Source organism: Mucilaginibacter sp. GW821-FHT07H05 (assembly GCF_059418485.1).
Genome location: NZ_JBWKPY010000001.1, coordinates 288,356 through 346,026, shown reverse-complemented (window position 1 = coordinate 346,026; position 57,671 = coordinate 288,356). Strand labels below are relative to the sequence as shown.

Genomic DNA, 57,671 nt, shown 5'->3' with positions numbered 1-57,671 from the left:
ACCAGTGTAAGCCAAAGCGCAAATGAATACCGTACTTTCCAGCAGGATCATGTTTTAACTTATGATAAAGAGCTTCAGGGCGGCCATAGGTTAGCCGTTACCGCTGGTTTTACTTCCGTTCACCAATCAAGCACTTTACTAAGCGGTTCGCGTACTGATACAACGCTAAACGTTCCGTTTAATGCAGATTTATGGTACTTAAACATCATTAATGCCAATAATCCGTTAAGCAACAGCGGCAGCGGTAGTTTAGAAACACAAGCCGGCGGCTTTGCCCGTGTAAGCTATGCTTTCAAAAACAAGTATTTGTTTAACGGTACGGTCCGTCGCGACGGCAGCTCAAGGTTTGCTCCGCAAAACCGTTGGGGTACATTTGGAAGCATTGGCTTAGGCTGGATTGCAAGCGAAGAGGAGTTTTTTAAGAAAGTGGCTCCAGGTATCGATTTCATGAAGTTCCGCGCATCCTTTGGCAAACAGGGTAACCAAAACGGTGTACAACCTAATTTATACCAGCAAACACTAACAACAAGTAGTACAGCTGTATTTGGCGATAATATTTATCCGGCAGTTAAAAACGCTTACCGTCCCGATTCAAACTTGCATTGGGAAACTGTTAAGGGAATTGATGTTGGCATGGAAGTGCGCCTGTTACGCAACCGTTTAAGTGTTGACGTTGGTTTATATAACAAAATATCCGACGGGCTTTTAACAAGTTTCACGTTGCCTGGTTCGGCCGACCCTACACAACCGTTTTTTACAAACCTTGGAAAAGTAACCAACAAAGGTATAGAGGTATCATTAGGTTGGAGTGATAATATAGGTAAAGATTTCTCCTATAAAATCAATACTAACTTTAGCTACAATAAAAACGTAGTGAACTCAATAGGTAACAGCACAGCCTTCCAGTTATTAGGCAACGGTGGTGTAAACGTTACCGAAACGGGCCAATCTATAGGTTATTTTTATGGCTACAAGCAAGTTGGCGTTTACCAGTCAACCGCCGATTTGGATAAACAACCACACTTTACCAATTCCCTTCCGGGCGATATTGCTTACGCGGATATTAATGGCGATGGCGTAATTACCACTGCCGACCGTACCTACCTGGGTACACCATTTCCTCCATATAGCTATGGTTTATCTATAGCTTTAAATTATAAAGGGTTTGATGCATTATTATCAGGACAGGGTGTTGCCGGTAACAAAATTTGGCTGCAACGCCGCACCGCTAACTTTGCTGTATTAAACTACGAAAGTAACCGCCTTAACGCCTGGACAGCTCCCGGCACCAGTAACGTTGAACCGATATTGGATAACTCGCGCGGTAACAATTACCTGTTCAGCTCATATTATTTAGAGCCGGGCGATTATTTCCGCCTGCGTAACATACAGTTGGGCTACAGTTTACCAACTGCTGTGATAAGCAAAATCGGAGTACAACGCGTTAGGTTGTTTGTTAGCGGCGAAAACATAAAAGTTTGGACAAAAGCTACCGGCTATTCGCCAGAGCCGCAAATAGGCAGCATTTTGGCTGGCGGTGCCGATAACGGAACATATCCGGTGCCCGCTATTTATACCGTTGGTTTAAACGTAACTTTCTAATCATCATATCAGATAAAAAGAAAATGAAAAACTTCAATAACAAAACAAAGTATCTGGGTATGGCGGTGATAGCTATACTGATGATAACTGCAAACTTTGGCTGTAAAAAATTCCTGGATACCCAAAGGCAAGGCGAGTATTATGCCGAAAACTATCCTTATCCCAGCAATTCGGGCCCGTATGATCAGTTTTTGTTTGCAGCCTACAACAGCCTGCGCGCTTATAATGTGCACGTGGCGGCTTTTTTCCTGTCAACAAGCGTACGCAGCGATGATGCCGATAAAGGCAGCACTGCCAGTGATGGTGGCGCCGATGCCATCAGCATGGATAACTTCCCGGTTTTACCTACCAACGGTTTTGTAAACGATATGTGGAATGGTTATTTCTCGCTTGTGTCTAATTGCAATAATACCATTGATCAAATTAATACAAACACTACCATTGTTGCAACTGATGCGCAAAAGAAGCTGGCCGAAGCCGAAGCAAGATTTTTGCGTGGTTACGCTTACTTCAATATGGTACGTTTTTGGGGTCGGGTGCCACTGGTTGATAAACCGGTGACTGTAGCTGGTTCAAATATCCCGCAAAGTACCGCCGCGCAGATCTACGCGTTTATCGAAGCTGATCTAACCTTCGCGGCTACTAATTTACCTGCAACCTGGGATAAAAAATTTGTTGGCCGCGCTACTTCGGGTGCAGCTAACGGGATATTGGCTAAAGTTTATCTTACACAACAAAAATGGGCCCAGGCAGCTGCGACTGCCCAACTTGTAATGAATAGCGGGCAATACGATCTGTCTACTCCGTACAATAACATTTTTGGCGAGTCGGGCGAGAACAGCAAGGAGTCGGTTTTTGAGGTGCAGGCCACGGCAAGTTTTGCAACTAAAACAGCTAACGGTATACAAAACGCGCAATATCAAGGTGTTCGTGATGGCGGCGTTTGGAATTTAGGTTTCGGCTGGAATGTACCTAATGATAACCTGGCCGCTACTTATGAAGCAAACGACCCGCGTTATGCACGCACCTTTTTGTTAAGGAGTACAGCTACCGTAACCAACAAAACCGTTTACGGCGAAAATACAGCTACTACCTGGATCAACCCGGCTTATAATCACAAAATGTACACCAATCCTTCGTTCAGATCATTGTATGGCGATAATTCGGGCTGGTGGATGAACATGCGTATTTTACGTTATGCCGATGTGGTACTGATGTTTGCAGAAGCGGCAAACGAAAGCGGAAATACTACTGGTGCTGTTACAGCTTTAAACAGTGTACGGACAAGGGCGCGTGGCACAGCCGCTGCTACTGTATTACCAAACATTACCAGTACAGACCCGGCTGTGGTTAGGGAAACTATCCGCCACGAAAGAAGGGTTGAACTGGCTATGGAGCACGATCGCTTCTTCGACATCGTTCGCTGGGGTATTTCGCAAACAGCATTAAGCAGCGCCGGTAAAACTAATTTCCTTGCCAGCAGGGATAATTTACTGCCTATCCCTCAAACCCAGATAGATTTGAGCAAGGGTGTATTGACACAAAATCCTGGTTATTAATTTAAAACCTACAAAAATGAAATTCTCAAAAATATATAAAGGCGGTTCTTATTTATTGCTGGCACTGGCAGCGGTAACCTGGTCGTCATGCAAAAAGGATGGTAATCCTAATAAATTACCTTCGGTATCAACAGATACCTATGTGGGCAAGGTTGATGGGTTTAATACATCCGAAGAAGTATTCCCCAATAACCTGGTAGCCTACTGGAGCTTTGATAACACCACTAACGAAAAGCTGAGCAGCACTGCTCCAACAACATCGGTAGGTAATACCTATATTGCCGGCGGTGTAAGGGGCCAGGCGCTGGCCTTAAGCAGTGGTTATTTATATTATGCAAGCCAGTTTAATGCTTTTAAAACCACGGCCTTAAAGAGCTTTACGGTAAGCGCCTGGGTGCAAATATTAAACAACGGGTCCAAAAAAACCATGTTGTTTCAACTGGCCCGCCCGGGTATCTTTAACGGCAATATCAACTTTGTGTTAGAGACCAACTCAAGGGCGGCCACGGTTACCGATGCCATTACTATCCACCCCACTTTTACCGGGCAAAACGGCGGCACCCAGGATAACCTGAACACTGCCAATGGAACGTTTCCTTTCATTTCGCCAAAAATTGGCGCTAATGTTTGGGCACACATGGTTATTACTTACGATGCTACCACAGGTATCTTCCAGATATGGGGCAACGGGGTAAAAATTGGTGTACCGGCCTTCCAGGCACGGGGTACAGGTACCACCCTGTTCAATTCGTTTGAACCAAGCGAGGTAATCTTCGGCGGTAACTACAATGTGATCCCGGGCAAAACGGTATCAACCGATACCAGTTTTGGCGCCATGACAGGCAGCATTGACGAGGTGAGGATCTACAACACCATATTACCGGATGCGTATATTATCTCACTGTACAAATTAGGCCTCGCCGGCAAATAATTACACAAACCCAACAGGCTGCGTTTGTAGCCTGTTGGGTTTATAATACTATCTACCAATGCTAAACACCAGTGTTAAACGGCCGGCTTTTTATTACGTAATAGCGTGTGCCCTGTTGCTTTTTACCGCGTGTAAAAAAAGTTCGCCGGCGGTTGACAATGCCCCGGTTGACGCTTCGCTTGCCTTCACAGTTAATGGTCAGTATAACGGCACATTAACCTATAATGGCCTGGGAAGCAGTCCTACCGTTACAGTTACCTTCTCCGAAGCAATTGATGCAGCTACCATTAGCACGGGCGCTACCCTTACCGGTAACGGCAGCCCGGTTGCTATCACCGCACAATTGCAAAATGGCAATAAAACATTAGTGATCACTCCTCAGCAAGCGCTGGTATCGCTTACTACTTATACCCTTAGTATCAGCAACAGCATCAAAACCGCATCAGGCGGAAAGTTGATCAACCCGGTATCTATCCAGCTAAGTACTGCTTTAGATGATACCGATAAATTCCCCCGTATTACCGATGATGAGTTACTTACACTGGTGCAAAAACAAACCTTTAAGTATTTTTACGATATGGGGCATGCCGTAAGCGGGCTGGCTTTAGAGCGCAATACATCGGGCAATACGGTAACCACCGGCGGCTCGGGCTTTGGCATCATGGCACTGGTAACTGCTGTTAGCCGGAACTTTATCAGTCGGGCTGATGGCCTGGCAAGGATGCAAAAAATGGTATCCTTCCTAAAAACCGCCGACCGCTTCCATGGCGCTTATCCGCATTGGATGGACGGCACCACAGGCAAGGTAATCCCTTTCAGTACCAAAGATAATGGCGGCGATCTGGTAGAAACATCCTACCTGATGGCCGGTTTGCTAACCGCCCGGCAATATTTTACCGGCACCGATGCCGGCGAAACTACCCTGCGTAATGATATCAATGCCATTTATAACGCCGTTGAATGGAGCTGGTACCGTAAGGATAACAGTAACGTACTTTACTGGCATTGGAGCCCTACCTACGCCTGGGATATGAATGTACCCATCCGCGGTTGGAACGAGTGTTTGATCACCTATGTACTGGCTGGTGCATCAACCACCTACCCTATCCCTAAATCGGTTTATGATGCGGGTTGGGCCCAAAATGGCACCATGAAAAACGGGAGTACCTATTATGGCGTACAATTGCCTTTGGGCATAACCAATGGCGGCCCTTTATTCTTCGAGCATTATTCTTTCCTCGGGATTAATCCTAAAGGTTTGGTTGATGCTTATGCCAATTACGAAACCCAAACTAAAGCGCATACGCTCATCAACTATAACTATTGCAAGGCCAACCCTAAAGCCTATACCGGTTACAGCGAAAACTGCTGGGGCCTGACGGCAAGTGATATATCGGGTGGCTACGCGGCCAGTTCGCCAACTAACGATCTGGGTGTGATAGCGCCTACCGCTGCTTTATCATCTATGCCCTACACCCCTACCGAATCTATGCAGGCGCTTAAATTTTTCTATTATAAAATAGGCCATAAAACCTGGGGTACTTATGGCTTTTACGATGCATTTTCGTTGCAGCAGCAATGGTTTGCTTCGTCTACTTTAGCTATCGACCAGGGGCCTATTATCGTTATGATAGAGAACTATCGTACAGCGTTAATATGGAACCTGTTTATGAGTTGCCCCGAAGTTAAAACCGGGATGAAGGGTTTTGGATTTACAAGTCCTAATCTATAATACAAATGACACACAGATATATCAAAATATTGCCTGCCTTGTTATTGGCGTTTTGCTGTGCAACTTTAAATGCACAGGATACAGTTCCCGCGCAAGTAATAAAAAAAGGATTAAGCGATAACCAGTTGCTAAACCTGGTAGAGGAAAAAACCTTTCAATACTTTTGGGATGGTGCCGAACCGGTGTCGGGCCTGGCGCGCGAGCGCTACCATTCGGATAACGAATACGCCCAGCGCGATAAAGATGTGATAGCCACAGGTGCATCGGGCTTTGGTATGATGGCTATTGTTGCGGGTATCGAACGACATTTTATTACCCGTAAAGCAGGTGTTAAACGTTTTGAGCAACAGGTAGCCTTTTTAGAAAAAGCGGATCGCTTCCACGGAGCCTGGTCGCATTGGATCTTTAATACCGGGAAGGTAAAGCCATTCGGCAGGTTTGATGATGGCGGCGATTTGGTAGAGACGGCCTACTTAGCGCAAGGCATGCTTTGCGTTCGGCAATATCTTAACAAAGGCAATAAAGCCGAAAGACTGCTGGCCAAACGTATTGACAATTTATGGCGCGGCATAGAGTGGGATTGGTACCGTAACGGCGATAAAAATGTGCTGTACTGGCACTGGTCGCCTAATGTAGGCTGGAAAATGAATTTTGCCGTGCAAGGATTTAACGAGTGTATGATCATGTACATTATGGCGGCGGCATCGCCTACTCATGGCATCCCGGCAACGGTTTATCATGAGGGTTGGGCACGCAGCGGCGGCATCAGCACTGATATTAAGCCTTACGGTTACCCCATCAAATTGAAACATAACGGTGCCGAAAACAGTGTTGGCCCCTTATTTTGGGCGCAATACTCGTACCTGGGTTTAAACCCCAAAGGCTTAACAGACCGATATGCCGACTACTGGCAAGAGAATAAAAACAATACACTGGTAAATAGGGCGTACTGCATAGATAACCCTAAACACTTTAAAGGTTACGGCGAAGATTGCTGGGGCTTAACGGCCAGCTATTCGGTAAAGGGCTATTCGGGCCACGCGCCCGGGCACGATCTGGGGGTGATTTCGCCTACGGCGGCGCTGGGTTCTTATTGCTATACGCCAAAAGAATCGATGAAAGTGATCAGGCATTTATATGAAGACCTGGGCGATAAGGTTTGGGGCGAATATGGTTTTTATGATGCTTTCAGCGAAACCGATAACTGGTACCCTAAACGCTACCTGGGTATTGATGAAGGCCCTATTGTAATTATGATAGAAAACGGCAGGACCTCCTTATTATGGAACCTGTTTATGAGCAGCCCCGAAGTTAAATCGGGATTAAAAAAACTGGGCTTTAAAAGTCCTTATCTAAAATAAAAAAGCAGAATATCCTGATAAGATCCTGCCAAAATAAGCGTACTAAAAGAATATGAAAAGAGCGGTAACGATTTTGTGTTTAACGGCCCTACTGGCAACAACTGCATACACGCAAGGCAAAAAACCTGCACCTGCCGGACAGGCTAAAATGAATACTTTCATCAGTCAGCTGATGGCAAAAATGTCGGTTGATGAAAAGATCGGTCAACTTAATTTAGTTACCGGCGGCGAAGCTACTACCGGCGCCGCTGTAAGTACTGATGTAGAAGCTAAAATAAAGAAAGGCCAGGTTGGTGGCATCTTCAGCTTAACCACTCCCGGCAAGGTGCGCAAAACACAGGAAATAGCGGTTAACAACAGTCGCCTGCATATCCCGCTTATTTTTGGACAGGATGTGATCCACGGTTACAAAACCTCCTTCCCTATTCCGCTGGCATTGGCAGCAAGTTGGGATATGGACTTAATTAAGCGCACAGCGCGAGTAGCTGCTACCGAAGCCAGCGCCGATGGGATTAACTGGACCTTCTCGCCCATGGTTGATATAGCCCGCGACCCTCGCTGGGGCCGGATCTCCGAAGGTAGTGGCGAAGACCCATATTTGGGATCGGCCATTGCCCGGGTAATGGTGCAGGGCTACCAGGGCGATGACCTGAAAAAGAACAATACCATTATGGCCTGTGTAAAACACTTTGCCCTGTATGGTGCCGCCGAAGCCGGTCGTGATTATAACACCACCGATATGAGCCCTAACCGCATGTATAATGAGTACCTGCCGCCCTATAAGGCCGCTGTAGACGCGGGCGCCGGCAGCATCATGGCATCATTCAACGATATTAACGGAACGCCTGCAACGGCTAATAAGTGGCTCCTTACCGATGTACTGCGCAAGCAATGGGGCTTTAAAGGCTTTGTAGTATCAGATTATACCGGTGTGAGCGAAATGATTGAGCATGGATTGGGCAACTTGCAAACGGTATCGGGCCTGGCCTTAAAAGCCGGGATGAATATGGATATGGTAAGCGAAGGTTTTTTAACCACGTTAAAAAAATCATTAACCGAAGGTAAGGTGAGCATAGCTGATATTAACACCGCCTGCCGTTTAATACTGGAAGCCAAATACAAATTAGGCTTGTTTGATGATCCTTATCGCTATTGCAGTGAAGAACGCGCTAAAAACGAGATCTTAAGCCCTGATCATTTAAAGTTGGCGCGCGAAGCAGCTACGCAAACATTTGTGCTGTTAAAAAATCAAAATAATACACTTCCGCTTAAAAAAACGGGGACAATTGCTGTAATTGGCCCGCTGGGGAATACCCGGGCCAATATGCCCGGCACCTGGAGCGTAAATGCCAATTTAGCTAATACGCCATCGTTATTAGAAGGCCTAAAAGCCGTTGCCGGAGATAAGGTTAATATCACCTACGCATTAGGATCGAACCTGTTAAGCGATGCCACTGAACAAAAAAACGGGACGATGTTTGGTCGTGGGATTAACCGGGATAACCGCCCCGAAGCCGAGGTAATTAACGACGCGGTGAGATTGGCCGAAAAAGCCGACGTGGTGGTTGCTGCGCTGGGTGAAGGAAGCGAAATGAGCGGCGAAAGTTCCAGCCGTACCAATATTGAGATCCCGGCTGTGCAGCAGCGTTTGCTGGCTGCGCTGTTAAAGACCGGGAAACCTGTGGTACTGGTTTTATTTACCGGTCGGCCATTAGCTATAAAATGGGAAAGCGAGAACGTACCAGCCATACTGAATGTATGGTTTGGCGGCACCCAGGCCGCTTATGCCATTGCCGATGTTTTGTTTGGCGATGTAAATCCATCGGGGAAATTACCGGCTACCTTCCCGCAAAATGTAGGGCAGGTACCCATTTACTACAGTCACAAAAACACCGGGCGTCCGTTGCCTGAGGGCGGCTGGTTCACCAAATTCCGCTCAAATTATTTGGATGTAAGTAATGATCCCTTGTATCCCTTCGGCTATGGATTAAGTTATACCACCTTCAGCTACAGCGGCCTGACACTAAGCAGCGCCAGCCTAAAGCCCGGAGATAAACTTACAGCAAGTGTAACCGTAACCAATACCGGCAATGTAGCAGGCAAAGAAACCGTACAATTGTATACCCGCGATATGGTAGGCAGCATTACCCGCCCTGTAAAGGAACTAAAAGGCTTCCAAAAAATCAGCCTGAAGCCGGGTGAAAGCAAGGAAGTAAGCTTCACCATCACCGAAAGCGATTTGAAGTTTTACAATGCCGATCTTAAATATGTGGCCGAACCCGGCGAGTTTAAAGTATTCATCGGCCCAAATTCCCGCGATGTAAAGGAAAGCCATTTTACCTTGCTTAGCCATTAACACGGCGGTTAAATCCATACCAAATTTGCTTTATTTATACCGCAAAGTATAAAAACGAAAGGGGGAAGCACCCGGGCGGGTGTCCCCCTTTACACCAATTTAAACGAAGAGCATGTTATTTTACTTTCACAAGGTCATTCAGGTACGATTCTAAAAGCGTGTACCCATCCTTGTTGAGTTTTGTCGAGTCGGTATTTTTCGAGCCTAAGTATTTATTTTCCAATTCATCAGGAATACCATTATTGTTCTTATCTGCCAGTTGCTTAACCGCTGGCAGGTCTGGCTGGCCACCGGCATCAGCTTCAGTTTTAAAGATAACCCCTGCTTTTCCCAAACTTTTCAGGTAGCCGATAATGCGGTTGTCTACAGCGTCGCGATGCATGGAAGCGCCCACGCCGGCCAGCACTTTCTGATAGGCATCGGAAGCTTTATCAATAGTGACATTGGTAGTAAAATTGCGCTGTTTCAATAAGGTAGCTTTTGAGCGGACAATGTCCGAGTCGCCCATCAGTCGGCCGTTCAGCATACCATCCTTGTTCAGATCTACCATATTATTGCGCTGATAAACATGGTCGGTAGCGGTAAACTGACCGATAAAAGCACGGCCCGAATTTGGCCCGGCTATAAAGTAATTACCTATCAGGTCCTGGTAATGGTCGGCCCCTGAGTGGCCGCCAACAAAGCCGGTGCCCCCCCAGTTGTATAGCACATTGTTAATGAATTCGATACCCGCTTTAGCTTTTGGATTACGGCTTTGGTTATCTATCCATAAACAATGGTGCACGGTAACATTGTGCGGATCTTCAAACAAAGCCCCGAAACGCTGCGGATCGATAGCTTCGCCTATTAAACAATATTGCAGGGTGATATTGGTAGTACCTTTAATGTGAAAATTATCCCACCTGCCCCACTCTACACTCACGTGATCGAAGATGACATCCTTGCAATTATCAGCCACTACCGTACAAGTGCCCCTGGACATGTTAATGCTGCCCCTGAAACGGATATAACGGATAATGCTGCTATCCGAAAATGAAACGCCATTGCCATATACCACAATACCTTGTCCGGGTGCTGTTTGCCCCGCAATGGTAATTTTAGGCGATGCCGCGATTTTATCGGTTATTTTAATCACGCCCGATACATCAAATACAATAATCCGGTTAGGCTTGCTCACCGCATCGCGGAAAGAACCCTCGCCGGTATCGTTCAGGTTGGTTACATGGTATATCGTTCCGCCGCGTCCGCCGGTAGCAAAACGGCCAAAGCCCTCAGCCCCGGGGAAGGCCAATTGCTGCGCGCTTACAAAGCCTGCAGTGCCCAATGTGGCTGCACAAAATACCATAGCTTTAAATAATTTGTGCTTTACTGTTTGTGTTAAATTCATCTTCACTTTTCTTTTTAAGGGTATTTATAGGTAGATATTTATTCTATTTAAAAGGTAAAAACCAGTTGGCTTTGTCCGATAGTTTTGTCCTCACGGTAGCGGCTGCAGGGTTACCGTCTTTCAGCAGTTTGTTATACACCTTATCAGCTAAAAAAGCAGTATTATTCCGGCGATTGGCAATGCGCATTAAATCCTGCCAGCGGTTACCTTCGTAAGCCAGTTCCAGCGCGGCTTCTTCAATAATCTTATCTTCCAGGGCCAGCATATTGGCATTTTGCTGCAGCGTAACATCCAGCGATGTGGTACCTACACGGGCACGGATGCCGAGGTTACGGTGAAACTTACCGCGTATGGTTGGTGCGTCCAGTTTACGGGCATCAAAATCATAAGGGAACGGCAGGTTGGTGATACGGCGTTGTGTTGGGTCGGGGTTGCTGGTATCGTCATAAGCGCTTTTAATACCAGCATTAAGTAGCGCCCAGGCAATTTTGCTCTGCCCGTCGCGGTTAGCGGCTTCGGCATAGCGCAGGTGCAGTGTTGGCGTGCGGTAGATATACCAGCGCCCATTTTTAGCCAGCAGGTCTGATGGCAAACCTGTTGACGCGCTCACATAGTTATACAAGAATTTCATGATCACCGGCTGCCCGTTCACTATTTTATAGGTATTGTTAGGGCCACGGAAATCAAACGGGGTACCGTCCGACTGGCGCTGGGCATTCCAGTTATCTATCGCGTTTTGCGATGGTTTTACCAGGTATTTACCGCCCGAATTGGCAAACAGGTTAATAAATGGATTTTCGGGCGCGAAGTTCTTATCAAACACCATCGACCAGATCCATTCGGTTTGATACTCCCTGTCCTGCATAGAACGCGAGAAGAATGTTTGCCAGGCGGCAGGTGATGCCGCGTCGTTATCCGAACCGCTATTTAGCGTATAGGTATTAAAGTAGTTATAGCTATCACTTGGCCCGTTTGGTGTTGACGTTTCCATTACGGTTTTATAAACTTCGGCCGCTTTGTGATAATCGTTATTCCACAGGTATAGATCGCCTAACAGGCAATTTTTATTCACATAGAACATTTTAGACGGATAGCCGTCAATCTGCGTAACCAGCGAATTGGCCGCCGGATACGGGTCTTTATAAGGCAAGGCCTCCATAAAGGTGATCAGGGTTTTCACCAACTGATCAAGCGGAATGCGCGGATATTTAGACGGGTCTTTTACATCGTTAATGTTGCTTACACTCTCCGTTACATAAGGCACCGTACCATATTGTATCCCCAACTGGAAGTAAAGCCAGGTGCGCAAAGCGGCAATATCCGACCAACGCTGGTTATAATCGGCAGCGGTCAGCTTTTGCGTATCGAACATAATCTTCAGGTTCTTCATTACATCATTGCAATTCAATATCACCGCGTAAAAAGGGGTTGGATCCGCGTAAGCGTTACCAGCCTGCACCGAGTGGGTATTAATCTGCTGCAGATCGGCGCCGGCGTTGGGCGTTACCTCCATCAGATCGGCCCTTAGCTCGTTCATGATCTCATACTGGCCTGCTATGTTTAATAGCTTACCGTAAACGCCTGTAACGGCGGCATCAGCATCATAAATATTCTGATAGGTGTTTTTAGCTTCAACCGTGTTCTCGGGCTGTACATCATACATTTTCTTGCATGAACTTAGGCATGTAAGCAGGGCCACCATCGCGGTAACTTTTAAAATCGGGTATCTATTAATTTTCATGTTGCTATTCAATTTTATTATAAGCCTATGCGTAAACCTAACTGCACCGAACGGAACTGCGGTTCCAGCGCGGTATCAATACCTTGTATTAACGGACTGCCTGTCGCGCTAAACTCGGGATCGTAACCCTGATAGTGGGTAGCAGTGAACAGGTTATCGCCCGTTAAATAAATGGTGGCATATTTCATAAACCTGGGTTTAACCGGCAGGTTGTAGTTAATGGCCAGTGTGCGCAGGCGGATATAAGAACCATCCTCGATAAAACGATCGGAGAAACGGGCGTTACCCATCGGGTCGCCGTATGATGCGCGCGGCACATCGGTTACCTGGCCTTCAAAGCGCCACCTGTTCACCACATTGCCAAACTGATTGGCCGGCGACGACAGTGATTGCAGGATAGCCCTCGGCGCGTTGTAAACATCGTTACCGCTGCTAAAGGTAAACATGGCACTTAACGAGATATTTTTCCAGCTGAAGCGGCCGTTAACGCTCCCCACAAAATCAGGGTTAGGGTTGCCGATAATTACACGGTCGCTGTTATCAATGACGCCATCCTTGTTCACATCGGTAAAACGTACGTCGCCTGCTTTAAATGGAACCAGGCTGCCATCAGTAGCGCGGACGCTCAGGTTGGCGGCCGTAGCCTGGGCTGCCGATGCATATACCCCATTGCTTTGGAAACCGTAGAACATGGCCAGTGGCTGCCCTACCTGTGTGATTAAAGTAGCGCCGCCATAACTGGTCAGCATATTATTGGCAGGTAAGGCGTTAACTTTATTTTTATAGGTAGATAGGTTGATGCCTGCATCAAACTTAATAGTGCTGTTGTTGATGATCCGGCCATTCAGGCTTAGATCGGCACCATTGGTTTGCATAGCGCCGGTGTTTGATATCACCGATATCATCCCGCTGCCGCTTTGCAAAGGCTCGAACATGATCATCTTTGAAGTAACGTTGTGATAAACATCCAGACTAAAGGTTAAGCGCTCGTTAAATAGAGCGGCATCTAAACCCAGGTTTGTTTTCTTGCTCACCTCCCACTGTAATTGCGGGTTGGCAATATTGGCCAGTACCAAACCTTGAGCGCCCAATAGGTTTTGAGAAGTATAGTATGATTTGGTATTGAAATTGCCGATATCATCGTTACCTGTTAAACCGTAGCTCAAACGCAGTTTCAGCAGATCGATGGTAGATGAGTTTGATAAAAACTCTTCGGATGATAGTAACCAGCCCGCAGCTACGGATGGTAATACCGCGTATTTAATGCCACCGATGGTTAAGGCGTTAGCAATATCGCTGCCAAAGCGTGATGAACCATCTACCGATACGTTGGCAGATAAAAAGTACTTATGTTTCAGGCTGTAATTGGCTGATGCGTAGGTATTCGTCCAAATCCATTTGCCGTAGTCACCACTCAGGCGGCGCAGGTTGGTTACACCGTTGCCGATACTCACAAAATCATCGGTTGATGAGTTATAACCCTGGGCATAATCCTGTTCGCTTTGGCTGCTGTGATAACGAAAACCAACATTAAACAATACATCCTGCTCGCCGCTGAAAGTATTTTTATAGCTATACCAGGTATCGTTATAAAACGAATTATAACGCTGGATAGATGCGCCGAGGCGACTATAAGCCACGGCATTGCTCAAAGTATCAGGCGATACGCCTAAACGTGGGATAAATACGTTCTCGCGCACTTTATCATAGGTTAAACCGGTTAGGTTACTTAAACTATGGTGCTTGTTAAACTGGTAACTGAATTTAATAGAGCCGGTAAACCGATAATACTTGCTTACCTGCTGACCATTTTTGATCAGCGCGCGTGGGTTACTGACATTAAACGCGTCCACATCGGCCAGGTTGGGCGATTGTACACCACTTGCCGATACCTGCCTGTCGGATAAAAACGGTGCTTTGATCAAGCTTACCAGCATAGGGTTGGTTGAACTTAAGCTTTGATCTTTCAGTGCTTGCTCTGACGAAGCGAACGACAGGTTAGTATTAGCCGTTAGTTTTGGTGTCAGGTTTAAATCGGCGTTGAACCTGGTGCTGTAACGTTGCAGGCTAGTGCTATCTATCACACCGCCGTTTTTTAAATAACCAACCGATAAGGCGTACTTGGCAATATTATCGCCGCCTGTTACCTTAAGGTAATAGTTTTGGTTAAAGCTTTTGCTAAAAGTCTTTTTTTGCCAGTCGGTTTCGTTATGGTATTGGTAATAGGTACCGTTCGATGGATTATCATTCATATACGGCTTAGCTTGGATCTGCGCATCGGTCAGGCCTGAACTACGCAATACATCCGACAGGTAAAGCCTGTAATCGCTGCTTTTTAAAACCGGGATGTTCTTTGGTGTGAAGTTGTAACCGCCATAAGCTGCAAAATCTATACGGGTAGTCAGTTCGCGGGCATGGGCGGTGGTGATCAATATCACGCCGTTAGCGCCGCGGCTGCCGTAGTAGGATGCGCCGTCCTTTATTACGGTAATATTGTCGATATCCTTAATATCAAGCGCTGCCAGCGGGTTGTTCACGTGGCCGTCAATGATCGAGGTGCCGTAGCTGGCCGCATCGTAGATCACGCCGTCTATCACGTATAAAGGTTGGTTGGTAGCGTTAATGGAGTTAAAGCCATGCAAAAACAAATTAGCGCCCGCGCCCGGTGTACCCGAACGGCGGATCACATTCAGGCCGCTCACCTGCCCCTGCATCGAATTATCAATGGTTTCGTGCGAGTGGCTCCAGCTGCTTTCGGTATTGTTAATGCCCGATACCGAATAGTTCACTTCGGCCTTGGTTTGTTTGCTGAAAGGTAAAGTAACCTGGTCGTATACCGAGTTAAAGCCATCTTCGTATAACACCACACTAATATTACTACGGCTATTCACAGCTACTTCCTTATACTGATAACCTTGTATAGAAACCTGCAATACGCTGGTTTTTGAGGGTACGGTAATCTTAAAATTGCCTTTATCATCGGTAATAACCGCGGCAACATCCTGCACGGCCACGTTAACACCTGAAAGCGGCTTACGGGTGGCTGCATCGGTAACCTGGCCGGTTACATTGTAGCCGTTTATTATTTTTTCAACTTGACTACCGGCCGGAACGGTTGGACTTTGCTGCGCGGATGCCGCTGTGAGTAAACACATGGCCCCACACGTTGCAAATATTTTTATTCGGGTAAATACACACATATTAAGTTCTGTAAGCGTATGGTTAAAAGGTTAAGGCAATACCGGCACAAGCCTGAAATAATCGATATTAATAGAGTTGGTTCCATCTACCCCATTGTTGGCGGCCACTATATAGGCTACCACGCTGCCAAATGTGGCGGCATCGTAATCGCCAACATAGATCTCGTTATAGTTTTTCAGGTCAACCTGTGTTTCGGCAAATGCGGTAGATAATGGGTCGTTAACGGCAAAGCGCTGTTTAAACGTAAGCGTTTGCACATCATTAGGCGCTACCCAATACACTTTATATTTGGTACTGTAAAGCTCTTTGATATTATAGCGCACATTAAACAGCGGTATCTTATGGTTGAATATGTAGATGTCATTAAACTGCTGACTGGTGATCGGATTCAGCCTTAAGCGGTACGATATATTGCCGCTTTTATCGGTACGGCTAAAGCCGTCGGGCAATTCGCCTTCGCGTTTAACCTGGCGGATCTTGTTCGATAGTTTTACATCGGCCTGGTTCATTACATAAACAATACCGTTACTGGTTTGGTGGGTTTCCAGTATAGCGGTCTTGTTCATGGGCACCTTTACGCCATCGGCTGATACCAATGTATCGGGCATATTGGCAACGGTGTACTGGCCTTTAATCACCAGATCTTTAATTACGTGCAATGATGTCAGCAGTTCAACCTGGGCGGGAACCGCGTTTTTTACATAAGGCTTAATCTTGTTGCGCTCGGTTAACAAAGCGGCATCCGTCAGCAGGATGAAGGTATACAACTGGCTTTCATCGCGCAAGTCGCCTACCCTATCGTACAATTGGTTTTTAGTGATGATACCTGTACCGGGCTGGTAAACCGGCTTGCCGGTAACCGGGTCGATACCGGTTTGCACAGCTTTAGCCGAATCGATAGCGGTATAATCCAAGCTTGTTATAGCTGCTTTCTCCGCAAATGTAGTTGTGTTGATATACTCCCAAACATTCTGTTTAGGCAGCACAATTTTGTTAATAATATGCAATACCCCATTACCTACGTACTGGTTGGCAGTGCCAATGGTAGCGTCCTCAAACTGGGTTTGGGTAAAATTGATATACTTACCGTTCAGTGTACGGATGCGGATAGACGGATTAGGCATATTGGTATAATAAGCCAGGTTTACCACGTGGTTACCTACAAATTGTTTCAGTTTGGCGGTATCACTTACTATGGCGGCATCAAGGCTTTGCAGGGTTTGGTTGTCGGGCGCCCAAACGGTATACATTTTAGATGAGGCCAAAACCTTATCATAACCCGTTTTTACCAGCAACTCGTTAAATTTGCTCAACGATGGCGTTTGCTGGATCAGGTCTGTCAGCGTTTGCGCCAGCGCAGGCTGATTAGGCTCAATTTTATATTTATTACAGCCTGCTATTACTACAGGGATTACCAGCAGCAACAGGAAGCGGTTAATGTATTTAGATAACATAACACGTTTTAGTTTCATTATTATGGTTTTTGAACAACAGTGCCATTAGGGTTAAACTTGGGATAAAGCTGATCCATATTTTCAGGTATAAAGTGGATCATATCAATCTGCACATCTCCCGATGCATCGGCCACAGCCTGCAGCCTGATGGTATGGCGGTCGGTTTTGTCAACGGTAATGGTACCAGCCAGCACCCCATAGCTATCCCTGTAGTAGTCGATAGTTTGGGCAGGATTATTATAGTAAGGTACGCCACCGCCAAAGGTGATCTTTTTACCTAAAGCCTCTAATGATGCAGGCGTGGTACCGGCAGGATACGTCCAGTTGCTGCCAACCAATACCTGCGCAGGCAAGCTTTCGGTAAAGTTTAGTACGCGTGGCAGTAAGGTACCATCAAACAATACCGAAACACCCTTACCCCCGCCGCGGCGTATAAAGCAAATCCATACTTTATATTTACCCTTAACTAATAGCGGTGTTTTTAATTCTATCCAACTGTTAGCGGTAGCGGCAGTGCGCAGCGCGGCAATAAACAGGTAATCGTTATTATACACATAAAACTGGCGTGCTTCGGGTGCAACAAAATACTGTACCGAACCGGTTTGCCAGCGGATATCCTTTATATCTCCATCGGCAAATTTGGCGCTGCTTTTATTGGTTACATGGTAAATGCCATTCAGTTTTTGGAACTCAGGCTGATCGGTCACTTCCCAATAAACCGGTACCGGGAAACGCACTTTAATAGCATAATGTTCGGCCATAAAATGCAGTACGCCGTTAGCAGTAGTGTTATCGCTAAGCGGGCGATTGATCTTCGATCCTATTTCATGTGTACCGTTAAAGGTATCGTCATTGATCAGGATATCCGAACCGATCAATTTGGTGGTAACCACATCCAGTGGCGATAAGGTTGTATGTGATAATGCCTTGAAAACATCCGGCAGGTATTTCAAACCCGGCAAAACGTGATAATCCATAAACAGGTGCAGGCTGTCCTGTACCAATGCCGGGTTGCCGGTATTGCTATATTTAGCCTTTAGCTGGGCGTATGAATTAATACCCGCCGCTTTAAGCACGGCATCAGATTCGGCCAGAACTGTGAGGAACATGTGCAGCGAATCGGGCGCGTTAGCCGGCAGTACATTAAGCGAATCGTACAAAGTGGTAGACTTTAACGCCTGGGTGAAGATGGAAAAGTCGGGGTTTTGCTCAATCATCTGCGCTAAAGTAAGCGTGGCTGGTTTCAGCACATGGTCAATTACATGGATGATACCATTGCCCGTATGGATATCGGCTTTTAATACAGTTGCCTGGCGGTTGATGGTAAGCGTAGTAGCTCCACCTATGTTTTGCGCACCGGTAAGCAGCGATTGCCCGTACATGGTAGCTGTACGCAGTTTGCCGTCGTTAAACTGATCTGAAGTAATGGTATCCCTGATCAGGTGGATCTTTACAATATTCTTCGCGTCGCTTTCGCTGATATCCGCTACCGAGGTTTTTTTAATATCTTTCAGATACAGGGTAACCGCGGCGTTATTAGGTGCAAACAGCGTATAGGTACCATATCCGTTCAGTGTACCGGCGCTGCCCGCTTTTTCCAGTATGGATATGAACATCGAGAAATTATCCGGGTCTTTTTGCAGATAGCCCAGGATATTGACATCGCTGGTGGTTTCTGTCTGGAACTGCTCTCTTTTACAGCCGGCCAGTATGGCTGTAAAGCCGATGATCACCATCAGCAGCGCGAGCCATTTGTTTGAAATTAAGGTTTTCATATTCCTGGTTTTATTGGTAAAAAGGATTTTGAACAAGAGCTTTATTAGCCTGCAGCTCGTACAGGTATATTGGTAAATAATGACTTCTTTTATCGCGGAGCTTTACAATAGCCGCCTGTTGGTATTGCGGATCGGCGGTGGTGCTCACAATGTCCAGCAACAGATCCAGGCGGGCATAATTATCGCGGCGGGCGTTACGCAGCAAATCGAACCAGCGTTTACCCTCAAAGCCAAACTCGCGGGCACGCTCGGCCAATAGGTAGTTGGTCACGCCGTCCTTATCGTCGGGCAGGACGATCATCTCCGACATAGGCAAAGCATTGGCACGTAAACGGATCTTTGCAATAGCATCCAAAGCTGCCAGGCCGTTACCTAACTGGTTTTGCGCTTCGGCTTTCATCAGCATGATATCCGAATAGCGGTAAACAAACCAATGCGCGTACGATGCCGATGAAGCCCTGGTTGAGCCGGAGTTTACACCCTGGTATTTATAAATGCTCCCGTCGCTAAATTTCAGCGCGGCGCCATCACCACGGATATCCTTATTGTCGATATTGATATTGTCTATCGTATACATTTCGGCGCTTACCTTTAGTGCTGCTTTAAAGCGCTTACTGGTAACCGCGAACATGTTATAGAATGGGTTTAACTTGTTCTGATTGAATTGCACCTCGAAAATACTTTCGGCTGAATTGCCCTGGAAATACACCGTAGTAAACCAGTTAGGGTCGCCCGGAACAAGGGTAAACTGACCCGAATTGGTGATATTATCGCAGGCCTTGATGCAATTATCATACTGGTTAAGCCACAGGTACAAATCGGCCAGCATGGCTTCAACCGCGTAATAAGTAATGCGGCCTTTGTTCATATCGTTAGAGCCGTAATTTTTCAATACAATTGGTTCGGCTTTTTTCAGATCGGCCAGTACCTGGGCAAAAACCTCTGCCTGTGTGCTTTTAGGTATCTGCAGGTTATCCGCATCGCTGGTAGTTGATGTCAGTTTCAGCGGCACATCGCCGAAAGTGCGTGCGAGGTAGAAGTACATGAGCGCGCGTAACGCATACGCCTCGCCCATGTAGCTATCTAAAACAGACTGTGTTAAGGTATTATCCGATTTTAAAACACCGGGACCGAAATCCAATACGGTGTTACAATTGTTAATGACTTTGTATACAATAGACCAATCGGTAATGGTATTTGCCGAGTTGATGTTGACGTTCATTACGTTAAGCTCGCCGCTTCTGATACCGGTACCGGCCGACAGCATATCGCCGCGCAATTCGCCCCATAAAAACAGGTTCTCCACCAAGGGATCAGACAATAGCGAGGCGTAGCAACCGTTAACAGCGGCGGCCAGTTGTTCCTTGGTTTTCCAAAACTCCTGGCGGATGATCCCGTCCTGAGGTTCCAGATCAAGATACTTATTGCATGAGGTAGTGCCGAAAACGATCAGCAGCAATGCAATCAGTGATTTTACTTTTATATTCATATCAGTATTATTCTTTAGTCAATCATTAAAATCCTATCACCAGCCCCAGCGCCAGGTTACGTGTTGGCGGCGTCATTGAATTATCGGTAGCCACGCGGAACGGATCGCTGCCACGCACCGATACTTCCGGATCCTGCCCGGTATATTTTGTAAATGTGATCAGGTTTTCAGCTGTTACATAAGCGCTCGCGCTTTTGATCCCCAACCGTGCCGCTAAACTTTTAGGGAAGGTGTAACGGGTGGTGATGGAACGCAGACGGATAAATGAGCCATCTTCCACATAGCGGTCGGATCCCAGCCAGTTATAGCCATCATTCCACAGCGCGCGGGGCACATCGGTCACATCGCCCGGGTTGCGCCATCTTTGTAAAACTTCGGTGCTTTGGTTGTTGAAGCCATACATATTGCTGGTCAGCATACGGGTACCATTCACAATTTGGTAACCGAAACGGTAGCTGAAGAAGAAGGTCAATTTCAGATTGCCTTTATAGGTAATTGTAGGGCCAAAACCACCGGTGAATTTAGGGTTGCCGTTGCCCAGGTACACCACATCTTTATAGTCGATATTGCCATCGTGATTTACATCTTCATACTTAGCATCACCGGGTTTAAATACATAATCGGTAGCCGGATAGTTAAAGCGCATTTGCAGCGGCACACCATCTAAACCTACAATAGGTTTGCCTGTTGCATCGGTAGCAACTGTAGCCGAAGCATCTGTATACACGCCCTTGTACCTGAAACCGTAGAACGAGCCAAACGGGTTATTGATCTGCAATAGGGTTTTGTACTGTCCGTTAGTGGTGATATCGCCCTTGGTGCTTGGATAAAATTCGGAGATCTTACGGATGATGTTGGTGTTATTAGCAATGTTGAAGTTGAAATCGACCGCTACATTTTTGGTTTTCATGGCAGTAGCGCTCAGATTAATTTCCCAGCCCTGATTGTCCATGGTACCGATGTTCATGTTAATGGTGCTGAAGCCCGAGATACCCGGCAGTTTAAGTCCGTTAAAGAACAGGTCGGTAGTACGGTTACGGTAAACGTCGATATCTACGTTAATGCGGTTTTTCCAAAGGGCAAAGGTTAAGCCAAGATCCTGGCCGGTAACTTTTTCAAAACGCAGGTTATTCAGCTGGATATTTTGCGAATACACCGCCGGTGAACCCAGGTAATCCCAACTATAATTGCCGTATAAGTTATAAAACGAGTAATTATTACGCGGATCGTTACCACTTTGGCCGTAGCTGGCGCGTAAACTTAGATCGTTAAGCCAGTCTACCTTTTTCATAAAGCTCTCGCCCGAGATCCTCCAACGGGTGGAGATAGACGGGAACAAACCCCAGCGTTTTGACGGACCGAACTTGGAGTTACCATCCAGACGTAAACCGGCGTTAACAATGTAACGGTCTAAAAAGCTGTATTGCCCGTTAAGCAAGGCAGCTACACTGCGGGTTTGCGAAAAGCTTGACGCTAAATTTTGCACCCTTGATGATACCGAAGGATCCTGCAGGTATACCGACGCCGAGTTTGACGACTGCGCCTGTAAAGAGGTTGACTTATTATCATTTGACATGAACGATAGCAAGCCCATCAAATCGTGCTTTTCGCCCAGGCGCGGGGTAAAAATAAAGTTGGTTTTGGTTTGTACGCCAAACTGGTCGGCATCGCCATCAAAGGTATTGTTTACGTCAACGTCATTCAGTGGCTGGCCGGTGGCTATCTGCGGTAAAAAGTTTTTGTTTTTGTTGTTATTGATATCAAACTGGATATCAAAAGTAGAGCGGAATAAACCGGGAATGATCTCGTACTGGATATTAAAGTGAGGTACAATACGCTCGCCCAATACATTGTTTTTCCCGGCAGCCAGCATAGCCACAGGGTTGAACGTGCCCGGGTAAGTGCCTTGTATGTTTGATAAAGGCGACAGGTAATTACCTGTATTGATACCTGCCGTATTGATCTCATAAATGCTCATATTCGGCATTTTTTGATAGGCGATACTGCGGGCATCATCATTATAAGCCCTGTCCAGGTTAGAGTGGGAGTAAGAAATATCCGTACGGAATTTAATGCGGGTTGATACCTCATAATCCAGGTTGATACGGGTGGTAATACGGCCCAGATTAGTGCCCATAGTAGTGCCCTTTTGCCCCAAATAGCTTACCGAAGCAAAATAACGGGCCTTTTCGCCGCCGCCTGATAAGGAGAGGTTATGATCGTGCGTAATACCGGTGCGGGTAATGGCATCAATCCAGTTGGTGTTAGAGCTGTAGTTATTGTAATAGTAGCGATCGCTGGGATCGTACTGAAATTCTTTTACGGTTTGTGTGTTTAAAGGGGTACCGGTGCGGTTCATCACCTCTTCAGGGATCAGTTGCGAGTATTGATTACCCGTTAGCATTGGGATAGCCTGTGGTTGCCTGGCGCCTGTAATCCTAAAGGTGTAAGTAACCTGCGGCGAGCCTACCCTGCCGCGTTTAGTATTAATAACCAATACGCCATTGGCCGCGCGTGAACCCCAAACGGCCGTAGCGGCGGCATCTTTCAATACGGATATATCCTGAATATCGGCCGGGGCAATATTCAATAACGCTGCGTAGCCCTGCTCATCGGCAGTACCAAAGTTAAAATCGGATGGTATCTCGGTTTCATAAGGCATCCCATCCAGCACAATGAGCGGATTGGTTGACCCATTGATGGTAGAGGTACCACGGATCCTGATCTGCATACCGGCACCGGGATCACCCGAATTGGCAGCAATATCTACACCCGGTAAGCGGCCCTGTATCGCCTGATCAATAGTAGCCGACGACATTTCTTCAATGTCCTTAGCGCTTAACGACGCTACTGCCGTGGTAGAGTTACGGCGGTCGATAGTTAACAAGCCGTTATTGGTGGTTTTATTAGCTACAATGGTTACATCAGATAAAGCGTTTGATGTTTGCTCCAGTTCAATGTTAATCGTAGTCCGTCCCTGCACATCAACTATCAGCGTTTTATAGCCGATCAGTGAAAACGAGATCCGGTCTTTCGGATCTTTTAACTTTAGCGCGTAATTACCGTTTAAATCGGTAGCTACGCCGGCAACGGTACGTTTATCTTTATCAATTTCTACAACGGTAACCCCTATCAGTGTTTTTTTATCTTTTTTATCGGTCAGCGTACCACGGATGGTAACCGTTGCCGGGGCTGTTTGAGCTTTTACCGCAGTAATGTGCATAGCCATTGCCGTTATGACACTGAAGAAAAGAAGACGGGTAAATATTACTCTCATTACAAAGTTTTTATTTCAGGTTTAGTAATGTTACCGGTGGTGCCGGTAGCTTTATTTAGGTTTGACATTTTAATTGGCATTGAACTTTAAATAGCCGTTCAGCAGGTGGATCACCGCGCGGTTTGATAAATTATTGCTCGATGCTGTGTTTACCGTAACCGTATTGCCCAGCATATCCGTAACCGACATGTTGTTAGGCACAGTGTTAATCACGGTCATGGTTGTTGGGTCGCCATTGGCTTTTTGCAGCAGTGTTAAATAGCCGCCATCCTTCTTTCCATCGGGAACTACCGTTGCTTTTTGGATGATATGATATCTGATGAAATTGGCTATCTTATCCTTGCTTGGCTGATCGGTTGGCGCTGTTGACGCCGGCAGGTAACCGGCTGTGATGGCCGCATCTATTGCCGTATTGGTTGGTGCAAGGATGGTGTAGAACGATCCTGCGGTAGTACCCAGTATCTCGCCGCTGGTAGTGTTATAAATGATGGAACCTTTCAGGTAATCCACAAACTTTTTGTACGGCGAATTGGTTTGATTGGCCAGTGCTTCTAAATGCTTACCTATAGCCAGGGTCGATTCGGTCATTAAGCCGTCGATAAAATATACCGTACCGTTCTCGGTAGTGCGCGATCCCGTTACGTTTAGCTTGATATTAGCATCCTGGTTACCGGTCGAGAATACTTTGTTGCCGCTCTCGTATTTAATATACTCGCCATCATAAGTTTCTACAATGCCGGCACCCTGCAAGCTTGGATAATCGGCTTTAACTACCTGCATATTAATAATGCGGTTTAGCTTGTCCAGCGCCGAAGAACCTGATAAAGCGGTACCCCCACCCGGTGGCGTATAACGCCAGGTAGTAGCATCCAGATCGTACGACCAGCCTAATGCCTTCATAGTAGCATCCGAGGTTAAAAACAGGGTGTACTTTAAGCTGGTATTAATAATATTGGTTTTCAACGATGCACTTAGCGCCCGCGTCATTAACGAGTAGTTGGGGTTTAAATAAGCCCGGCCAAACACACTGCTGAACACATTGGCGTTTTGCACTTTACTGGTGCCGTAGAATACGCCGTTGCTGAGTACTTGTTTATCAACCACATCTACATCCTTGTTAAATAAGGCGCCTTGTCCCTGCCCGTTAGTGGTGGTTGCAAATTTGCTTGGCCAAACGGTGGTGTTAAACATGTGCGCGTTCAGGAAATCGTACATGATCTGTTTCGGCAAAGCATCCAGCGATGGATAAAACTCCAGCAGTACGCTATTGATATAGTTATTTAACGCCGTGTTGGTTGGGGCAAACATGGAGTAGCCCTCCATCTGGCCATCGTTATCGTCCAGCTTCAAATAGTTCTCGTTATTGGGCGAGTAAGCCAGACCGGCATCATAAACCTTTATGTAGATATTATCGGCAGATCCGGTATTATCCTTATTTTTTTTGGTAGCATCGGCATTGATGATGTACGACACCATGTACTTATCAAACAGCGATTTAAACACGCTGTACTGGGTGTTTGAAGTAAGGTACTGATCGATACTTGGTAGCGGCGCAATCACCCGGTTAATCTCGTGGATCACACCGTTCTCGGCAATGATATCCTTGTTAACAACCTGGGCGCCGGCCACATTAAAGCCGGTATAGGTATTATCAGGAAAAAAGAAGTTGTAATCGGCAGCGGTAAGGTTTTTAGGTGTTAAATAACGATCAAGAAAGTATGGGATATACTTATTGTTATTATCGGCAGCGGTGTAGTAGTTAGTGCCGCCGGTATTGTTACGGTTAGAATTATAGTATTTAATGGTTTGCCCGTTAACAGTAGTGGTTTGCGCGGCATCGTAATAAGCGGTGCGGCGTTTAAAAGCCAGGTTAGGCACCCAACCCGATGCTGCCTGGAAATCGGGCAGGCGGTCTGTTTTAAAGGCGTTAAAAACCAGGCTATATTTAACAATGGCTGTTGCGGTGGCCACATCAATATCGGCCGCGCTGGCCAGGTTTTTTTGTTTTAGATAAAGCGCGAAAGCGGCATCGTTAGGTGCAAACATGGTCCAGTAACCGGCCTCGCTCAGGATGGTTTTATAACCGGCCTTATCTATACAGGCCAGCAGACTGGTAAAATTACCCTTTGCCTGTAATTGCTGATAGATGGCCGGGGCCAGGTCGTCAGGGCGGTCATAACGTTCATGAAATTCCTTTTTAGTACAGCCGGACAGTACTAAAAAGGTTAACAAAAACACAAGTGTACTTTGTAAAGTTCTCTTCATAAATAGGCATCAAAAAAATTGGTTACAGCCGTGGTAGCAACTGTATTTGTTGAATATCTTTAGCAGATACACGGCAAAAGCTTGCCCATATTTGGATTTGATGATGCGCTAAATGAATAACTCATTACAATTCCCTGTTCAAAATTTCACTGGTATTTGCTGTTTATAATTGTATAGCAAACGTAGCCTATAAACAGGGTGCGGTGTTTTTAAAAATTGGTGAAAAGTTTATAAAAATTGGTAAAAATGGCGTTTTTAGGCGTAAAAATGGGATTTACACCAGGTCATGCTGAGTTATTAAATCCCGTCCGGACTTTGATGACAAAGGGCATGTCATCCTAAGCTTGTCGAAGGATGCGTGCTGTGGCCCTGCCCACCATGGTTCGACATGCTCACCATGACACCCTGAGCTCAATCTGCCATGCTGACCTGGGATGTTTTCACAGTTGCTTTTCTTTCAGCTGTTTTAAGTATTGCGAAGGGGTTTGCTGATATTTTTCTTTAAAGCAGGTACTAAAATAAGCCAGGCTGGTAAAGCCTACTCTATACGATATTTCGGAGATATTAAACTCGCCCGAATCCATGAGTTGCAGGCTGCGCTTCAGGCGCATTTCCTTTACAAACTCTACCGGGGCCATGCCGGTAAGGCTTTTTAGCTTTTTATAGAAGGTGGTGCGCCCCAAACCAACAGATGTAGCTACTTCGTCGATATTAAACTGCACATCGGCCATGTGCTGCTCTACAATTGCTATTACCTGTTTCAGCAACTGTTCGTCTTTGGATGTGATCAGGACCTCGCCCGGCGCCAGCTGTACCACATTTTTATTTCCGATAAAGCTGTTAAATAATTTCCGGCGCTGGCGGATCAGGCTATCAACCAGGGTAATTACATGGGCGGTATTAAAAGGTTTGGTCACATAAAAATCGGCCCCGTATTTAATGCCTTCTATCTGATGCTCTACCGATGACCGGGCGGTCAATAAAACCACGGGGATATGGCTGGTAGCCAACTGGTTCTTAATAGCGTCCAGCATGGCAATACCATCCATATTGGGCATCATTACATCGCTGATGATCAGATCCGGGATCAAATCTGTAGCTTTTTGCAAACCAATAGCCCCGTCTTCGGCCATTTCTACCCGGTAGTGCGCACTGAGCTGGTCGCTTAAAAATTTCCGCAATTCTATATTATCTTCTACTATCAGCACTAAAGGCATACCATCAACCGCAGCAACCGGATCAATATCCTTATCGGTATCATTCAAAACAGCCGCCGGTAAATTGTTTACCTCTGTTATATGTCCGGGCTTCACAAAATCCACCTTTTTTTCATCAAAATGATCTTTGCCCGGTTTCAGGCAAATCGTAAACGTCATACCCCCGGCCGGGTTATTGGCAGCCCTGATACTCCCCTGGTGGCTATTGATCAGCTCTTTAGAAAAGGCCAGGCCAATGCCGGTTCCCTTTGGTTGATTGGGCTGATTTGAAGCGCCTTCATAATAAAGCTTAAAGATCTGTTCCAGTTTATCTTCAGGCACACCCGGGCCTTCGTCAATTACTTTGATACAGATCTCCTCCTGCTGTTCAATAACAACCGTTATATTTTTCCCGGCGGGAGAAAACTTAAAGGCATTAGCCAGCAGGTTATAAACCACAATATCAATTTTCTCGGCATCAACCCAGGCCATCAACACCGGGCTCTCACTTTTAAATGTCAGGTTGATCTGCCGTTCATGCGCCAGTTCGGTAAAATAGTTTAAGGTCTGTTTAATCAGGGCAATCAGGTCTATCTCTGCTACCTGCAAGCGGGCACTGCCGCTTTGCAATTTCCTGAAATCAAGCAGTTGATTGATAAATCTTACCATGCGGTTGGCATTTTTATTAGCCAGGCTAACATGTTCCCTGCCTTTCTTTGATAACTGTTCGTGGTTCAGCACCTGCTCCAACGGGTTAACGATCAGGGTAAGCGGCGTCCGCAACTCATGCGATATATTGGTAAAAAACTGCAGTTTCAGTTCGGCCAGTTTCTGTTCAACGGTAACACGGTTACGCAGGCGTATCATGGTAAAAATAATGCGCCGGGCTATTTCAATAGCTATGCCCGCCAGAATAATATAAATAAGGTACGCCCAGTAGGTTTTCCAAAACGGAGGCAAAATGGTGACCGCCACACTCCTTTCGGGCGTATTTTTAAAAAGATAACTGCTCACGCTTTTAACCCTGAACGTATAATTGCCGGGGGGCACATTGGTGTAAACCGCCTGCCGTAAATTCCTTACCTGGTTCCATTGCTTATCAAAGCCTTCCAGCTTGTAGGCATACCATATTTTGTGCGTTATTTTATAATCCAGCACCGTATAATCGATGCTGAACAGGTTTTGGTTGTATTTCAGCTCTACCTCATTCGTATGATCGATAGCATATTTAAGTGGCGAACCCGGGTTTGCCGGTACAATGCTTTTATTAGCGATCTGGAAATCTGTAAGCGCGATATTGGCGGTATTGGCGCTGCTTGCAACATGCAGCGGATCAAAAGCGATAAAACCATCACCACAACCGATATACAAATTACCTGAGGCCGACCGTACAGCCGCGGATTCGGAAAAAGGTGTTTGCGGCAGGCCGTCGTCGGTATTATAGTTTTTAAATACTTGCGTAAGCGGGTTAAATTCGGACAGGCCGTTTTCGGTAGCCAGCCAAAGGTGGCCGCGGCGATCGCTGGTAATGCTCAGGATAATATCGTTAGGCAAGCCATTAGCCGTGGTATAAACCTTAAAACTTACTTTATCCTGCAGGTTAAAATTGGTGATGGCTTGCTGCAGGCCGCCGCCGAAGGTGCCCAGCCACATGGTGCCGCCCGCATCGCGGCAAATGTATTGTACATCGTTATTGCCTAAAGACGCAGCATCGCCGGGCTGTTTGGTATACCGTTTAAAATTGAAGTTACTGATCCCCTGATCGGGGTTAAAAATAACCAGGCCGTTGGTACTGGCAATCCATATATTCCCTTTAGGGTCTTCCTGCAAATGCCGGATGCCGTTAGCACGGGCCAACTCATAATTCCTGAACGCGTTCTTCGGACTTTTAAAAGTGACCTTGTTGCCATCACGCACTACCCTATTTAAACCGCCGCCAAAGGTACCCAGCCAAAGCCGGCCTTTATGGTCTTCAAATATGGTGTAAATATTGTTATTGCTGATGCTGTTAATATCTTTAGGATCATTAACATACGTTGTAATTTGATAATGCGCCGAATCATTTTCCAAGGGCCTGGCCTGTATGAGTCCTTGTCCCTTGGTACCCAGCCAAATCGTTTTGTCTTTGCTCTCGTAAATGCAGTAGGCCTTTAGCTGGTGCCGCGGCGGCAGGTTAACCAGCGGATCGCTTAAACGAATGCCGTTTTTATACAAATAAATATGCCCGGCTTTGTTGCCAACCCAAAGCCGGCCGTTATGATCTTCGCAAAGCGCCCTTACCTCGTTGGTAGTTTTGGTAACCGAACCCTGATCGATCAAATATTGTTTAAATACATCGGGCTGTAGGATTACCTTGTTAATTCCCCTGTCGTACCCGCTAAACCACAAAACGCCGGCAGGGTCGGCGTAGATCACGGTCACCACGTTAGAGAACTTTTGGTCGGGAGAACCCGGCTCATTATGGAAATATTCTACCCTGTCAGCAGCGCGGTTATAATAACCAAAGCCCCCCTCTACCATACAAACCCATAAAACATGATAAGCATCTTCAAAAGCCTGGTAAGTAGTATGTATGGTTTTGGCCTCGGCATCCTTTTTTTGGGTAAACAGCTTATAGGTGGCATTAGCCGGATCATATTTCAGAATGCCCCGTTCGGGCTGTATCCACAGCAGGCCATACCTGTCCTGGTAGATCTTGTTCAGTTCCTTATATTCCTTTATCCTGAAACTAAGCTGATGCTTAGCGGGGTTATATTCAATCAGCCCTTTTCCTGCCGTGGTGAAATACAGCGAATGGTTCTTTGCATAATAAACCGCATTGATAGCTGTGCCGGCCACCAGGTCAACCGTGCTGATGTTTTTCGACCGGAGGTTGTAGCTGAAAAGTTTGCCCTGTTGGGTACCCAGGTATATATCATCGCCATGTTGTGTAATGCAGGTAAAAGATTGATCGGCGTATAAGCCCGGTAGTTTTACCTGATCGTAATTACCCGCGCTTGCTTTTTTCAGGCAGTAAATCCCTGCCGAGGTGCCCAGCCATAGCTGCTTCCGGCTATCCTCAAATAAAAAATTGATCTCATTGTTATTGAGATGAAAATTGCCTTTTTCCGCCTTACCGAATGCTTTAATAATGGGCAGATCCTGCCTTGCCGAATCGCCGTAAGCACATAAAGCGCCATGCCCTGCCGAGAGTAGCCAGGTATCGCCGTTGGATACCGGTACAATACGGTCTACCACTATATTTTTTACAAACCGGGGGGCGTGTAAGCCCTGTATGGCTAAAAACTTTTCGGTCTTTTTGTTAAAAAGGTAGATCTTATTATCAAATGTTTTTATCCACAGGTAGCCCTGCTGGTCTTCAGATATCAGCCTGATCTTATTATTCTCCAGGCTTGAATTATCACCGGGCATGCCTTTGTAGGCCACAAATGTGTGCCCGTCAAAGCGGTTCAGGCCGTCCCAGGTACCAAACCACATAAAGCCCTCTTTATCTTTCAGGATACAGGATATGCGGTCGTGCAGCAGGCCATCCTCGGTAGTATAATGTTTAAGGTTGTACTTGGGCTGCGCAACTGCTGGTAAAATGCACGGCATAGCCATAACAAGCATGCAGCAAATACGTGAAACCAGGCGTGGGACGAGCATGAATTACCGGGATTATAATTGAATGGTAAATATCGTTAATAAAGCAGGATGACTGCAAGGAAAAGTTTACAGCCACCAGAATATTACGTTTAAATACAAAAGCCCGCCCTTTTGGGGCAGGCCTTTAGCAACTATAATTAACTGAACACTTACAAATTAAACATCACCTTAGCCAGCACTATCCTTCCGGGGATAGTGTAGGTGCTGGAGGTATATACGTTGGCGGATAAATATACCGCGGTGTAATTTTGAGTATTAAACAGGTTTTGGGCTGTTAACTCAATATCCAGCTTGGTTTTGTTGAATTTGTAACGCAGGGAAGCATCGGCAAACATGTACTTCAGATCGGCTGAAGCGGCCTGATGGGTATAGTAATGATCGCCGGAAAGGCTGCAATACAGGTTGTTAACCGGCGAGTAATATACCGATGCCGTTTGTATCAGGCGGTCAAACTTACTGCTGGTTGCTACCGCTGATGATTTACTGGTAGTTTCGCTAAAATTAGCCTTATAGCTAAAATTCACCTTTTGGCTTACTTTGGTATCGGCACCTACGCCAAAATTGGTTGATACGGTTTTGTAAGGTAAGGTAATACCGTTTTGTATTTGATTGAGTTTAGTAGTGGCATAACCTACGCTTGCGCTAAGTGTAGTGCGCAAATCAAAATTATATTTGCTAATGTTCCCGCCAAAGTTCCAGGTATCAATATTATTATCAAAAGGCAATACAAGGCGTTGTGTGATATTGTTGTTCAGGATACTGGAGCTGATGGTATTGGCATAGATATGACTATAGGTTGCATTCAGACTAAAAAAGAACAAGGTGATAGCTTTATGATAGTTAAACCCTAAACCTGCAGTTTGGCTCTGGCGCTCGGTCAGGTCGGCATTGTTAGACATGATGCTGCGGTAATTGGTCAGGATAGATCCCCTGTAAACATCCTGTATGTTACCTATCTGATTCCTGAAACCGTAGTTCAGCGTAAAGTAATTCTCGATACCACTTTGGTATTTCACCGAAAGGCGGGGGTTAAAATACAAGCGGGTAAGGCTTTCATCCAGCTTATAATGCGCATCGTTATAAGTGGTGCGTTGCAAACTCAATGGCAGCGTGGCGCTTATTTTCACAATCTTACCCGGCAAATCATACTGCGCTTCGGCGTATAGTTTTTGGCGCGTCCAATCCAGGTTATTGCGGGCGCTGTCTGCAACCAGGTTATAGGTGTTATTTAGCTGTGTAGCCGTCAGGTCGGATGTCAGCGTTTGCGATTGCAGGCTGAAACCCGCTTTATAACTCTGCGTAATGGTACGTGGTATTTTGTATGATATATAGTTATTGGTAAACCAGGTAGGGATATTGGTATTTTGCGTGAGTAACGAATAGTTAGTACCATGGTTAAATATTAACGGGTTGAGGTTAGGCTCTATCACACGGTTCTCGGGCTCGTTAGTACGGTTGATGTAACTGTACAGTTCAATGATATTATTGGATTTAAAGGTATTCATGTAACTCAACTGATTGCTGAAATCGGCCAGGTTATCCTTAAATGTTTGGTTAAGCGGCACGTTATTACTGATCAATGCCGAATACGATGAATTATGGCTGTAATCTGCCGTAAGGCTTTCGTTTAAATAATACTTATCCTTATTAATGTTCACCAAAAACTGGCCGTGCAGTAAATCGGGACGGCGGTTATTACGCTGGATTTCACTATAGCGAACGGTATCCTTTGGCAAATAGATCTCGCTGAACTTACGGTAATCCTGGCGTTGATCATCCCTCAGGTATGAGAAATTGGTGCGCAACTGTACTTCCTTTTTCAGGTTAACCAGATTATTCAAATTAATGATGCCCGATTTATTGAACAAATACCGGTTACGTGGCAGGTCGGGATCGCCGGCGGTACCCAGGGATAACACGGTGCCGGGTTTATCATTATCAATACGCGCCAGGTAATCACCCATATTGTGCGATACCAGATCGTTACTGATATCATAACCTGTGTTATTACCTTTGATGTAATTGATAGCCTTGTATTTATCTTTAAACATCATAGCGTTCAGTTCGGCGTAGTAGTTGCCAGGTAAGCCGGCCCCTATTGTCTCCTGCCCCACCAGCTGCAGTTTAGCATCCTTTTTCATGGTAAGGTTAAGGGCCACATCTTCGCTCACCACTTTATCCTTCAGCATTTTGATAGGCTGATGATTTTCCATCACCTGCACCTGGTCAACCACACCGTTAGGGATGGTGTTGGTGGCTATGTTATATTTATCATCAAGCAGGTTATCGCCGCCGATGTATAGTTGTGATATGGCTTTACCGTTATAACTGATCTTGCCATCCTTGGCTACATCAATACCGGGCAGTTTTTTAATTACATCGCCTATCACCCTATCCTGCGGACTACTAAAATCAGACACCTTATAGCTCAGCGTATCACCGCTGAGGCGTAACCGTGGGTTTTTATTTTTAATAGTAACCGTTTGCAGTTGCTGTACAGATGCCGAAAGTTTAAAGTTATACGGTGTGGTAAAACCGGTAACCGGCTTGCTTTCTTTTTTAAAGCCTACACAGCTTACTTCCAGCTTCAGTGCGGTTTTATCGGCATCGGCAGGTACCTGCAGGGTATAGGCCCCTTTCTCGTTGCTGGTAGTGTAGGCTATGATGAGATTGCTGCCGCTTTTAAGGTTGATGCTGGCAAATGACACGGGCTTGCCCAGGCTATCTAAAACTATGCCTTTAATGCTTTGGGCATGACAAAGCACTGTCATCAGCATCCATAAAATGAATACTCCAGCCCATTTATTTAGGGTACTCATTTCTTTTCGGGTAGTTCTAAAGGGTTGTTAATTACCGGGCCGTTACCGCTTACATTTACCTTCATAGAAGTAGTGGGTGCACCGGCGCCGCCTCCCTGAACAACACGCATGCCGCCGCCGTTCATGCCCGAACCGGCCATCATACTGTTCATAAATGCCTGCGGGTCCTTTTTCATAGCGGCTAACAAATCGTTATATTGCTTTTCGGTGGTTTTCACGGCATTATCGGGGATTGCAATTACGTTAGGGTCTGTATCATCATCCATGCCACCTAACTTAATAACTGTTGTTCCCATTGAAACGGCTGGCGTAGCCGGTTGTGCTGCTTTATCAGTTTTTACCGCGGCTTCCATGCCATCAAACTTAAATTCCACTTCCTTTTTTGCATCATAAGCTTCAACAATTAAGCCGGGTAAACCGCTTAACTTCCACGGACCGGCGTGGAAGGGCAGATCGGGACAAAACCAGGCTGTATAATCGCGGCCTTTAAAATGAGCGGTAGCTTTTTGACAGTGCAGTGTACCAAAACTCATGGTATCGGCGCTGATAGTCCATTTGATCAGCGGCATCGGCTCTTCTATTTTATAATTGGTGATCAGCAGTTTCTCTTTGCGGATCATTTTATTCTCCAGCGGGAACTGGTAAATTTCTGTTGATGTAATACCACCGCCGGTACGTTTAATGTTGATATTACCAGGCATGCCACCGTTAGCGGCAATTTGGTCGGCTACTTGCTTACGCACCATCGCGTCCTGCAACTTACGGTCATAGCTTTTATAGGCGCTGGCGCTTTGCCCCAAAAACAATATCATATTTTCGGTATACGGTTTATCTTTAGCAGTGGTATCGCGTAAGTGCGAAAACTTATAGTGTACTACGGCTTTGGCGGTATCCGTTTTTTGTGCTTTCACTGCAAAGACGGCAAGTAAAGCAACTGTTAAAGTGAGTAGTCGTTTCTTCATGACTTGTGATGTTTTAGTTTAAAGATATCCGGGGATGATCAAATTTTAATTATACCCAAATATAGAAACGAAAATTCCGTATACGAAATTTTCGTAGATATTTAACATATTTTAACAAAACAAGCTTTAGATTAACATACCGTACCAAATTTGAGTATATGAATAACAGGATAGTTTTTAATCCCCGCCAACATTTGCACCGGCGAATACTAAATCACATATTTTGACCGAACGCATTTTGTACAAAAGTATCTTTTTACAGGCAGCCAAAACAATAAGGTTTTAATAATATACGGTCTTTTTATCCGTGTATTCAATGGGTTACCGCATTTATTACAGTTGTATTTTTTCGACAATTGTATTTTATCAGTTTCCATGATAAATGTAGTTTTGGATAATTAATAACAATGCAGAAATAAATATACATTTAGTCAAAAATACTAAGGGTTTATGAAGATAATGTGAGTTTGATATAATCATATCCAATAGTTTATTATGCGCGATTACAGTTCTATAAGTCCATCGGCTAAAACCCTTTTACTGCTGAAGGGCCTTACTGATATCCCTTTTATTGCCGATGCGGTGGAGCTGATTTGGGGCAGCAGCGCCATAACTGCGCTGGATAACAGGATCAGGGACGAGGTTTTTTTAAAACGGCTACTCCACTTTGAATTACGTTACAAATCAATTGATCACCTGCTGGAAACACTTGGCGGCCATAATATATTAGAAATATCCTCCGGCTTTTCGTTCCGCGGGTTACACAGAGCGGTTAACAACCCTGCGGTAACTTATATTGATACCGACCTGCCCGAAGTAATTGAAACCAAAAAACAATTGACCGAACAGCTGATCGCGCAGCAAAACCTCAGCTTAAAAGGCACCCTGCTCACCCTGCCCATGAATGCGCTGGACGAAGACAGCTTTATAGCGCATATCGGCAAATTGCCATCCGGACCTGTAAATATTGTTAACGAAGGCTTACTGGTTTACTTAAATACTGAAGAAAAAACCCGTTTATGCCAAATTATTCACCACATTTTATCCGAACGTGGCGGTTATTGGATCACTGCTGATATTTATATCAGAAAGGATATTTCTGCATATACGGCAAACGATCATTTCAGCGATTTCCTAAAGGCGCATAATGTAGAAGGTAATAAATTTGAAAGCTTTACCCAGGCCGAACGCTTTTTTAACGGGTGCGGATTTAAGATCCATAAAAAGCCGGAAAGGATTTCCGGACAGCTATCAGCCTTAAAATATATTAACCCGGCCGATATGCCCGACCTGCTAACACAAGCCGCCAAAATTGGCCGGATCAGGGAAACCTGGGCGCTGGTACCTATGTAGCAGCCTCTTATTCAGTCTTCATCTTTTTCTCTGCTGCCGCTTTGTACTCGTATTCGCCGCCTAATAAAAAGCCCCATGGTTTCAAGCTCTCTATCCTGTCGAATATGATCTTCAGGATAGCAATAGCCGGGATAGAGAGGAACATACCCGACAGGCCCCAAAGCATTTCGCCAATGATGATCCCTAAAAAAGTGATCAACGCGTTAAGGCGTACTTTTGAGCCAACCACCATAGGCAGTATTACGTTAGAATCTATGATATGGATACCCAGTACGCTGACAGCTACGATAATGGTATTGCTAATATTGCCGGTGGCAAAAGTAATTAACGAACTAAGCAGTAGCGCCGTAAAAATGCCGATATAGGGGATAATGTTAAACAAGCCCGTAATAATGCCCAGTAGCAAAAAGTATTTTACGCCCACAAAGTAAAAAATGGTGCAGGCTGCAATAGATACGATCAGCATCTCGATCAGTAAACCTACTATGTATTTCCGGATGATATATTGTACATTCTCAACAATATCAAACACTATGTTCGAGTTTTCTTCGCGAAATACCCATATGAAAAAGCGGAGTAACAGGCGCCTGTAAAGCAGCATAAAAAAGGTAAAAATGATAATGAACGCGTAAAACAAAAGCAGCGATGATACCGCGCCAAAGGTTGTGCTCAGTACGCCGGGACCATCAGCAATAATATCTTTAGTAGTTTTATTTACATATGCAATTTGCTTGTAAGAACTGATATGGAACTGATCCCTGATCGCGCGTCGTATCGTTCCCACGGTTTCCAATACCTGCTTTTGTAGCTGGGGCCAGTCGTCGCTTAGCACAGAAATTTGTGACCCTACCACATAGGTGAGGCCTGCAATAAACAGCACTACTAAAATAATGGATAAAAACGCCGCTATACTACGCGGCAAGCGGAATTTCCGTTCAAAAAAATTGCAAACAGGCAGTAACAATATGGCAAACAGCAAACCGAACATCATAGGGTCCAACACTTCCTTACCCAGGATAATGAGATAGCCGAGCGCTATTATCCCGATAAGTACCAATGAAAGCCGTTCGTAAAAAGGAGCGATAAGTTTTTTTGTAGTCATGCGGATGATTGATCAGGGGTTTAACACTAATATACACTATTAGTTTTAGGCCGATACTATCCGCTTCAGTATTTGCCCGATAAATTTATCCATAACCCCGGCCGGGTCTTTACTGAACACGTGATTGGCGCGGTTAGCCAGTATAACGTTAAAAGATATGGCCTGATGACCTAAGCTACCGGCCAGCCCATATATGCCCGCGGTTTCCATTTCCAGGTTGGTAATACGCTCGTTATTATAATTAAATTGCCGTATGGTACCCATCAGCCCGGGGGTTAAAGATTGCGCCCTCACCTGCCTGCCCTGGGGCGCGTAAAAGCCCGGCGCGGTAATGGTTATACCCTGCGGCAAATCACTTGCCAATGATTGCAATAATTTTGCTCCTGCTGGGGCAAAATAAGGTTTTAAGCCATAGTTAGCAGGTAGGGCCGACTTAAATGCATCCAGCAACTGCTGTTCATCAACGCTTAAATTTTGCAGGTAATAGTGCATCAGCGCATCCAGTCCAAAAGCGGCCGATGATACCAGTAATTCATCCACTGGTATATCCGCCTGTACCGCGCCCGATGTGCCTATACGGATGATATCCAGGCTTTTCAGTTCGGGATTTACTAACCGGGTTTCAAAATCGATATTGACCAATGCATCCAGCTCATTAAAAACAATATCGATATTATCGGTACCTATACCTGTTGACAGTACCGTTAAGCGCTTGCCGCCCAGGCTGCCCGTGTGGGTAATAAACTCGCGTTTGCCTTTTTTTAATTCAATGGTGTCAAAGTACTTGCTCACCTCGCCTACCCGGTCGGGGTCGCCTACGGTAATAACGGTATCGGCTACATCGCCGGGTAACAGGTTAAGATGGTAAATACTGCCGTCGGCATTCAGTATCAGGTCGGTTTCCGAAATTCTTTGCATGGTTATATTTTCATGGGATATTCAAATATATGTTTTTTTAAAACCGTACATTTATTAAAACATCAAACAGGTTATGATGCCACACGGCCCTGATCCCAAAGCGCTGTATCCCATGAAGGATTACCGCAAGCTAATTTTCCTTAAAAATATCATCACCCGCAAAAATATTGAAGTTGGCGATTATACCTATTACGATGATGTCGACGATCCGCTGGGGTTTGAAAATAACGTGCTGTACCATTTTGATATGCTGGGCGATAAGCTGATCATCGGTAAGTTTTGCGCCATCGCATCAGGCGTTAAGTTTATTATGAACGGCGCTAACCATCAGATAGAACCTATCTCCACCTTCCCCTTTGCCATATTTGAAAATGGCTGGGAAAAGATCAATGAGGGTGTTGATCTGAAAAAAAAATACCCGCATAAAGGCGATATCATTATTGGTAACGATGTTTGGCTGGGGTATGAAGCCTTGATTATGCCGGGTGTTAAAATAGGTAACGGGGCCGTAATAGCCAGCAAATCGATTGTGACCAAAGATGTACCCGACTATGCCATTGTGGGGGGCAACCCCGCCAAAATCATCCGCAAGCGCTTTGATGATGCAACTATTGCCCGCCTGCTTAAAATTGCCTGGTGGGAATGGCAGGCCGATGTTATCACCGAGCATTTAAGCATCATTAATTCGGTGGATGTGGATGCGCTGGAGACTGTTGGTTTAAATAATTGAGGTTTTGGGCTAAAGCCCCGGTCTTTTCAATCGCTCTCCGTTGGCTAAAGCCAACGGCAATGAATATTTATATAAATCCTTCTTTGTTTTATCTATCCCATTCATTGCCGTCCCATTTATGGGACGGAACAAGTGCCGCATTTATGGGGCTTTAGCCAAACAAACTCCAGGCATATTTTGGCAAATATTTTGCTTATAAATAACTATTAAACACCTTTATTATGGCAAAGTATTCAGAAAAAGCAGGAGAAAAGGTTGAAAAAACCATGCACGAGATGAAAGAAGGAAAGCTAAAAAGCGGCAGCGGTAAAAAAGTGACCTCTAAAAAACAAGCCGTAGCCATCGGCTTATCCGAAGCGCGGAAAGCTGGCGCTAAAGTGCCGAAAAAGGATTAAAAAAAGAAAGCCGCGTTAAGCGGCTTTTCTTTTTTTAATAATATGTCATTGCGAGGTACGAAGCAATCGCGAACTATACAGATCGGTTCTGCAGATGTGCGATTGCTTCGTACCTCGCAATGACATGGTGTTTTTTAATTACGATTTCACATTGAACGATACCAAGGCATCGCCCCATACGAATGAAATCTTGCCCGATTTTTCTACAGAGAATTTAAATCGCTCGGCAAATTTCTTAGCTTTTTGGGTTTTAACTGTAAACTTAAAAAGATCGCCGTCTTCATCGTGATTAGTACCCCAGTTTGTTGTGTTTTTGTTAATGATGATCACCCATTCATCCTCGCCAGGGATTGACCAGATGCTGTATTTACCCGCAGGTAACTCATTACCTTCAATTTTAACATCTTTGCTAAAAGTAATGGCTGTTTGCTCGTTAGCGCCTGTGCGCCAAAGCTTCCCGTAAGTTGCAATTTCTTTACCCAGGGTGCGGCCCTTAATACCGGGTTGGCTATAGGCAATAGTAACATCTACGCCACCTTTTATTGTGCCTCTAACAGTATCCGGCGGACTTGGTTTTTGCTTAACTTGTGCCGATGCGCCAATGGCTGTAAACATTAAGCCAGTGATTAATGTGAGAAAGAATAGTTTTTTCATTGTTTGCAGTTTTAACGAAATTAGTTAATATAATTTTTATTCATATAATTTATTATTCAGCCAATTGTAATTTAAGCAGCTGCTTTTTATGAGAAAAGTAATGATCATCCACAATCGCAAAATAAGCGCTTAATGCTTTGTTTAACGTGCCAATAGCAACTTCATTGTACATACTGGTATAATATACCAGGTTTTTCCCTAAATAAGCCTCAATAGCTTCCTTATACTCGGGCAATATGGATGTGCTGTATAAATGGTCATCCAGCAAGGTTTTCATGTGTGGTTTAAAATCCTTTTCTAAAGCGTATACCAAATCCAGTGTATGTTCAATATCATTAGGATGCATGTTGGTATAAATGGGGCTGATGGTATCTATCAGCTTTTCATACCTGGTCAAATTAGCTATAGTACGCTGCTGGCAGGCAAAAAAATCATTGTAAGCATCGGCTATCTTTTGCGGCTGAGCAGCATGGTGATAAAAGTACAGGAACATTTCCTTATCCGTTTCCTTTAGCTGATCTTCGGTTTCGGCAAGTTCGGTTTGCAAATACTTTTCAATGTTTGGCGCATCAATTTGGTTGTATTTTATACCTTTAAAATCAAAGGTTTTCACCTGGTCGCCTTCGTAAATTGCTTTTACGGTAGCCATATCCCCTTTAATCCCCTTAATGCGCGCGGGTAAATTAATGCGTTCATCATTCAGCCATTCGTTAAAGCTGATGTTTGTTTTTTGATATGGCCGGGCTGTCAGTTCATCTATATCAAATTCGGTTAAGTAGCGCCCGTCGTGGTAGCCTTTATACGCTTTGCTATAAGAATTTTCCTCGGTTTTTTGATCGAATATTTGTTTAGCGGTGGCCGTATCGATCACGTCGTAAGGTTCGGATACACCTTCATACACCATATTGCTTAAACGTAACTGCAACTCTTCCGGATGGTTAAACAAACTCCAGGCTGGCAAATCGGTTGTATCGGTAATCACGTTAATGGCGTTTAAGTGCTGCTCCCGCTCGTCGATAGAGGGGTGCGACGACCATTGATCGGCAATTACTATTTGGGTATTATTCAATACCGCCAGTTTCTTATCTATCATGGGAATCCCCGCCGCATCGGCCTGCAATTGGTTATTGGCAGCAAATAAGCTCATTACTGCTACGTGCTGCGGATAAATATTATCCGGGCGCTTTTTATCCTTGGCCAGTATATTTAGATAATTAAATGTACTGTCGTAACATACCTGGGATAGTTCTATACGGCGTAGTGAGTTAATGGTGTGATTGGATCCGGTAACATAAGCCGAAACCGCGTCGGCATGGAATTCCATCTCGCGCGATAGCTTGAGGTAACTGCGGTTAACTACAACGTATATTTTTTTCAGCAGGGCCTGTATACCTTTAATAACCTGTATGTTAATGTAAATGCCCAGCCTGATAAATGAATGGACGTTACCAAGCGTATTTAGGGTTTGCGCATAGCCTTCGTTATCATACAGCATATTATAAATAACACGGTTCATGTTATAAGTATAACTGCCAAATTTCATGCTCCGCTGCGAAAAATGCCCAAACTCGTGGGCCATTACAGCCTTAAACTCCGACAGGTTTAAGCAATTCACCAGGCCCAAACCTATCTGCAAATTCTTTTTCACCGGGAAAAACATGCTCCAAAAGGTAGAGTTATAAAATACACCCGCATTAACATTTGCTGTAAGGAAGATCTTTTTAGGGAAGGGCGACTGGGTTTCGGTAGTCAACTGCCTGATAAAGGCGAACAGTTCGGGTTGCTCCTGCGCTGTAATTTCAAGCATGCCCGATACGTCGGTTTTGTTGCTTTTAAATATAAACTTCACCAAAAAATAAAGCAACATTACGCCGGATATGATGAAGCCCGCCCCTATTGCCAGCGTAACAAAACTGGGATAAATATACATTAACCCTAAACCTGCCCCACCAAATGCAATAGCAATGGCCATGGCGCCTATCAGCATTAACACATAAACTACTACAAAAAGCAACATGGCCAGTGTTACATTCACCACACTTTTTTTAAATGTTGCCGATGGTTTAATTACCTCCGGGTCAACATTTACCGGCATAGGCGGATAGTTGATAGGATTATTCATGAACGTTTTTTATCGCGATGTAAAGGCATCCATCATGTCCATCAGCACAATAGCCTCTTCAATGGCACATGGATTAGGTTGTTTGTTATTAAAATAAGCCACCATATTTTTAATATGTGGTTGTTGTATATGTTGCGGGTGCTCAAAAGTCACGGTCTGCTTATCCTCTTCATTATACCAGCTTACCGTTTTCCCAAAAAACGGGAACGATATTTTGCCTTTAGTACCCACCATCTCGCAAATATCAACCGATTCGCTTTCGGCCACATTAAAGCACCACGAACCGTTAACCACCACGTTATTTTTAAAAACTATTTGGCCGCAAACATGGTCATCAGACTGGTTTAAGCCCGATTGGTTTAATGAGTAACCCTGGTAGTTTTTTGGTTCGCCAAAGTAATACAGCATCAGGTCGAGCTGATGCGGAGCCAGATCATGAAAATACCCGCCGCCTGATAGCGCCGGGTCAACCCGCCATTGATGTTTTACGTCGGCAACAAGGGCCGGTTTGGCGCTTTGCCACATCCTGATCTGCACAGTCCTCACATCGCCTATGGTTTGCTTGTCCAGCAGATCTTTAATATATAAAAACATGGGTACAGCGCGGCGGTAATGCGCCACTGTTAGTTTTGCCCCGCTTTTTTTTACCGCATCGGCTATTTGCCTTGCTTCGGCGGCGTTAAGGGTAACCGGTTTTTCCACATATACATTTAAACCCCGGCTTAAGGCTTCCAGGGCATAAGGCATGTGCGATGACGGCGGCGTAGCAATATATATCGCGTTAATATCCGTGTCATCCATTAGTTGATTAGCATCATCATACCATTTGCTTACCTGGTGACGAGCGGCATAATCGGCTGCTTTTTCGGCATCGCGGCGCATAACGGCTATTAACTTGCTGCCCTCAATTTTTTGGAATGCTGGCCCGCTTTTCACTTCGGTTACATCGCCGCAGCCAATAATTCCCCAATTAATATCGGCCATTGTTTATTTTAATATGGTTTCAATTTTAGCTAACTCTTCTGCCGAAAACTGGATATTATCCAGGCATTTCAGCGAGTCTAACAGTTGCGCGGGCCTGCTGGCGCCTATCAGTACCGATGTTACCCTTTCGTCTTTCAGCAGCCATGCCAGGGCCATTTGGGCAAGGCTTTGTCCGCGTTGCTTAGCGATATCATTTAGCTGATTGATCTGGCTCAGCTTTTGATCGGTCAGCATTTCCTTTTTAAGGAATGCTCCCCTTGCCGCGCGCGAATCTTCGGGGATACCGTGCAGGTATTTATCGGTCAGCATACCCTGCGCCAGGGGCGAGAACGGGATACAGCCTACCCCTTCCTTACCTAAAACATCCATCAGGCCGCCTTCTACCCAACGCTCAAACATCGAATACTTGGGTTGATGGATTAAACATGGCGTACCTAAATCTTTCAAAATAGCGATTGCCTGCGCGGCTTTTTCGGCCGGATAGTTGGATATGCCCGCATAAAGCGCCTTCCCCTGCCGAACGATCAGATCAAGTGCCGACATGGTTTCCTCCAGCGGGGTATCCGGATCGGGACGGTGGTGATAGAAAATATCCACGTATTCCAATCGCATACGCTTCAGGCTTTGGTCAAGACTGGATACCAAATACTTTTTTGAACCCCAATCGCCGTAAGGGCCATCCCACATGGTGTAGCCGGCCTTACTGCTAATAATCAGTTCATCACGGTAAGCGCCGAAATCTTCTGCTAATATCTTACCAAAATTAGTTTCGGCTGATCCGGGCGGCGGACCGTAATTATTGGCCAGATCGAAATGGGTAATACCGTTATCAAAGGCGGTGCGCAGTATCTTGCGGAAATTTTCTTCCACATCCACACCCCCAAAGTTGTGCCACAACCCCAATGATATGGCCGGGAGTTTAATGCCGCTGCGCCCGCAACGGCGGTATTGCATAGTATCGTATCGCTTGTCTGATGGTAGATAGATCATGATATAGTGGTTGCTGTTTTTACTTTTTAAAAATAGGTTTTTTATTGGATTTGATGGGGATGGTGTGGAACTTTCTGCAATGGGATAATTAACCACCCGTCGGCTGTGTCCTCACAGCCGACTCTTAGGTCTGCACCTGCAATCTGTTGCCAGTTCAAGCGTCCACGCTTGAACTATAATCCTGATTGAGCGTCCACGCTCACGTTCAATATTAAATTAAGCATGGACGCTTAATTTCGCACGAGTTCAAGCGTCCACGCTTGAACTGGCTAATGGAATACTCCCCCTTTAGGGGGCCGGGGGGGCTAATCAACCTTGCCGCAAACATCGTATCGGCTTTATGTTCATAGCCTTTCAGCACGGTTTGCTCTTCTACCTTCAAGCCTAATTCCTTCACTATAAAATCAACCACCGCTTCGTTCTCGGCTTTAAAAACCGAACAGGTGATATAAATGAGCGGCTTGCCGGGTTTAAGGTATTTTACTACGTTGCGCACAATATCCTGCTGCAGGCGGTTAAAAAAATCTATTTTGGTTTTGCTGAACTGGCTGATCATCTCCGGCGTACGGCCCCAGGTGCCAGCACCGCTGCAGGGCGCATCCAGGATGATCCCATCAAAGGCGTAATCATGCAGTTCAGGGTCTACGTTTTGAGTCAGGTCGATGATCTTCTTCTGATATTTGTGCAAGCCCGAGCGCTGAAAACGTTCGTCGAGATTAGCCAATACCGATTCGCGGATATCGGATACTACCAGTTTAATATTGGGCTCTAACTCATGCAGCAGCAGCGATTTACCGCCCGATGCGGCGCAGGCATCCCACCAGGCATCCCATTTATTGGGCTTAAAAAATCGCGCGGTTTGCTGCGATGAACTGTCCTGCACCTCAAACCAATGCTGTGCCGGGAAGATATTCTCTAACCGGGTACCGTTAGGCATGGAGAGGCAATTATTACCTTCATCCTTAAACACAACCCCTACCCTTGTCAGTTCGCTTTTTACCTGTGTTTCAAAACCCTTGCGTACCCGGATAAAAAGATCGGGCTGGGTGAAGAATGATTTCAGGAAGGCATCCTTATCTATCGAGGGGGATAACTGGTCTGTCCAGGGGAAAACATCTTCCAGCCTAAAACCGGGGTGAATGTCTTTCACCATTTGCATCTTTTTATCAATCGGCTGATCTATGCAAAGCGCCCATTCGGGCTTAAAATGCTGCAAAAAGGAATTAACCTGCGTATTGCATAAAAACTCGGCTACTATCAGCCGTTCGGCGGCAGGCAAATTGAGCAAGGCCTGGCCTAAACGAAAATAATTATAAACCAACCTGCCGGCTACTTTACGATCGGTTGAGCCCATTTGCTTGTTTTGCCTGTAAAACCCGGGCAGGAATTTACCCAGCGGGGTATCTGCCGGATATTCATCCAAAATGCGCTGAAAAGTTTTAAGCTGGTTCAGTGCTTTCATTCTACAGGTTTTAACTCAAAGTTGGCAAACTTGTATAATTTAACATGGGTATTTACATAACCCAAACCCGCCAGTTTTACAAAGTGAAAGGTGTTATGCAGGCCCTCATAATCGGGTAAATTCGGAAAGGATTGCCCGCCTGTACTGGCTAAGCGGCCAAAATACATACCCTCGTCATAGCCTTTTATAGCATATTCATGTGGTTCGGCATGGTAGGCCTTACGGAAATCTTTAATAAACTTTATTACCGCGGCCGATTTATAATTCACTTTATCGCCAGAACTGATATAGGTATTCAGCCGTTGCAGCAGTTCGGGTTTCAGATAATCCGCGTCCTCCCAGTTAGGATGGCCGAACAAGGTTACCGGGTAATGCTGTTTAGCCAGCATATCCAGCGATCGCAACGTGACCTGCAAAAACTGCTGATCGGTTGAGGGGACTACAAATATATTTTGTTCGGTTAAAGATAATTGGGGCAACAGCGCGCTTAAATTACCGCGTACTACAGTTACCTCAATCACTTTAATGCGTTTTTTGCTGAGACTGTCAATCGCCTTTTTAAATGGGACCGAGTACTTATTATCATCGCTATAGCCCGATTTCAGTATGAATACTTTTTTAGCTTTCAACTTAGCCTGGATATACCCGGCAACACGCCAGCAATGATATTCCAGCGGTGGTATCACCGTGATCAGGTTAGGGTTCTTATATTCCAGGGGAGACGCCGGCGAAAGCGGCGATACTACCATCCGCTTCAAATTCGGCGAAGCTAAACTAAAGCTCTTTACCTCTTCGGGATAAACAGGCCCTACAATCAAAGCGCTGGTGCGTACTTTGGTATTCAGCGCCAGGTTATGTGCCTGGGCGGTAGCATCGCGGGTATCAAATACCTGTAATTTAAAGTTACGATTACCAGCTGTTAACGAATCGAGCGCCAGTTTAAAGCCCTGGTAATATTCCACAGCCAAATCAGATTTTGTTAAGCCGCTACGGGCCGCGCCTTTGCTCAAATCCAATTCATCTAAATGGAACGGCAGCAGTAACGATATCAGCGTTGCCGGAGGCGGCGTTGGCGGTACAACCTTTACCTCAACAGGTTTCTTTGCAACAACACTATCAACAGGTTTTGGGGGTGTAACCACAGGGCGTATCTTGGGCGAACATGCCGCCAGCAGCAAGCCTATGGCTACAAACAGTAAGCGTTTATTCCCACTCAATTGTAGCAGGCGGTTTTGAACTAATGTCATATACTACCCTGTTAATTCCCTTTACGTTGTTAATGATCTCGTTACTGATCTTGGCCAGCAAGTCGTACGGCAGGTGGCACCAGTCGGCGGTCATCCCGTCTAACGATTCCACTGCGCGCAGGCACACTACGTTTTCGTAAGTGCGCTCATCGCCCATTACACCTACACTTTGTACCGGCAGATAAATAGCGCCCGCCTGCCAAACTTTATCATAAACACCGGCCGAGCGTAAATTGTTGATATAAATCGCATCAGCTTCCTGTAAAATTGCTACTTTCTCGGGTGTGATCTCACCTAAGATCCTGATGGCCAGTCCCGGGCCCGGGAAAGGGTGACGGCCTAAAATATTAGGGTCAATATCCAGTGCTTTACCTACACGTCGAACTTCGTCTTTAAACAAGGTATTCAGCGGCTCAACCACTTTCAGCTTCATAAAATCGGGTAAACCGCCCACGTTATGGTGCGATTTGATGGTAGCCGACGGCCCTTTAACCGATACAGATTCGATCACATCCGGGTAAATAGTACCCTGGCCCAGCCATTTTACGTCCTGCACCTGGTGTGCTTCATCATCAAACACCTCTATAAATACGCGGCCAATAGCTTTACGTTTCTTTTCGGGATCAGATAAGCCGCTCAGCGCATCGTAAAAACGTTGTTTGGCGTCTACTCCTTTAACGTTAAGGCCCATGTGTTTGTATGATTCCAGTACGCTTTCAAATTCATTTTTGCGTAACAGGCCGTTATCAACAAATATGCAATACAGGTTTTTACCAATAGCATGATGCAGCAATACCGCCGCCACCGATGAATCAACACCGCCGGATAATCCCAGCACTACCTTATCATCGCCTAATTTCTCTTTCAGGGCAGCAATGGTGGTTTCCACAAAGCTGTCGGGGGTCCAATCCTGTGTGCAACCGCAAATATCAACCAAAAAGTTTTGCAGCAATTGCTTGCCGTCCACACTATGAGTAACCTCGGGGTGGAACTGGATGCCGTAGGTTTGCGTGCCTGTTATTTGGTAGGCCGCCACCTTTACGGTTTCGGTACTGGCAATAATTTCGTAATCGGCAGCTATACTGGCAATCGTATCTGCGTGTGACATCCACACCTGCGAATTCTCGGGAATTTGCTTAAACAGCGGGTTGTCCTTTTTAATATAATCTAAGTTAGCACGGCCATATTCGCGTGTGCTGGAGGCCATTACCTCGCCACCGCCAAAATGGGCCATGTATTGCGCGCCATAACAAACGCCTAATAAAGGCAGTTTGCCGTGGATAGATTTAAAATCGTAATGCAGGGCATCTTCCTGGCGTACCGAGTATGGACTGCCGGACAGAATTACGCCTTTTACGGTTTCGTCAATTTCAGGCGGTTTGTTAAACGGATGGATCTCGCAGTAGATGTTAAGTTCCCTGACACGGCGGGCGATAAGCTGAGTGAACTGTGAGCCGAAGTCAAGAATGAGGATTTTTTCTTGCATGGGCGAAGATAGGGTTTTGCTTTGAAATTTGAAATTGAGATTTGAGATTTTATACTTTATGTCATTGCGAGGAGCCGTCAGGGAATGTGTAGTGGGGCTACGTGGCAATCCCATCCTTATATTTGCCACTTAGCTACGGAATACTACATCCCCCCTGCAAGCAGAGCCTTATGTTCAGCATTTCATTAGGCTGGGTAAATCAGCTATGAAAGCCAGTGGATGTTACTTTCTTTTTTCGCAAAAAAGAAAGTAACCAAAGAAAAAAACCGCGGCTTGGTTATCTTCTTCGAACAGTCAGTGCTTTGGCAGGGACAGTGGTACCCGAAGATTCCCGAGGCCGCATTTAGGACGGTTATTAAGGGTTCGTCACAATAGTATATGGCAAATCCAATCGGCCTTTGGCCGATTGGATTTGCTGCTCTTCTTATCCCCGACAGCGGTGAAGCTTCCGGAAAGATCAGGCAAAACGATGCTGGCCTGTGGGTGGAAAGGGTAAAGCGAATTTGCCTGAAGCGGGGCAATGCGCGAGCGAGAGCAGGGGCAAATTCTTGCGGCCCGTGGTTTTGCATGATGCGGGCAAAGGCCAGTGCGGCAAAGGAAGCATTAGCGCTGTCTTGATTTTTTTGGTTACTTTTTTTATCAAGAAAAAAAGTGACAGCCCTCCGCGGCAATTGAGCGGGCCTACGTTGATAAAGCACAAACCGGGCATAATAGAGCAAAACCACAATGCAATTTTTATCTTTACCCCCAAATGAATTTCCGCTTAGCTACCTTTAACGATATCCCCGAACTGCAAAACCTCATCGCCCTTTCGGTACGCGGTTTAAGCACCGGCTACTATACCGACAGGCAAATAGAAAGCTCTATTAAACACATTTTTGGTGTAGATAGCCAGTTAATTACCGATGGCACCTATTATGTTTTAGAACTGGACAATCAAATTGTAGCCTGCGGCGGCTGGAGCAAACGCAACACGCTTTACGGCGGCAACCAGTATAAAGAAAAGGAAGACCCGCTGCTCGACCCAGCCACGGATGCGGCCCGTATCCGCGCGTTTTTTGTGCACCCTGATTATGCCCGCCGGGGTATTGGCCGCAAAATGATCACCCTATGCGAACAGGCTGCCATGACTGCCGGGTTCAAATCTTTTGAATTGGGCGCTACCCTGCCCGGTGTGCCTTTGTATGAAGCTATGGGTTATACGGCGATTGAAAGAGTTGATGCACCTATGGCAGATGGTGAAATGCTGGGGATTGTGAAGATGCGGAAAGCGGTTTAAAACCTCGTTTAGCCCATGTTATTGCGAGGGCAAGTGGGCGTAGGGTGTCATGGTGAGCCCGTCGAACCATGGTGGGCAGGCCTCCGCACACACCCTTCGACAAGCTCAGGGTGACATGCCTGCAAATTGGAGATTGCCACGCTATCGCTCGCAATGGCAGTACTTTTTCTTTTTAAAACTTTTCCTCAATCCCCAACCCAAACAAAGCGAAATCATATTTCACCGGATCATTGGGGTCAAATTCGCGGAGGCGTTCGGTTAGTTCGACGGCGGTTTGCCAGTCGGTTTGTTTGCGGGTGATCAGGTTGAGTTTGCGGGCCACACGGTCAACGTGCAGATCGCAGGGCATGATCAGGTCGGCGGGTTTGATCTGGTTCCAGATACCGAAATCAACACCATCATCATCTTTACGCACCATCCAGCGCAGGAACATGTTCAACCGTTTGCAGGTTGATTTTTGCGATGGTGACGACACGTGCTTTTTAGTGCGGTGGGGAAAATCGGGCAGGGAAAAGAAATAGGTGCGGAAGTGGTTCAAAGCTATAGCCCCCCGGCCCCCTAAAGGGGGAGCAGGCAAATCAAACTCGCCCTTTAGGGGGTTGGGGGGCTTCGGTATAAAAGCATCCTCCAATGAGGTGAAGTTGGTGTAATGGTACCTGAAAAACGCGATAAAGTACAGCGTGTCAATATCGTTAAAAGTGCGGTGCTTAAAATGCAGCAGCTTTTTCAGGTCGGGCTCCTGGTGGTTCATGATGAAATCGTAAGGCGCACCATCCATCAGACTGATCAGCTCTTTGCATTTATTAATGATGGTAACCCGCTGTCCCCAGGCCAGGGTAGCCGCCCAAAATCCCATGATCTCGATATCCTGCTTTTTGGTGAACAGGTGCGGGATACAAACCGGGTCGTTAGCTATAAAGCCGGGCTGGTTGTATTGGGCAACTTTGGAGTCGAGGAAGGCTTTGAGGTTAAGCCCCCCAGCCCCCTGAAGGGGGAGCTTTTGAAGATCCTGCTTAAGCATAACCATTCCCCCTTTAGGGGGTTAGGGGGCTTAGCGCCTGTTTCAAATCCTCCAGCAAATCTTCCACATCCTCTACCCCTACGCTCAAACGCAGCAGGTTGTCAGTTACACCGACAGCTTCGCGGACTTCTTTGGGGATAGAGCCGTGGGTCATGCTTACGGGATGATTAATTAATGATTCTACACCGCCTAAGGACTCGGCCAGGGTAAATACTTTGAACGAGCCGGCTATGCGGAACGTTTCAGCAAGGTCGGCACCTTTCAGGGTGATGGAGATCATCCCGCCAAAATCGCGCATTTGCTTTTTGGCGATCTCGTGGTTAGTGTGATCGCTAAAGCCCGGCCAATAGATCTTGTCTACTTTAGGGTGCGTTTTCAGGTATTCGGCAATAACGCGACCGTTTTCGCAATGGGCCTTCATGCGCAGGTGCAGGGTTTTAATACCGCGCAGCACCAGGAAGCTGTCCATTGGCCCGGGCGTAGCGCCGCAGGCGTTATAAATAAACCAAAGGCGTTTGTACAGGTCTTCATCATTCAGCATCAGGGCGCCCATCACCACATCACTGTGGCCGCCAATGTATTTGGTAACCGAGTGCATCACGATATCGGCACCCAGATCCATCGGGTTTTGCAGGTATGGCGAGGCGAAGGTATTATCCACCACCAGCATCAGATTAGTTTCTTTGGTGATCTTTCCAATGGCTTCAATATCCACAATTTGCATGGTGGGATTGGTTGGCGTTTCTATCCAAACCAGTTTGGTATGCTCGTTGGTATATTGGCGGATGATCTCCGGGTCGGACAGATCCAGGAAATGAAACTTGATACCGTAGTTAGCGAAGATCTTGGTAAAGATCCGGTACGAGCCACCATACAGATCATTACCGGTAATCACCTCGTCGCCGGGCATTAACAGCTTCATTACGGCATCGGTAGCGCCCATACCGCTGGAAAATGCCAGTCCGTATTTAGCGTTTTCCAATGCGGCCAAACAATCTTCCAGCGCTTTCCGGGTTGGGTTGGTACCACGCGAATACTCGTAGCCCTTATTATCCCCCGGCGTTTTTTGCCAGTAGGTTGATGTTTGATATATCGGTGTCATCACGGCCCCTGTTGTAGGGTCGGGCTCCTGACCTGCATGTATAGCCTTAGTCGCAAATTTCATAGTAGCTCAAGCCCCCCGGCCCCCTAAAGGGGGAGCAATTAAAGTTTTCCTTTTAGGGAAAGGATAGTAATTAACCTATTGGTCAGTCACCGATATATTATTCAATAAAATATCAAGCCCATTTTTCATTACTTTACTTAACACATCAATTTCAGTGATATCAAAAGTGGGATTAGGGTTATCGGCTATAAAAACACCGCTTGCATCAAACAGTTTATCATATATGGTATTCCTAATATCTTCTTTTTCATCCCCTATAAAATCTTTATTTACTGACACTGCGACATCTGTAAATAAATTCCAAAGGTTCAGAAATAATTCACAATCAAATTTCCGAACCGACTGAAGCAACCACTGTTGTAACAGGTAAATGTTAAAATTAGTAATTTCGACATTCGATTCCTTTATGTTTTCCTGCCAGTACTTAAGCAATCCAACTTTTGTTTTGAAAGCGACTATTTTAAGATCCTCATTAACCAAAACCTCGTCCACCTCATCAGATATCCATATAATGTACAACTGCTGAAATTTAAGATCAAGGCAGATAACATAATGATTATCTTTAACCAATTGCATTAATAAGCACGGGCAAAAAGAACGCGCTGGCTTGAAGGCTTACCTGTTAAAATACATTTACCGGCCTCCTGTTTATTGTTCAAAGGTATACAACGGATTGTCGCCTTAGTTTCATCTTTTATTTTTTGCTCGGTTTCGGGCGTGCCGTCCCAGTGGGCCGAGATAAAGCCGGGGTTTTCGTCCAGCTGGCGTTTAAATTCCTCGTAGGTATCTACCTCGGTGGTATTCTCCTGGCGGAAGGTTAAGGCCTTTTTATAGATATTTTGCTGGATCTCTTCCAACAGGTTTTCTATATGTGCCGATAAACCGTCCTGGTTAACTGTTTCCTTGGTTTTGGTATCACGGCGGGCCAGTTCAACGGTACCGTTTTGCATATCGCGGCTGCCAATGGCAACGCGCAGTGGCACACCCTTCAATTCGTACTCGGCAAATTTCGCGCCGGGGCGATGGGTATCGCGGTTATCAAACTTAACGGATATACCTTTGGCTTTCAATTCTTTAGTTAAACCCTTTACGTATTCGCTGATGTTGTCCAGTTCTTCCTGATGCTTGTAGATGGGCACAATCACCACCTGTATAGGCGCCAGTTTTGGCGGCAATACCAGGCCGGCATCATCCGAGTGGGCCATGATCAGGGCACCTATTAAACGCGTTGATACGCCCCATGAGGTAGCCCAAACAAAATCCTGCACGTTCTCTTTATTGGTGAATTTCACATCAAATGCCTTGGCAAAATTCTGCCCTAAAAAGTGCGAAGTACCTGCTTGCAAGGCTTTACCGTCCTGCATTAAAGCTTCGATACAATAGGTATCCAGGGCGCCGGCAAAACGTTCGTTAGGCGTTTTTTTACCTTTTACAACCGGTAATCCCATCCAGTTTTCAGCAAAATCGGCGTATACGTCCAGCATTTGCTCGGTTTCGGCAATGGCTTCATCGGCGGTGGCGTGGGCGGTATGCCCCTCCTGCCATAAAAACTCGGTAGTGCGCAAAAACATACGGGTACGCATTTCCCAGCGCACGACGTTGGCCCATTGGTTAACCAGGATAGGCAAATCACGATAAGACTGGATCCAGCCGCGGTAAGTATTCCAGATAATGGTTTCGGATGTAGGGCGCAGGATTAGTTCTTCTTCCAGTTTGGCATCCTCATCCACAACAATATTACCTGCTCCGTCGTTCTTTAAACGATAATGTGTAACAACAGCGCATTCCTTAGCAAAGCCGTCCACATGGCTGGCTTCCTTGCTGAAGAATGACTTAGGTATCAACAAGGGGAAATAGGCGTTTACGTGCCCGGTATCTTTAAACATACCATCAAGCACGGCCTGCATCTTTTCCCAGATGGAGTAACCGTACGGTTTAATGATCATGCAGCCTTTTACCGGCGCGTATTCGGCCAGGTCGGCCTTGATTACCAGATCGTTATACCACTGCGAATAGTCTTCGTCTTTACTAATAATTCCTTTACTCATTACAACCTGATTATATGTATTTGTTTTTTATTTTATGTTAATTAAACCTTTGTTTACACCGTTTGTCTTACCCATAATACCGATAACCAAACAAGCCCTAACCTGATTAATTTTTACGTTTGTATTACGTATAATTGCGGCCAAATTTATAAATTTAAAGATTATTAAACTCACAAATCCAAAATCTCCAAAATGAAACGGAACATTATAGGTGGAATTATGCTGATCAGCGCATTGGCGCTGGGTTCCTGCTCTACTACCAAAATCGCATCCAATCAGTCAAACAAAGATGACGATGTTTATTATTCAAACGCAAAAGCGGGTGATCAACCCGAGTATGTGGCTGCTGCACAGCCTGTTCAGCAAAACCGTTACAATAACTATACCGACGACGATTATTACTTTTACGATAGCTATGCATCGCGCATCAACCGCTTCGGTTATTTTTCACCGTTCAGTTATTACAATGATATTTATTACGGCTACTCACCTTACACTTACTACAACCCATACTACAGCGGCTTAGGCTTTAGCATTGGCTTTGGTGGTTATTATGGTTATAATCCATATTATTCGCCATACGGTTATTATGGTGGTTACGGCTATAATCCATACTATGGTTATAACTACTTTGGCACCGGTTATGGTTATGGCGGCGGTGGTGGCTACTGGGGTACTTACTCGGCCTATGGCAACTCAGGTACGCCAAGGCCATATCGTGGCTCGGGCGCGCCAGGCAATGCTTTGGTAAGCCGTGCAACACGCCCTATTGGCTATAATGGCAACTATCCGGTAAACAGTAATTATCCGGGCCGCCCTACTAATAGCGGCAGCGGGAATGGCCGCCAGGTGGTAAACAGCAATGGTAGCACCTATAACAATAGCGGCAGCAGGCCGGTACGCAATGATGCGCCACGCCCGGTTATTAATAATACACCACAACAGAGTTATACGCCACCTCCATCTTCCTCATCTAATTCGGGAAGTTCGTCAAGCAGCAGCAGCAGTTCATCAGGCGGTGGTGGCGGCGGTGCCCGTCCGGTAAGGCCATAATTCAAATCAATCTAAACAGCTTACATTCTTAAAATCTATGAAACCTAAATATTTACTAACAGCAGCCCTTATAGTAGGGGCTGCAGGGACAAGCTTTGCTCAATACTCGCAGGACGCCTTGCGGTTCTCTACCTTCCAAACTGGTTCTACATCGCGCATTAAAGCTATTGGCAACGCGGGTACGGCTATCGGAGGCGATTTATCCTCGGTAAGCGGTAACCCTGCAGGTATTGGCTTTTTTACCCGGTCGGAGTTTAGTTTAACACCCGAATTTGATGGCTCGAAAGTAAAATCCAGCTACCTGTCGCAAAACAACGATGCATCAAAAAGCAGCATTAACTTAAATAACATTGCAGCGGTATTTTACTCGCGTTTAAATACGCCCAAAGGGGCCGATAAAACAAAGGGATGGTTAAGCCTTAACTTTGGCGTATCGTATAACCGTACTAATAACTATTACGAGGATATCCGTTATGGCGGTAAAAATACCGGCAGCAGCATCACTAACTATTATGCTAATGATGCTAATAATAACTCGCTAAGTCCAGCGTCGGGTGATATAGCCGACAACACATTGGGCGCATGGGCATATAATCAAAATCTGATAGACCAATACACCAGCGCAGGCGGTAAATATGCAACCAACGCTTATCCAAGTATTAACCCCGGTGGTGTAGCCCAGTTGAGCGACGCGGTTAAAACCGGCGGGCAATCAGAACTGAGCTTATCAATGGGTGCAAATTACAGCAACCAGTTTTACCTTGGTTTTGGTATCGGCATTACCAATTTACGTTATAACACCACCAGTACTTTTACCGAAAGCGGTGTAGCTTCTGTTTTTGTAAACCCGGGGTTTGCTAATCAAAACTATAATAATGTTTACACCCAGGATCAGGAAACTAAAGGGACTGGCTTCAACGCGAAATTAGGCTTTATTTACAAACCTGTAGAAGCTGTACGTTTTGGCGCGGTAATAACCACCCCTACCTGGTATAATATAGACGATAACTATAACGAAAGCATGAGCACCAGGCTTAATAACACACTTATTTCAAACAACCCGGTAAATTATCCTTTCAGTTATAAACTAAAAACTCCGTTCAGGGCGGCAGGTGGCTTAGCTGTATTTTTTAAACAGTATGGTTTTATCAGCGGCGATGTAGAATACCTGGATTATTCATCATCAAGGTTAAGCGGCGATTACTCTTCAAACGGCGATAATAACGATATCAGGACACTTTATCAATCGACTGTTAATGCGCATGTTGGCGCCGAGGCCAGATTAAGCAGCCAGGTATTTTTACGCGGTGGTTATGGTGTACAAGGCAACCCGCTTAAAAACAACGGCAGCGATATCAACACCGTTAGCGGAGGCTTAGGCTACCGCAGCGGCGACTATTACCTGGATCTGACTTACAGCCACATTAAAGGTAACCAAACCGTGTATCCGTACGAAATTGGCGCGGCAAGCCCATCGGCATTGCTTAATAAAACTAATGATAACGTTTATGTAACGTTTGGGTTTAGGTTCTAAGACAGTGATTGGAGATTAGTTAATTAGAGATTAGTCTTTGCAAACAAAAAGAGGCCCGGATAATCCGGGCCTCTTTTTGTTTGCTATTATTCTGTATGGCAGAGATGATAACTAACCTCTAATTAACTAACCTTTAATCACTAATATCAATCCTCATTAATAAACGAGCGCAACATCCAGGTATTTTTCTCTTTAAACTGCATAAAACGGTTAATCATATCATTGGTACCATCATCGCCGGCATCGGCGGTTATTTCCAGTATTTCGCGTTCCATTTCTATCAGGGTGGCCATATCGGCAATAATGGCTTTTACCATGTCGGTATCTTTCATCCCAATGGTTTTCGCTTCTTTAAGGGTAGCTGTTTCAATATAATCATTAAAAGTACTGTACGGTGGTTTACCAAGGGTAAGGATCCGCTCGGCCAGTTCGTCAATGGTGGTTAAGGCCATGGTATATAGCTCTTCAAACTTTACATGCAGGGTAAAAAAGCTTTTCCCTTTAACATTCCAGTGGCATCCCCTTAGTTTTTGGTAATGGATGTGATAGTTAGCCAGCAGGTCATTTAAATGATCTACCACAGGCTTAACTTTTTTTTCTTTCAGGCTGATTTCTTTTGCGTCCATAAATTTATGTTGAATGATAAGTAAACGTACAATAACCGTGCAATGTTCTGCATAAACAGTCATTTTTACGTCTAAATAAATCATATTTGCAGCCGGCATGGATATTTTACAACCCCACATCAGTCAAAAGTTCGGCGGCACGGTTTGGCGCATGGAAATTGATGCCATAACGGCCACACTTTTTGCCGAGATCAGGAACGAAGCGGATAAACAGGTCAGCTTTGCATCCGTTAACCTGGCATCGGGCAAAATCAACTTTACACAACTGACTACAAACGAGCGCTGGCTAACCGGTATGGAAGCAGCTTATAATGGCGTTTTACTGCTGCATAACTATGAGTTACCCGGCAGCCCGGCGCATAAAGGTATTATTGCTGCCGATGGCGAAACCGGGCAGGTGCTGTGGAGCGATTATAACCGCGCCTTTAATCATTTAAGTATTAACGGACCTGTGGTTTTTGATAGCCGCATACAACCCCGCAAATTGTTTATTGCCGATATAAAAACCGGGACGATGCTGCGCACCTATAGCCCGGCTATTGATGACGATGTGGAAACCGGCATCCTTTTACCCGATATGGTAAACGCTGATATTTTGGCCGGGGATAGCCTGCCCGAGCAACCTTTTGGAAATATAGTACATAACCTTTATTACAACGGTTATAGAATTGTATCTTTGCACGCACTAAAAAATGATACGCTTAACCAAAGTTTGTATATTTTTAAAGATGATAAACAGGTATTTAGCGA

Annotated in this window: 39 protein-coding genes (2 of these 39 running past the window's edge); 13 read left to right on the top strand and 26 right to left on the bottom strand. The window is 45.6% G+C overall.

Annotated features, from left to right (window positions below; genetic code table 11):
• The 6 genes in view from AC07M6_RS01550 to bglX are tightly spaced (at most 58 nt apart) and all read left to right on the top strand, a layout consistent with a single transcriptional unit that may run on beyond the window.
• Positions 1 to 1,602 carry the 3' portion of a SusC/RagA family TonB-linked outer membrane protein gene (locus tag AC07M6_RS01550; RefSeq protein ID WP_494886997.1) on the top strand. 1,437 nt of this gene lie to the left of the window's left edge, so the window shows 1,602 of its 3,039 coding nt (coding positions 1,438–3,039); the start codon falls outside the window, past its left edge; its stop codon occupies positions 1,600 to 1,602.
• A gap of 23 nt (positions 1,603 to 1,625) precedes the next feature.
• Complete coding sequence (locus AC07M6_RS01545) at positions 1,626 to 3,161, top strand: RagB/SusD family nutrient uptake outer membrane protein (RefSeq protein WP_494886996.1); 1,536 nt, start codon at positions 1,626 to 1,628, stop codon at positions 3,159 to 3,161.
• A gap of 16 nt (positions 3,162 to 3,177) precedes the next feature.
• A complete protein-coding gene (locus AC07M6_RS01540) occupies positions 3,178 to 4,092 on the top strand; it encodes a LamG-like jellyroll fold domain-containing protein (protein ID WP_494886994.1) in 915 nt (304 codons plus the stop codon).
• A 58-nt stretch (positions 4,093 to 4,150) separates the two neighbouring features.
• Positions 4,151 to 5,824 (top strand): glucoamylase family protein, encoded by a 1,674-nt coding sequence (locus AC07M6_RS01535; RefSeq protein WP_494886992.1) that lies wholly within the window; start codon positions 4,151 to 4,153, stop codon positions 5,822 to 5,824.
• A gap of 5 nt (positions 5,825 to 5,829) precedes the next feature.
• On the top strand, positions 5,830 to 7,185 hold the full coding sequence (locus AC07M6_RS01530) for a glucoamylase family protein (protein WP_494886990.1): 1,356 nt from the start codon (positions 5,830 to 5,832) through the stop codon (positions 7,183 to 7,185).
• Positions 7,186 to 7,237: 52 nt separating this feature from the next.
• Positions 7,238 to 9,541: a beta-glucosidase BglX gene (bglX, locus tag AC07M6_RS01525; RefSeq protein WP_494886989.1), complete on the top strand. Its 2,304-nt coding sequence runs from the start codon at positions 7,238 to 7,240 to the stop codon at positions 9,539 to 9,541.
• 115 nt (positions 9,542 to 9,656) lie between these two features.
• On the opposite strand, the gene AC07M6_RS01520 is transcribed toward bglX, so the two are convergent.
• From AC07M6_RS01520 to AC07M6_RS01470, 11 genes are all read right to left on the bottom strand, one after another.
• A complete protein-coding gene (locus tag AC07M6_RS01520) occupies positions 9,657 to 10,928 on the bottom strand; it encodes a pectate lyase family protein (RefSeq protein ID WP_494886987.1) in 1,272 nt (423 codons plus the stop codon).
• 43 nt (positions 10,929 to 10,971) lie between these two features.
• Entirely contained in the window at positions 10,972 to 12,669 is a 1,698-nt protein-coding gene (locus tag AC07M6_RS01515) for a RagB/SusD family nutrient uptake outer membrane protein (protein WP_494886985.1), read from the bottom strand.
• 17 nt (positions 12,670 to 12,686) lie between these two features.
• Positions 12,687 to 15,824 carry a SusC/RagA family TonB-linked outer membrane protein gene (locus tag AC07M6_RS01510; RefSeq protein ID WP_494886983.1) on the bottom strand — a complete coding sequence of 1,046 codons (3,138 nt, stop codon included), beginning with the start codon at positions 15,822 to 15,824 and terminating at the stop codon, positions 12,687 to 12,689.
• Between the two features lie 75 nt (positions 15,825 to 15,899).
• Positions 15,900 to 17,342, bottom strand: coding sequence for a fasciclin domain-containing protein (locus AC07M6_RS01505; protein WP_494886981.1), 1,443 nt, complete (start codon positions 17,340 to 17,342; stop codon positions 15,900 to 15,902).
• A gap of 2 nt (positions 17,343 to 17,344) precedes the next feature.
• A complete protein-coding gene (locus AC07M6_RS01500) occupies positions 17,345 to 19,099 on the bottom strand; it encodes a fasciclin domain-containing protein (RefSeq protein WP_494886979.1) in 1,755 nt (584 codons plus the stop codon).
• A gap of 10 nt (positions 19,100 to 19,109) precedes the next feature.
• The gene (locus AC07M6_RS01495) at positions 19,110 to 20,588 is read right to left on the bottom strand and encodes a RagB/SusD family nutrient uptake outer membrane protein (RefSeq protein WP_494886977.1); all 1,479 of its coding nucleotides are present in this window, start codon (positions 20,586 to 20,588) and stop codon (positions 19,110 to 19,112) included.
• Between the two features lie 25 nt (positions 20,589 to 20,613).
• A complete protein-coding gene (locus AC07M6_RS01490; protein WP_494886975.1) occupies positions 20,614 to 23,865 on the bottom strand; it encodes a SusC/RagA family TonB-linked outer membrane protein in 3,252 nt (1,083 codons plus the stop codon).
• Between the two features lie 69 nt (positions 23,866 to 23,934).
• Entirely contained in the window at positions 23,935 to 26,130 is a 2,196-nt protein-coding gene (locus AC07M6_RS01485; protein ID WP_494886973.1) for a fasciclin domain-containing protein, read from the bottom strand.
• Between the two features lie 440 nt (positions 26,131 to 26,570).
• Positions 26,571 to 30,926 (bottom strand): hybrid sensor histidine kinase/response regulator transcription factor, encoded by a 4,356-nt coding sequence (locus AC07M6_RS01480; RefSeq protein ID WP_494886972.1) that lies wholly within the window; start codon positions 30,924 to 30,926, stop codon positions 26,571 to 26,573.
• Between the two features lie 194 nt (positions 30,927 to 31,120).
• Positions 31,121 to 33,790: a carboxypeptidase regulatory-like domain-containing protein gene (locus AC07M6_RS01475; RefSeq protein ID WP_494886971.1), complete on the bottom strand. Its 2,670-nt coding sequence runs from the start codon at positions 33,788 to 33,790 to the stop codon at positions 31,121 to 31,123.
• Complete coding sequence (locus tag AC07M6_RS01470; protein WP_494886970.1) at positions 33,787 to 34,752, bottom strand: GLPGLI family protein; 966 nt, start codon at positions 34,750 to 34,752, stop codon at positions 33,787 to 33,789. The genes AC07M6_RS01475 and AC07M6_RS01470 overlap by 4 nt, the downstream gene beginning before the upstream one ends.
• Before the next feature lie 495 nt (positions 34,753 to 35,247).
• Between AC07M6_RS01470 and AC07M6_RS01465 the strand changes: the two genes are divergently transcribed.
• A complete protein-coding gene (locus AC07M6_RS01465; protein WP_494886969.1) occupies positions 35,248 to 36,105 on the top strand; it encodes a hypothetical protein in 858 nt (285 codons plus the stop codon).
• Between the two features lie 7 nt (positions 36,106 to 36,112).
• On the opposite strand, the gene AC07M6_RS01460 is transcribed toward AC07M6_RS01465, so the two are convergent.
• Both AC07M6_RS01460 and AC07M6_RS01455 read right to left on the bottom strand, forming a co-directional pair.
• Positions 36,113 to 37,207 (bottom strand): AI-2E family transporter, encoded by a 1,095-nt coding sequence (locus AC07M6_RS01460; protein ID WP_494886967.1) that lies wholly within the window; start codon positions 37,205 to 37,207, stop codon positions 36,113 to 36,115.
• Between the two features lie 45 nt (positions 37,208 to 37,252).
• Positions 37,253 to 38,125, bottom strand: coding sequence for a nucleoside phosphorylase (locus AC07M6_RS01455; RefSeq protein ID WP_494886966.1), 873 nt, complete (start codon positions 38,123 to 38,125; stop codon positions 37,253 to 37,255).
• A gap of 76 nt (positions 38,126 to 38,201) precedes the next feature.
• On the opposite strand from AC07M6_RS01455, the gene AC07M6_RS01450 reads away from it, so the two are divergent.
• Both AC07M6_RS01450 and AC07M6_RS01445 read left to right on the top strand, forming a co-directional pair.
• Positions 38,202 to 38,855 carry a CatB-related O-acetyltransferase gene (locus AC07M6_RS01450; RefSeq protein WP_494887627.1) on the top strand — a complete coding sequence of 218 codons (654 nt, stop codon included), beginning with the start codon at positions 38,202 to 38,204 and terminating at the stop codon, positions 38,853 to 38,855.
• 221 nt (positions 38,856 to 39,076) lie between these two features.
• Positions 39,077 to 39,250, top strand: a complete 174-nt coding sequence (locus AC07M6_RS01445) for a DUF6496 domain-containing protein (protein WP_494886965.1) — start codon at positions 39,077 to 39,079, stop codon at positions 39,248 to 39,250.
• A gap of 138 nt (positions 39,251 to 39,388) precedes the next feature.
• Here AC07M6_RS01445 and AC07M6_RS01440 read toward each other — a convergent pair whose 3' ends face one another.
• The 8 genes from AC07M6_RS01440 to AC07M6_RS01405 form a co-directional block, all read right to left on the bottom strand.
• A complete protein-coding gene (locus AC07M6_RS01440; protein WP_494886963.1) occupies positions 39,389 to 39,904 on the bottom strand; it encodes a DUF2911 domain-containing protein in 516 nt (171 codons plus the stop codon).
• A gap of 52 nt (positions 39,905 to 39,956) precedes the next feature.
• Positions 39,957 to 42,026 (bottom strand): M48 family metalloprotease, encoded by a 2,070-nt coding sequence (locus AC07M6_RS01435; protein ID WP_494886961.1) that lies wholly within the window; start codon positions 42,024 to 42,026, stop codon positions 39,957 to 39,959.
• Between the two features lie 9 nt (positions 42,027 to 42,035).
• Positions 42,036 to 43,010 carry a Gfo/Idh/MocA family protein gene (locus AC07M6_RS01430; protein ID WP_494886959.1) on the bottom strand — a complete coding sequence of 325 codons (975 nt, stop codon included), beginning with the start codon at positions 43,008 to 43,010 and terminating at the stop codon, positions 42,036 to 42,038.
• A 3-nt stretch (positions 43,011 to 43,013) separates the two neighbouring features.
• Entirely contained in the window at positions 43,014 to 44,000 is a 987-nt protein-coding gene (mgrA, locus tag AC07M6_RS01425; RefSeq protein WP_494886957.1) for an L-glyceraldehyde 3-phosphate reductase, read from the bottom strand.
• Positions 44,001 to 44,211: 211 nt separating this feature from the next.
• The gene (locus AC07M6_RS01420; RefSeq protein WP_494886956.1) at positions 44,212 to 45,462 is read right to left on the bottom strand and encodes an RsmB/NOP family class I SAM-dependent RNA methyltransferase; all 1,251 of its coding nucleotides are present in this window, start codon (positions 45,460 to 45,462) and stop codon (positions 44,212 to 44,214) included.
• On the bottom strand, positions 45,459 to 46,709 hold the full coding sequence (locus tag AC07M6_RS01415; protein ID WP_494886954.1) for an ABC transporter substrate-binding protein: 1,251 nt from the start codon (positions 46,707 to 46,709) through the stop codon (positions 45,459 to 45,461). Before AC07M6_RS01415 ends, AC07M6_RS01420 begins: the two co-directional genes overlap by 4 nt.
• Positions 46,666 to 48,195, bottom strand: coding sequence for a glutamine-hydrolyzing GMP synthase (gene guaA, locus AC07M6_RS01410; RefSeq protein ID WP_494886952.1), 1,530 nt, complete (start codon positions 48,193 to 48,195; stop codon positions 46,666 to 46,668). The genes AC07M6_RS01415 and guaA overlap by 44 nt, the downstream gene beginning before the upstream one ends.
• Before the next feature lie 203 nt (positions 48,196 to 48,398).
• Positions 48,399 to 48,920, bottom strand: coding sequence for a hypothetical protein (locus AC07M6_RS01405; RefSeq protein WP_494886950.1), 522 nt, complete (start codon positions 48,918 to 48,920; stop codon positions 48,399 to 48,401).
• A gap of 26 nt (positions 48,921 to 48,946) precedes the next feature.
• Between AC07M6_RS01405 and AC07M6_RS01400 the strand changes: the two genes are divergently transcribed.
• On the top strand, positions 48,947 to 49,474 hold the full coding sequence (locus tag AC07M6_RS01400) for a GNAT family N-acetyltransferase (RefSeq protein ID WP_494886948.1): 528 nt from the start codon (positions 48,947 to 48,949) through the stop codon (positions 49,472 to 49,474).
• 172 nt (positions 49,475 to 49,646) lie between these two features.
• Here AC07M6_RS01400 and AC07M6_RS01395 read toward each other — a convergent pair whose 3' ends face one another.
• The 4 genes from AC07M6_RS01395 to proS all read right to left on the bottom strand — a co-directional run bounded on the left by AC07M6_RS01395 (position 49,647) and on the right by proS (position 53,708).
• Entirely contained in the window at positions 49,647 to 50,495 is an 849-nt protein-coding gene (locus AC07M6_RS01395) for a TIGR02757 family protein (protein WP_494886946.1), read from the bottom strand.
• 13 nt (positions 50,496 to 50,508) lie between these two features.
• Positions 50,509 to 51,660 carry a cystathionine gamma-synthase gene (locus tag AC07M6_RS01390; protein WP_494886944.1) on the bottom strand — a complete coding sequence of 384 codons (1,152 nt, stop codon included), beginning with the start codon at positions 51,658 to 51,660 and terminating at the stop codon, positions 50,509 to 50,511.
• 75 nt (positions 51,661 to 51,735) lie between these two features.
• Positions 51,736 to 52,236: a hypothetical protein gene (locus AC07M6_RS01385; RefSeq protein WP_494886942.1), complete on the bottom strand. Its 501-nt coding sequence runs from the start codon at positions 52,234 to 52,236 to the stop codon at positions 51,736 to 51,738.
• Complete coding sequence (proS, locus tag AC07M6_RS01380) at positions 52,236 to 53,708, bottom strand: proline--tRNA ligase (protein ID WP_494886940.1); 1,473 nt, start codon at positions 53,706 to 53,708, stop codon at positions 52,236 to 52,238. The genes AC07M6_RS01385 and proS overlap by 1 nt, the downstream gene beginning before the upstream one ends.
• A 192-nt stretch (positions 53,709 to 53,900) precedes the next feature.
• On the opposite strand from proS, the gene AC07M6_RS01375 reads away from it, so the two are divergent.
• A complete protein-coding gene (locus tag AC07M6_RS01375; protein WP_494886938.1) occupies positions 53,901 to 54,761 on the top strand; it encodes a hypothetical protein in 861 nt (286 codons plus the stop codon).
• 37 nt (positions 54,762 to 54,798) lie between these two features.
• Entirely contained in the window at positions 54,799 to 56,295 is a 1,497-nt protein-coding gene (locus tag AC07M6_RS01370) for an OmpP1/FadL family transporter (protein WP_494886937.1), read from the top strand.
• Positions 56,296 to 56,441: 146 nt separating this feature from the next.
• On the opposite strand, the gene AC07M6_RS01365 is transcribed toward AC07M6_RS01370, so the two are convergent.
• Positions 56,442 to 56,921 (bottom strand): Dps family protein, encoded by a 480-nt coding sequence (locus AC07M6_RS01365; protein ID WP_494886935.1) that lies wholly within the window; start codon positions 56,919 to 56,921, stop codon positions 56,442 to 56,444.
• 97 nt (positions 56,922 to 57,018) lie between these two features.
• On the opposite strand from AC07M6_RS01365, the gene AC07M6_RS01360 reads away from it, so the two are divergent.
• Positions 57,019 to 57,671, top strand: partial view of a DUF4905 domain-containing protein gene (locus AC07M6_RS01360; RefSeq protein WP_494886933.1) — the 5' portion only. Its footprint extends 115 nt past the window's final position; 653 of the gene's 768 nt are visible here — the first part of the coding sequence; its start codon is at positions 57,019 to 57,021; the stop codon falls past the right edge of the window.

Bases quoted from the DNA above. Each gene is read 5' to 3' on its own strand.
- AC07M6_RS01475 (WP_494886971.1), bottom strand. From the start codon at position 33,790: ATGAGTACCCTAAATAAATGGGCTGGAGTATTCATTTTATGGATGCTG.
- AC07M6_RS01545 (WP_494886996.1), top strand. From the start codon at position 1,626: ATGAAAAACTTCAATAACAAAACAAAGTATCTGGGTATGGCGGTGATA.
- AC07M6_RS01490 (WP_494886975.1), bottom strand. From the start codon at position 23,865: ATGAGAGTAATATTTACCCGTCTTCTTTTCTTCAGTGTCATAACGGCA.
- AC07M6_RS01465 (WP_494886969.1), top strand. From the start codon at position 35,248: ATGCGCGATTACAGTTCTATAAGTCCATCGGCTAAAACCCTTTTACTG.
- AC07M6_RS01400 (WP_494886948.1), top strand. From the start codon at position 48,947: ATGAATTTCCGCTTAGCTACCTTTAACGATATCCCCGAACTGCAAAAC.
- AC07M6_RS01430 (WP_494886959.1), bottom strand. From the start codon at position 43,010: ATGGCCGATATTAATTGGGGAATTATTGGCTGCGGCGATGTAACCGAA.
- AC07M6_RS01390 (WP_494886944.1), bottom strand. From the start codon at position 51,660: ATGAAATTTGCGACTAAGGCTATACATGCAGGTCAGGAGCCCGACCCT.
- AC07M6_RS01485 (WP_494886973.1), bottom strand. From the start codon at position 26,130: ATGAAGAGAACTTTACAAAGTACACTTGTGTTTTTGTTAACCTTTTTA.
- AC07M6_RS01460 (WP_494886967.1), bottom strand. From the start codon at position 37,207: ATGACTACAAAAAAACTTATCGCTCCTTTTTACGAACGGCTTTCATTG.
- AC07M6_RS01385 (WP_494886942.1), bottom strand. From the start codon at position 52,236: ATGCAATTGGTTAAAGATAATCATTATGTTATCTGCCTTGATCTTAAA.
- AC07M6_RS01445 (WP_494886965.1), top strand. From the start codon at position 39,077: ATGGCAAAGTATTCAGAAAAAGCAGGAGAAAAGGTTGAAAAAACCATG.
- AC07M6_RS01440 (WP_494886963.1), bottom strand. From the start codon at position 39,904: ATGAAAAAACTATTCTTTCTCACATTAATCACTGGCTTAATGTTTACA.
- AC07M6_RS01420 (WP_494886956.1), bottom strand. From the start codon at position 45,462: ATGAAAGCACTGAACCAGCTTAAAACTTTTCAGCGCATTTTGGATGAA.
- AC07M6_RS01495 (WP_494886977.1), bottom strand. From the start codon at position 20,588: ATGAATATAAAAGTAAAATCACTGATTGCATTGCTGCTGATCGTTTTC.
- AC07M6_RS01535 (WP_494886992.1), top strand. From the start codon at position 4,151: ATGCTAAACACCAGTGTTAAACGGCCGGCTTTTTATTACGTAATAGCG.
- AC07M6_RS01415 (WP_494886954.1), bottom strand. From the start codon at position 46,709: ATGACATTAGTTCAAAACCGCCTGCTACAATTGAGTGGGAATAAACGC.
- AC07M6_RS01500 (WP_494886979.1), bottom strand. From the start codon at position 19,099: ATGAAAACCTTAATTTCAAACAAATGGCTCGCGCTGCTGATGGTGATC.
- AC07M6_RS01510 (WP_494886983.1), bottom strand. From the start codon at position 15,824: ATGTGTTTACTCACAGCGGCATCCGCGCAGCAAAGTCCAACCGTTCCG.
- AC07M6_RS01375 (WP_494886938.1), top strand. From the start codon at position 53,901: ATGAAACGGAACATTATAGGTGGAATTATGCTGATCAGCGCATTGGCG.
- AC07M6_RS01515 (WP_494886985.1), bottom strand. From the start codon at position 12,669: ATGAAAATTAATAGATACCCGATTTTAAAAGTTACCGCGATGGTGGCC.
- mgrA (WP_494886957.1), bottom strand. From the start codon at position 44,000: ATGATCTATCTACCATCAGACAAGCGATACGATACTATGCAATACCGC.
- AC07M6_RS01530 (WP_494886990.1), top strand. From the start codon at position 5,830: ATGACACACAGATATATCAAAATATTGCCTGCCTTGTTATTGGCGTTT.
- AC07M6_RS01540 (WP_494886994.1), top strand. From the start codon at position 3,178: ATGAAATTCTCAAAAATATATAAAGGCGGTTCTTATTTATTGCTGGCA.
- proS (WP_494886940.1), bottom strand. From the start codon at position 53,708: ATGAGTAAAGGAATTATTAGTAAAGACGAAGACTATTCGCAGTGGTAT.
- AC07M6_RS01480 (WP_494886972.1), bottom strand. From the start codon at position 30,926: ATGGCTATGCCGTGCATTTTACCAGCAGTTGCGCAGCCCAAGTACAAC.
- AC07M6_RS01370 (WP_494886937.1), top strand. From the start codon at position 54,799: ATGAAACCTAAATATTTACTAACAGCAGCCCTTATAGTAGGGGCTGCA.
- AC07M6_RS01470 (WP_494886970.1), bottom strand. From the start codon at position 34,752: ATGAAGAAACGACTACTCACTTTAACAGTTGCTTTACTTGCCGTCTTT.
- AC07M6_RS01455 (WP_494886966.1), bottom strand. From the start codon at position 38,125: ATGCAAAGAATTTCGGAAACCGACCTGATACTGAATGCCGACGGCAGT.
- AC07M6_RS01395 (WP_494886946.1), bottom strand. From the start codon at position 50,495: ATGCTTAAGCAGGATCTTCAAAAGCTCCCCCTTCAGGGGGCTGGGGGG.
- AC07M6_RS01520 (WP_494886987.1), bottom strand. From the start codon at position 10,928: ATGAATTTAACACAAACAGTAAAGCACAAATTATTTAAAGCTATGGTA.
- bglX (WP_494886989.1), top strand. From the start codon at position 7,238: ATGAAAAGAGCGGTAACGATTTTGTGTTTAACGGCCCTACTGGCAACA.
- AC07M6_RS01450 (WP_494887627.1), top strand. From the start codon at position 38,202: ATGCCACACGGCCCTGATCCCAAAGCGCTGTATCCCATGAAGGATTAC.
- AC07M6_RS01435 (WP_494886961.1), bottom strand. From the start codon at position 42,026: ATGAATAATCCTATCAACTATCCGCCTATGCCGGTAAATGTTGACCCG.
- AC07M6_RS01365 (WP_494886935.1), bottom strand. From the start codon at position 56,921: ATGGACGCAAAAGAAATCAGCCTGAAAGAAAAAAAAGTTAAGCCTGTG.
- AC07M6_RS01505 (WP_494886981.1), bottom strand. From the start codon at position 17,342: ATGAAACTAAAACGTGTTATGTTATCTAAATACATTAACCGCTTCCTG.
- guaA (WP_494886952.1), bottom strand. From the start codon at position 48,195: ATGCAAGAAAAAATCCTCATTCTTGACTTCGGCTCACAGTTCACTCAG.